Source organism: Pyramidobacter sp. C12-8 (genome assembly GCF_002007215.1).
GTDB lineage: Bacteria > Synergistota > Synergistia > Synergistales > Dethiosulfovibrionaceae > Pyramidobacter.
In genome coordinates this window covers 1-57,671 of the sequence record NZ_MUHX01000013.1, presented here as the reverse complement: position 1 = coordinate 57,671, position 57,671 = coordinate 1, and the positions used below count along the sequence as shown (strand labels likewise).

Annotated in this window: 43 protein-coding genes and 1 pseudogene (1 of these 44 running past the window's edge); 19 read left to right on the top strand and 25 right to left on the bottom strand. The window is 61.6% G+C overall.

Going from position 1 to position 57,671, the window contains the following annotated elements; translation table 11 throughout:
- Nucleotides 1–612, bottom strand: the start of a protein-coding gene (locus B0D78_RS06670; RefSeq protein ID WP_078016204.1) for a PD-(D/E)XK nuclease family protein. It extends 2,226 nt beyond the left edge of the window; only the first 612 of its 2,838 coding nucleotides appear in the window; the start codon lies at nucleotides 610–612; its stop codon lies off the left edge, out of view.
- Nucleotides 613–654: 42 nt separating this feature from the next.
- Nucleotides 655–1,647 carry a [citrate (pro-3S)-lyase] ligase gene (gene citC / locus B0D78_RS06665; RefSeq protein WP_078016203.1) on the bottom strand — a complete coding sequence of 331 codons (993 nt, stop codon included), beginning with the start codon at nucleotides 1,645–1,647 and terminating at the stop codon, nucleotides 655–657.
- Nucleotides 1,648–1,810: 163 nt separating this feature from the next.
- Between citC and B0D78_RS06660 the strand changes: the two genes are divergently transcribed.
- A complete protein-coding gene (locus B0D78_RS06660; protein ID WP_078016202.1) occupies nucleotides 1,811–3,328 on the top strand; it encodes an ankyrin repeat domain-containing protein in 1,518 nt (505 codons plus the stop codon).
- 82 nt (nucleotides 3,329–3,410) lie between these two features.
- On the opposite strand, the gene B0D78_RS06655 is transcribed toward B0D78_RS06660, so the two are convergent.
- On the bottom strand, nucleotides 3,411–4,214 hold the full coding sequence (locus tag B0D78_RS06655; RefSeq protein WP_078016201.1) for a Cof-type HAD-IIB family hydrolase: 804 nt from the start codon (nucleotides 4,212–4,214) through the stop codon (nucleotides 3,411–3,413).
- Nucleotides 4,215–4,410: 196 nt separating this feature from the next.
- Here B0D78_RS06655 and B0D78_RS06650 point away from each other — a divergent pair, with 196 nt between their 5' ends.
- Nucleotides 4,411–4,788, top strand: a complete 378-nt coding sequence (locus B0D78_RS06650) for a DUF1622 domain-containing protein (RefSeq protein WP_078016200.1) — start codon at nucleotides 4,411–4,413, stop codon at nucleotides 4,786–4,788.
- A 241-nt stretch (nucleotides 4,789–5,029) separates the two neighbouring features.
- On the opposite strand, the gene B0D78_RS06645 is transcribed toward B0D78_RS06650, so the two are convergent.
- Nucleotides 5,030–6,559, bottom strand: a complete 1,530-nt coding sequence (locus B0D78_RS06645; RefSeq protein WP_078016199.1) for a hypothetical protein — start codon at nucleotides 6,557–6,559, stop codon at nucleotides 5,030–5,032.
- Between the two features lie 247 nt (nucleotides 6,560–6,806).
- On the opposite strand from B0D78_RS06645, the gene B0D78_RS06640 reads away from it, so the two are divergent.
- The 4 genes from B0D78_RS06640 to B0D78_RS06630 all read left to right on the top strand — a co-directional run bounded on the left by B0D78_RS06640 (nucleotide 6,807) and on the right by B0D78_RS06630 (nucleotide 10,530).
- On the top strand, nucleotides 6,807–7,238 hold the full coding sequence (locus tag B0D78_RS06640; RefSeq protein ID WP_078016198.1) for a hypothetical protein: 432 nt from the start codon (nucleotides 6,807–6,809) through the stop codon (nucleotides 7,236–7,238).
- A 151-nt stretch (nucleotides 7,239–7,389) separates the two neighbouring features.
- Entirely contained in the window at nucleotides 7,390–7,524 is a 135-nt protein-coding gene (locus B0D78_RS13485) for a hypothetical protein (RefSeq protein WP_256385761.1), read from the top strand.
- A 7-nt stretch (nucleotides 7,525–7,531) separates the two neighbouring features.
- On the top strand, nucleotides 7,532–9,112 hold the full coding sequence (locus tag B0D78_RS06635) for a hypothetical protein (RefSeq protein ID WP_078016197.1): 1,581 nt from the start codon (nucleotides 7,532–7,534) through the stop codon (nucleotides 9,110–9,112).
- Nucleotides 9,109–10,530, top strand: coding sequence for a sensor histidine kinase (locus B0D78_RS06630; protein WP_078016196.1), 1,422 nt, complete (start codon nucleotides 9,109–9,111; stop codon nucleotides 10,528–10,530). The genes B0D78_RS06635 and B0D78_RS06630 overlap by 4 nt, the downstream gene beginning before the upstream one ends.
- 34 nt (nucleotides 10,531–10,564) lie before the next feature.
- On the opposite strand, the gene B0D78_RS06625 is transcribed toward B0D78_RS06630, so the two are convergent.
- The gene (locus B0D78_RS06625) at nucleotides 10,565–11,176 is read right to left on the bottom strand and encodes a response regulator transcription factor (RefSeq protein ID WP_168170036.1); all 612 of its coding nucleotides are present in this window, start codon (nucleotides 11,174–11,176) and stop codon (nucleotides 10,565–10,567) included.
- A 252-nt stretch (nucleotides 11,177–11,428) separates the two neighbouring features.
- Here B0D78_RS06625 and B0D78_RS06620 point away from each other — a divergent pair, with 252 nt between their 5' ends.
- The 7 genes from B0D78_RS06620 (at nucleotide 11,429) to pbpC (ending at nucleotide 26,147) form a co-directional block, all read left to right on the top strand.
- A complete protein-coding gene (locus B0D78_RS06620; protein WP_240496131.1) occupies nucleotides 11,429–12,754 on the top strand; it encodes a hypothetical protein in 1,326 nt (441 codons plus the stop codon).
- Nucleotides 12,755–12,777: 23 nt separating this feature from the next.
- Complete coding sequence (locus tag B0D78_RS06615; protein ID WP_078016193.1) at nucleotides 12,778–13,893, top strand: hypothetical protein; 1,116 nt, start codon at nucleotides 12,778–12,780, stop codon at nucleotides 13,891–13,893.
- A gap of 16 nt (nucleotides 13,894–13,909) precedes the next feature.
- Entirely contained in the window at nucleotides 13,910–15,583 is a 1,674-nt protein-coding gene (locus B0D78_RS06610) for a hypothetical protein (protein ID WP_078016192.1), read from the top strand.
- A gap of 345 nt (nucleotides 15,584–15,928) precedes the next feature.
- Entirely contained in the window at nucleotides 15,929–17,284 is a 1,356-nt protein-coding gene (locus B0D78_RS06600; RefSeq protein WP_078016190.1) for an SPFH domain-containing protein, read from the top strand.
- 51 nt (nucleotides 17,285–17,335) lie between these two features.
- On the top strand, nucleotides 17,336–18,565 hold the full coding sequence (locus B0D78_RS06595) for a hypothetical protein (protein ID WP_078016189.1): 1,230 nt from the start codon (nucleotides 17,336–17,338) through the stop codon (nucleotides 18,563–18,565).
- A 60-nt stretch (nucleotides 18,566–18,625) separates the two neighbouring features.
- A complete protein-coding gene (locus tag B0D78_RS06590; RefSeq protein ID WP_078016188.1) occupies nucleotides 18,626–23,896 on the top strand; it encodes an Ig-like domain-containing alpha-2-macroglobulin family protein in 5,271 nt (1,756 codons plus the stop codon).
- A gap of 13 nt (nucleotides 23,897–23,909) precedes the next feature.
- Nucleotides 23,910–26,147, top strand: coding sequence for a penicillin-binding protein 1C (gene pbpC, locus B0D78_RS06585; protein ID WP_078016187.1), 2,238 nt, complete (start codon nucleotides 23,910–23,912; stop codon nucleotides 26,145–26,147).
- A 204-nt stretch (nucleotides 26,148–26,351) separates the two neighbouring features.
- Here the strand turns inward: pbpC and B0D78_RS06580 are convergent, their stop codons facing one another.
- The 4 genes from B0D78_RS06580 to B0D78_RS06565 form a co-directional block, all read right to left on the bottom strand.
- Nucleotides 26,352–27,539, bottom strand: coding sequence for a quaternary amine ABC transporter ATP-binding protein (locus tag B0D78_RS06580; RefSeq protein ID WP_078016186.1), 1,188 nt, complete (start codon nucleotides 27,537–27,539; stop codon nucleotides 26,352–26,354).
- Nucleotides 27,520–28,422 (bottom strand): ABC transporter permease, encoded by a 903-nt coding sequence (locus tag B0D78_RS06575; RefSeq protein ID WP_078016185.1) that lies wholly within the window; start codon nucleotides 28,420–28,422, stop codon nucleotides 27,520–27,522. Before B0D78_RS06575 ends, B0D78_RS06580 begins: the two co-directional genes overlap by 20 nt.
- A gap of 36 nt (nucleotides 28,423–28,458) precedes the next feature.
- Nucleotides 28,459–29,436: an ABC transporter substrate-binding protein gene (locus tag B0D78_RS06570; protein WP_078016184.1), complete on the bottom strand. Its 978-nt coding sequence runs from the start codon at nucleotides 29,434–29,436 to the stop codon at nucleotides 28,459–28,461.
- A gap of 149 nt (nucleotides 29,437–29,585) precedes the next feature.
- Nucleotides 29,586–30,233 carry a TrkA C-terminal domain-containing protein gene (locus B0D78_RS06565; RefSeq protein ID WP_168170035.1) on the bottom strand — a complete coding sequence of 216 codons (648 nt, stop codon included), beginning with the start codon at nucleotides 30,231–30,233 and terminating at the stop codon, nucleotides 29,586–29,588.
- An 822-nt stretch (nucleotides 30,234–31,055) separates the two neighbouring features.
- Here B0D78_RS06565 and B0D78_RS06560 point away from each other — a divergent pair.
- The 6 genes from B0D78_RS06560 (at nucleotide 31,056) to pepT (ending at nucleotide 37,947) form a co-directional block, all read left to right on the top strand.
- On the top strand, nucleotides 31,056–32,576 hold the full coding sequence (locus tag B0D78_RS06560; RefSeq protein WP_158606202.1) for an ABC transporter substrate-binding protein: 1,521 nt from the start codon (nucleotides 31,056–31,058) through the stop codon (nucleotides 32,574–32,576).
- A 183-nt stretch (nucleotides 32,577–32,759) separates the two neighbouring features.
- The gene (locus B0D78_RS06555) at nucleotides 32,760–33,692 is read left to right on the top strand and encodes an ABC transporter permease (protein WP_078016181.1); all 933 of its coding nucleotides are present in this window, start codon (nucleotides 32,760–32,762) and stop codon (nucleotides 33,690–33,692) included.
- 13 nt (nucleotides 33,693–33,705) lie between these two features.
- Nucleotides 33,706–34,584, top strand: a complete 879-nt coding sequence (locus tag B0D78_RS06550) for an ABC transporter permease (protein ID WP_078016180.1) — start codon at nucleotides 33,706–33,708, stop codon at nucleotides 34,582–34,584.
- A 13-nt stretch (nucleotides 34,585–34,597) separates the two neighbouring features.
- A complete protein-coding gene (locus tag B0D78_RS06545) occupies nucleotides 34,598–35,587 on the top strand; it encodes an ABC transporter ATP-binding protein (protein WP_078016179.1) in 990 nt (329 codons plus the stop codon).
- Nucleotides 35,588–35,602: 15 nt separating this feature from the next.
- Nucleotides 35,603–36,586 (top strand): ABC transporter ATP-binding protein, encoded by a 984-nt coding sequence (locus tag B0D78_RS06540; RefSeq protein WP_078016178.1) that lies wholly within the window; start codon nucleotides 35,603–35,605, stop codon nucleotides 36,584–36,586.
- 125 nt (nucleotides 36,587–36,711) lie between these two features.
- Nucleotides 36,712–37,947, top strand: coding sequence for a peptidase T (pepT, locus tag B0D78_RS06535; protein ID WP_078016177.1), 1,236 nt, complete (start codon nucleotides 36,712–36,714; stop codon nucleotides 37,945–37,947).
- Between the two features lie 92 nt (nucleotides 37,948–38,039).
- Here pepT and B0D78_RS06530 read toward each other — a convergent pair whose 3' ends face one another.
- From B0D78_RS06530 to tnpA, 16 genes and pseudogenes are all read right to left on the bottom strand, one after another.
- Nucleotides 38,040–39,575 carry a hypothetical protein gene (locus B0D78_RS06530; protein WP_078016176.1) on the bottom strand — a complete coding sequence of 512 codons (1,536 nt, stop codon included), beginning with the start codon at nucleotides 39,573–39,575 and terminating at the stop codon, nucleotides 38,040–38,042.
- 360 nt (nucleotides 39,576–39,935) lie between these two features.
- Nucleotides 39,936–41,924 carry a TRAP transporter permease gene (locus B0D78_RS06525; RefSeq protein ID WP_078016175.1) on the bottom strand — a complete coding sequence of 663 codons (1,989 nt, stop codon included), beginning with the start codon at nucleotides 41,922–41,924 and terminating at the stop codon, nucleotides 39,936–39,938.
- Between the two features lie 21 nt (nucleotides 41,925–41,945).
- On the bottom strand, nucleotides 41,946–42,464 hold the full coding sequence (locus B0D78_RS06520) for a DUF1850 domain-containing protein (RefSeq protein ID WP_168170034.1): 519 nt from the start codon (nucleotides 42,462–42,464) through the stop codon (nucleotides 41,946–41,948).
- A gap of 120 nt (nucleotides 42,465–42,584) precedes the next feature.
- Nucleotides 42,585–43,544, bottom strand: coding sequence for a TAXI family TRAP transporter solute-binding subunit (locus tag B0D78_RS06515; RefSeq protein ID WP_078016173.1), 960 nt, complete (start codon nucleotides 43,542–43,544; stop codon nucleotides 42,585–42,587).
- 492 nt (nucleotides 43,545–44,036) lie between these two features.
- Entirely contained in the window at nucleotides 44,037–45,758 is a 1,722-nt protein-coding gene (ggt, locus tag B0D78_RS06510) for a gamma-glutamyltransferase (protein ID WP_078016172.1), read from the bottom strand.
- Nucleotides 45,759–45,828: 70 nt separating this feature from the next.
- Entirely contained in the window at nucleotides 45,829–46,974 is a 1,146-nt protein-coding gene (locus tag B0D78_RS06505; protein WP_078016171.1) for a succinylglutamate desuccinylase/aspartoacylase family protein, read from the bottom strand.
- Between the two features lie 13 nt (nucleotides 46,975–46,987).
- The gene (locus B0D78_RS12815; RefSeq protein ID WP_168170033.1) at nucleotides 46,988–47,131 is read right to left on the bottom strand and encodes a hypothetical protein; all 144 of its coding nucleotides are present in this window, start codon (nucleotides 47,129–47,131) and stop codon (nucleotides 46,988–46,990) included.
- A 14-nt stretch (nucleotides 47,132–47,145) separates the two neighbouring features.
- Nucleotides 47,146–48,432: a TRAP transporter large permease subunit gene (locus tag B0D78_RS06500; RefSeq protein WP_078016170.1), complete on the bottom strand. Its 1,287-nt coding sequence runs from the start codon at nucleotides 48,430–48,432 to the stop codon at nucleotides 47,146–47,148.
- A gap of 9 nt (nucleotides 48,433–48,441) precedes the next feature.
- Nucleotides 48,442–48,984: a DUF6305 family protein gene (locus tag B0D78_RS06495; protein ID WP_168170037.1), complete on the bottom strand. Its 543-nt coding sequence runs from the start codon at nucleotides 48,982–48,984 to the stop codon at nucleotides 48,442–48,444.
- 136 nt (nucleotides 48,985–49,120) lie between these two features.
- Complete coding sequence (gene murI / locus B0D78_RS06490) at nucleotides 49,121–49,924, bottom strand: glutamate racemase (protein ID WP_168170032.1); 804 nt, start codon at nucleotides 49,922–49,924, stop codon at nucleotides 49,121–49,123.
- A 157-nt stretch (nucleotides 49,925–50,081) separates the two neighbouring features.
- Complete coding sequence (gene pepF / locus B0D78_RS06485; RefSeq protein ID WP_078016168.1) at nucleotides 50,082–51,932, bottom strand: oligoendopeptidase F; 1,851 nt, start codon at nucleotides 51,930–51,932, stop codon at nucleotides 50,082–50,084.
- Between the two features lie 32 nt (nucleotides 51,933–51,964).
- The gene (locus B0D78_RS06480) at nucleotides 51,965–52,648 is read right to left on the bottom strand and encodes a hypothetical protein (protein WP_078016167.1); all 684 of its coding nucleotides are present in this window, start codon (nucleotides 52,646–52,648) and stop codon (nucleotides 51,965–51,967) included.
- 198 nt (nucleotides 52,649–52,846) lie between these two features.
- Nucleotides 52,847–55,399 (bottom strand): S8 family peptidase, encoded by a 2,553-nt coding sequence (locus B0D78_RS06475; RefSeq protein ID WP_078016166.1) that lies wholly within the window; start codon nucleotides 55,397–55,399, stop codon nucleotides 52,847–52,849.
- 19 nt (nucleotides 55,400–55,418) lie between these two features.
- Nucleotides 55,419–56,402, bottom strand: a complete 984-nt coding sequence (locus B0D78_RS06470; RefSeq protein ID WP_168170031.1) for an AAA family ATPase — start codon at nucleotides 56,400–56,402, stop codon at nucleotides 55,419–55,421.
- A gap of 52 nt (nucleotides 56,403–56,454) precedes the next feature.
- Complete coding sequence (locus B0D78_RS06465) at nucleotides 56,455–56,694, bottom strand: single-stranded DNA-binding protein (RefSeq protein WP_078016165.1); 240 nt, start codon at nucleotides 56,692–56,694, stop codon at nucleotides 56,455–56,457.
- A gap of 254 nt (nucleotides 56,695–56,948) precedes the next feature.
- Nucleotides 56,949–57,281, bottom strand: a pseudogene (gene tnpA / locus B0D78_RS06460) (IS200/IS605 family transposase); the annotation flags it as partial.
- Nucleotides 57,282–57,671 lie beyond the last annotated feature (390 nt).

Sequence of the window (57,671 nt, the reverse complement as noted above, 5' to 3'; positions counted from 1 at the left end):
GAGCGCCAGCTGCGAATGGGTCAGGCTGGAAAATCCGACGAGCACAAGATCGAGAGAACGGCACACGTCCGCCGCGCCGGGCAGGTCGAGGAGTTTGCGCGTTTCCGTGGTGACGCCGGCACTGTCCGAAAGCCCCTGCCGGTCGAGCGCTCCGAGATACGCGCGGTACAGGCTGACGAAGGCCCGGCCGAGCTGGTCGCCTTCTTCGCAGACGGCCGCGAGGCTTTCCGGCGGCACCTCTTCGCTGATCAGCTCGCGGATCTGCGAGCCCAGCAGCGTCAGAAAGCCGCGGCGCTGCGCCCCCGCCGGCAGGACGCCGCCGGATTCACGGTAACGCCTGACGATGCTCCAGAGCAGCAGCCAGTGGTCGGGCGGGTCGATCTGTACGCGCGGCTTTTCGACGCTCAGTTCTTCCGCAAAGAAGCGGTAGATCTCGTCCCAGCGGCGGATCCGATACTCCGGCGACGTCTCCGTTCCCGACAGCGTTTCGGCCAGCAGTTCGCGGTCGCCCGAACCGGCCACGAGGAACGTGCGGCCCCGCGCCGGCGGCAGGGCGCGCAGCAGCCGTTCCAGATCGCCGATACGCCGGTAAGCGTACAGTTCAAAGGGCATGGCGCTTCTCCTTTCGTTCCTCGTCCCATGCGGCCGCGGCCGCTATCGGCGGTACTCGCGCAGCAGCGCCAGCGTCGTTTCCGGCAGCAGCGCCGCCAACTCCGGCTCGTCCGGGCCGCCGCGTTCCAGCAGCGCGCGCACGCGCGTGGCGCTGATCGGCGCGCCGCCGGCCTCGCAGCGGGGGATTTCCGTCACTTCGACGCCCAATGGCGGCAAAAACGCCTTCATGGCTTCGTTGTAACGCTCCGTCACGGGACTGAGCGGCTCCGTGCCGACGAAGCGCCGCGTGATGTTCATCGGTTCGGCGAAACAGCGCGCGAAGATGGTCAGGTCGAGTTCGCACTTGACGTCGCCGGCGCGCGCCTTGTCCTTGAGGAAATAATCGGGGAACGTCGCCGCCGAGATCAGATAATCTCCGGTCGGATGCACGGCGACGTTTTTCAGGTGCGCGGTGCCGCGGCGCACCATCTCCAGCCGCAGCGCCGCGGGGAAAAGGCTCTTTTCCGCCGAAAGCACGAAGACGTGCAGAAAATCGCACTGCGACGCCGCCGTCTCCATCAGGTAGCGATGCCCTTTCGTGAACGGATTGCAGTTCACCACCACGGCGCCGATCACGCCGTCCCGGACGGAACGTTCCAGCGAAGCGACGAAGCGCTTCACGCCGTCGCGGCGGTTTTCCATCAGCAGCACGTCGGCGGTCTCCGCCATCGGGAAAAATCCCAGATCGTCGAAGATCTGCCGGTTCGACGGCTTCGTGAACACGAACAGATGAGTCAGCCCCGCCTGGATCGCGTCGGTCACGACCTCGCTCACGACCGACGCCGCCAGCCCCTCGCCCTGACGCGCCGCGCTGACGCCGACGCACTTGATCACCGCGCCCTGGCGCGACGCCGTGGCGACCACCTCGCCCTCCTCGTCGCAGGCGCAGGCCGTCATCTCCACGCCGTCGTCGTAGTCCAGCCCCAGCGACGCCAGAAATTTTTCGATCCGCTCCAGCGTTCTGCCCTTGAACGGACGCCCTTGCATCATATCCATCGGCTCAGTCCTCCCTTCGCAAGTTCGAATCGTCTCATTGATTCTACACTACCCCGCGGCGAAACAAAAGATTGCCGCGCTCATTCGGGCTTCGGTTGTGATATGATGAACTGCGAAAATTCGCTCTTTTCCCCCAACAAAGAATTTCACCGGAGGTTCTGCCATGAATCTGAAAAAACTGCTGATCGTGGTCTGGATGACGGCCTGCGGCGCCGCCGAGGCCGCCGCGCCGACGGCGGATGCGCTGGACGCCGCCGAGTCGTCGTCCGTCGGCGGCGCCGATGTCAACGTCGCCGGCACGAACCGCTGGACGCCATTGACGCTCGCGCTCTGCGCCGGCGGGGACACTGCCGCCGCCGAAGCGCTTCTGGCCGCCGGGGCCGACGTCAACGCCCGCAGCAAAGAGCGCTGGACGCCGCTGATGTTCGCGCTGCGCTTCGACAAACCCGCCGCGTTCGTCGCCAGGCTGCTCACGCAATACCATGCGCTGGCGTCGGCCGAGAGCGAAGACGGCACGACGGCGATGATGATCGCCTGTCAGTACGCAAGCGATCCCGCCGTCGTCGAAGCGCTTTACGCCGCCGACGCCGACGCCGTGCAGCCGCGCCGCGGCGGAGACTGCCCGATCCATTTCGCCGCCCGCAACGCCACGGACGGCGCGCCCGGCATCATCGCGTTCCTGCTCAACAGCCGCGCGGACGCGAACCAGGCGAACGACGCCGGCTGGACGCCGCTGATGACGGCCGCCCGCTTCAGCACGAGGACCGACGTCATCGACGCGCTGGTGGCCGCTGGGGCCGACGTCAACGCCCACAATCGCGACGGCCTGACCGCGCTGATGCTCGCCGCCGCCAACGAAGCGCCCGCGGCCGTGGCGATCGCAAAAAAACTCCTGGACGCCGGCGCCGATCCGGAAACGGCCGACCGTTCCGGCCGCACCGCCGCGCTGGTGGCCGTGCGCAGCGGCCATTCCGCAGCGATGGTCCGCTTTCTCGACCGTGAACTGACGCCCCGCAGCGTCGCCCGGCAGACAGCGCTCCTTGCGGTCCTGCCCGTCTGCCGCACGGTGAAAGAATGCGCCCGGCTCGTGAGCGTCCGCGGCGAACGCGCGCCGCTTTCCCCCTCCCGGCCGACGCGCCGCGCCGCTTCCCCCGCTCTCGTCAACAAGGCGTCCGGCCGTTCGCCGCAGCCGGCCGCCGGACAGAGATCACGCTTTATAGAAGCTCCGGCGCTGGCCGCCGTGTCGCGGAACACGCGCCTGCTCTCGCGCCCGGCGCTGCGCGCCGCGCGCATCCGCGCTTCGGCGGCGCTGTCCGCGTCCGCCAAACGCCGCCGTCTCAAAAAGCTGAACGCCGCGCTGAAGCGCGACCCGGCCCGCGTCACGCCGCTGATGCTCGCCGCCACCAATCCCAACGCCGCCGCGCCGGAGATCATCGCCTATCTGCTCGAAAAAGGCGAAGCGCTCGAAGCCAGGGACGGCGAAGGACGCACGGCGCTGATCTGCGCCGTGCGCTACAACCCCAGCCCGCTGGCGGCGGAAGCCCTGCTGAACGCCGGCGCCGACCCGCGCGCCACGATCAACGGCAACGGCCTGCGCCGCCTGCTCCGCTTCAACGAGCGCATGAGCCCCCAAGACAAAAAGCGTCTGCTGCGCCTGCTCCGCGAAAAGCTGGCCCGCTGACGCCGCGCCGTATAAAAAAGCTCGAAGCGGCAGGGCCGCTTCGAGCTTTTTTTGTTTACGCGCCTCTTTTCCTGTCCCCGCCTCACCGCCGCTGCGCCAGCAGGCGCTCGACGATCTGCCCGACGCCGCCCTCGCCGTTCGGCGGGGCGATAATATCGGCCTGTTCTTTCAGCTCTTTTGCGCCGTTTTCCATCGCTACGCGGATGCCGGCGGCCCGGAACAGCTCGAGGTCGTTGTAGTTGTCGCCGAACGCGGCGATCTCCTCGCGGGCGACGCCGAAGCGCCGCGCCACCATCGCCAGCGCCAGTCCCTTGTTCGCCTGCGGCGCCAGCGCTTCGATCTGGCGCTCGCTGGAGCGCGTCACGTAGAGCCGGGGACCGAAGCGCGCCGTCAGATCGCCGTGCAGCGCCTCGACCTGCTGCGGCGTCAGAAGCGCGAGAAGTTTTTCCGGCCGTTCGCCGTATTTCGCCGCCAGGTCGGGGACGAGCTCCACCGACGCGCCCGTGCGCCGTTTCAGGGCGTCGAGCGCGTCGGAGCTTTCTTCGGCGAAGCAGACGTCGCCGACGTAAAACCACGGCTTCGCCCCCGCCGCGCGAAAACGGTCCAGCGCCTCGCGCGCCAGTCCCGGTTCGAGACCGACGCGGCGCAGGTATGTCTCCGACCGGCTCATGCGCACGACCGCGCCGTTGACGCAGATCACCGGCTGGTCGCCCGGCGCCGTCAAAGCGTACCTGCGCCCGCCCGCGAACAGCCGCCCCGTGCAGATCACCACGCGCACGCCCAGGGACGCCGCTTTTTCCAGCGCCGCGCGGTTGCGCTCCGGCATGGACAGGCCGCCGGGGGCCAGCAGCGTGCCGTCGAGATCGGTCGCGATCATCCTGATCATCGTTTTTCCTCCGCTCCGTTCTTTTCGCCAAAAAGGCGCCGTTTCTCCCGTCCATTATAGATGAAAGAAGCGCCGCCGCCCAGACTTCAGATTTTTCCGGACGGGAAATTGCTTCTTTTCAACAGCGCCCAAATCGGTTATTATACCAACGAATCGTTAAATATGAATTTGCTGTTTCCCGTAAGGAGGAACTATTGTGAGCGTAGAAATCGCCCGCTGGGTCGCGTCCGCGATCGAACTGATCAGTATCTTCATCATCGCCTGGGGCGTGCTGCTGGCCCTGTACCGCATCGTGGCGCTGGCGCTGGAAAACTACCGCGTCGACGTCGACATGCGCGGCGGCTGGCTGCGGCTGCGCCGCACTTTCGGCGAGATCATGCTGCTCGGGCTGCAGTTTCTCGTCGCCGCCGACATCATCCTGACGATCTGCAACCCCGATCTGCAGACGGTCAGCGTCCTCGCCGCCATCGTCATCATCCGCGTCGTGCTCAGCGTCTCGCTGGGCAAGGAGATCCACGGCCTGGAAGAGCGCGACGCCGACGCCAAGCGTCACGCGCCGCCGCGCTACGAATAATACTATTTCTCAATTAAAAGGCCGAACATAAGGGCGCTGCGGGGGAGATTCACAAAGCGAGCTGCGCAGACTGCGCAGCGGTCGAGAGAGTTCTGAGCGACTGAACTCCCTCGCAGCGCCCTGCAAACTATGTTAACGCTTTTTATCAAGAAATAGTATAAGCCCGTCCCCGCGTAAAAAAAATTCCGCCGCGCTTCCAGCTGCCTCGAAGCGCGGCGGAATTTTTACCGTCCGGCAAGTCTTAGCCGGCGGCGGGCATCCGCCCCTTCAGGCGCGTGCGCCGTTCCCTGCCCGGGTCTTTCCAGTCCGCCAGATCGGGAACGGAGATCTGCTCCATCTCGATGTCCCCGTCTTCGCTCAGCCCCACGGCCTGATAGCTGTCGAGCGTCGAACTCTCCGTGATCCGATAATCCTCGCCCACGGCGCTGTCGTACACGCGCACGTCCAGCGCGTAGCCCGGCTCGCGCCCGCTCTGCAGGTCGGCCTCGAGGTTCAGCGCCGAATAGACCGCGCGCCAGGGATCGAACCAGTAAAACGCCCCGTAGGCAGGGCGCAGCGTCGCCAGGTGGCAAAACGCCTCGTGCTCGTAATAGCTCAGTCGGTACAGTTCGAGGTCGCGGACCTGCGACCCTTCTTCGCCGACGGCCACGATCAGGCGCTCGCCCTTGGGCGAGATGCCGACGTCGCGGATCCTCTCCGGCTCGCCCACGAAAAAAGCCGCCGTCAGCGCCGGATCGTCGGCCTCGGCGTTGTCCTGCGAGAGCGTGAAGACGTAGAGCACGGGGATCTCGCCGGCCGGATCCCCTTCGCCGCCGGCGACGAACCAGTAATAGTCCACCCTCACCGCTTCGTCGTCGAACGGCGAGAAAGCGTCCGGGAACTGTCCCTGGCGAAGCTCGACGGCGTATTCCCTGCGCTCGCGCCCCTCGCCGGCAAACACGCGGCCGTTTTCGGCATCGACGCTGAACACCGCTTTCGGCGTCCGCCACCACTCGCCGGGCTTCCAGCCCGGCAGCCAGCAATAGGTGCGCTCCGAGCGCAGCGCCCCGTTTTCCTCGGGGCCGCCGGCCGCCCACTGCGACGCGTCGTCCACGTAATAATGCGCCATGGTGACGAAGCCGTCGCAATAACCCATCATCGCGTACTCGTCCGTCGGCGTGGCCGCTTTGAGCGTCTGCGAACGGCGGCTGTCCGCGTCGAAAAGGCGCACGGAGAGATAACCGGCTTCCGCGCCTTCAAGGCCGGGCTTCTTCATCTTCGCGTCGTCGAACGACGTGTAGACGAAGCGGCGTTCGTCCACCCAGACGGGGCCGCCCCAGTCGACGATGGAACCGCGCACCGAGGTCAGCGGCTTCATCTGCGCAAAATCGTAGACGCGGTTGACGCGCCCGGCCTCGCCGTCGGGCACCGAAAGCACGAATCTGGCCGCGTCGGGCGAAGCGGCCACGCAGGCGCCGTCGAATCCGCCCTGCAAGGGCAGCAGCGCGCTCTGGCGCCCGTCCGGCGCAAAAAACGCCACGCCGGACTCGAGAAGCGCCTCGTCCGTCGCGTTCGGATCGAGCGCCGCCCAGTAATACCGCGTTTCGCCGCCCGATTTGACCTCGTGAAGTTCGAAGCCGAGTTCGGTCTTCCGCCCCGGTTCCAGCTTGTACACCCTGCCTTCGCCGGGATCCGCCGCGTAGAGTTCCCGCGTTTTCGCCAGCGCGGCGAAAGCCGGCGAAACGGATACCAGCGCCGCGAGAACTCCCACGATCAGTTTCCTTGCCTTCATCGATCTCACGCCTTTCTCGATTCCGCCCGGCGTTTTTCGACGGCCGGACGCTGACGAAAAGATTGTTTTCCGTTCCCTTATCTTATCAGAAAAAAGGTCCGCGGCCTCACCTGAAAAGGCGATTTTTTCGCCTCCTGCGTCTTTTCGCGAAACGCGCCGGCGTGATATGATTACAGCCGTAGATCGGGAATCCGAAAACTCCGGCCGCGCGGCCGGAGCGTCGTGACTTTTTGAGGAGGAATCTTCCATGAAAAAAATTCTCGCGCTCGCGGCGACGCTGGCGATGGTCGCGACGGCGTCCGCCGCCCCAGTCGACGCCGGTTTTTTCACCGCCGAGACGCCGTCCGCAGGCTGGACGCTCCAGGCGGACGGCGAAAACTCCGCCGCGCTTGCGTCTCCCGACAAAGCGATCGTCTTCACGGTGACGAAAATGCCCGCGGCGGGCACGCCGTTGCATGACGCCGCATCCCGCATGGCCGAAGCGCACGGCTCTCAGGACCTCGTCAGGATGGAGGGCGAAGGCGAAGCCTGGGAATACACCGGCGCGGCCAACGGCCAGCCCCTGTACGCCCAAGTTTTCGACCTCGGCGGCGGCGCGTACGGCTGCATCACCATCGTCGGCGATCACGGGAGCGACGCGGCCACCGACGTGTTCAATTCGATCGAGTTCAAAAAATAAACAGCCGTCGCGCGCTTCTCTTCGCATATGCCAACGGCAACGAAAGCCGATAGCCAACCACCGGTCGGTTATCGGCTTTTTAACATGCAAATCCCCACAAGACGCCGCAAGGGCTCGCGAAAAACGTTCTACATGGAACATTTTATCCTGCATGATGATTGACCGTATTTATTTCGCGCCGCCTGCCTTTGAAAAAATTCAAAACTTCACCTCTTCGGGTGATGCTTTTCCGCCGCGTCATGATAGGATAAGCTCCAGAAAAAGAAATTTCGCCGCACGGAGGTGAGACGACCATGACGGCACTGGAAGGCGGCGTCGGGCAGGGGCTGGGGCATCTGCTTTTTCTCGCGGTCCTGTGCGGATGGAGCTGGTCGCTGCAGCGCCGCGTCGTTCATCCGGCGCTGCGCCGCGGCATGCAGGGAACGGCGCTGCTGCTGTTTTTCTGGATCGCGCTGCGGGCGCTGCAGTTTTTGGCGGCGTTCAATCTGCCCATGGCCCGCGACCGGTGGCAGGCATACCGCCTCATGCAGACGGCGGCGCTGCGCGGCATGGACGTTGTCAGCTGGCTGATCTTCGCGCTGCTGCCGTGGCTCGATCTGCTGATCCTGCGCGTTTCCTCGCAGCCGCTCGACGCGCCGCCGCTGGACCGGGCGCTGACGCTCCATCTGACGGTTTCGCTGGCGCTGTGGCTGGCGGCGGTCCTGCCGCTGGCCGCGGGGGCGAAAAAAATCCTCGTCGGCTGGATCGCGCTCTCGACGCTGTGCTTCGCCGCCGGGCTGATCAAAAACGCCGCCTCGCCGGCCCGCGCCCGCCGCGCCGCCGCGCCGATCGCGATCCTCGTCGCTTTCGCGCTCTACGTCTGGCTGTATTTCGTCAAACGGCCCGCCTGGCTGCCGGGCGGCGGCTTTATTTTCGCCACGGCCGTCGCGGTCTTCCTCTTCTGGGAAAGCTGCCTGTGCAGCGGCGCGCTTCCCTGCAACAGCCGCTACGAGGAACTGTTCGCACTCGCCCCGGCGCGGATGTGGATCGAGGACGAACGGGGAACGCCCGTCTACCGCACCCGCCTCGCCCCGCCCCGTCCGGGGGCGGACGCGCCGCCGGGGACGCAGCGCCGTTTGTGGCCGCTGCGCGGCGGCTCGGTCCTGTGGGAGGAGGACGTGAGCGAACTCCTGGCGCTTCAGGAAAAACTGCGCGAACTGACGCGCGAACGCGAACGCGGCAACCGCCTGCTGGCGCAGCGCAATCAGATCCGCGGCCGCCTGCTGGAACTGCGCTGGCAGAACCGCCTCTGCGCCGAAGTCGAACGACGCATGCAGGACAAGATCGAAGCGGCGCGCCGGCTTCTCGCGGCCATTCCCGAACGCCCCGCCGCGGGAGATCGCGAAACGGTCCGCCGCGCCCTCGCCCGTCTGGGCGTGCTGATCTGCGCCGTAAAGCGCAAGAGTCATCTGTTCCTGAAAAGCAAACAGTCGAACCGGCTGCCGCTGGCCGAGATCATGCAGGCCGCCATGGAATCGGCCCGCTGCGCCGCGCCGGCCGGCGTGGACTGCGCCCCGTTCTGCGCCGAAAGCGGCGCCGTGCCGGCGCGGACAGGCATGTTCGTCTACGATCTGTTCGAGGAAGCGCTGGAATGCTGCCTGACGGCCGCGCCCGCGTCGCTGCTGATGCGGCTGCGGCGCGCCGGCGACGAATTGGAACTGCGTCTCGTGATCGAAAGCGCGCAGCCGCCCGACGAAGCGGCGCTTTTACCGCCGCCGCTGCGGGAAACGCTGCGCCGTCTGGGCGGCGCGTATCGTCTCGAACGCGACGAGGGCAGCCTGTACGCGACCTGCCGCTTGCCGCTTCTCGCCGACGGAAAGGAGGCGCGCCCATGAACGAGCTGCTGGCGTTCGACGCCTTTTTCCGTATCGCCCTGATGGGGCTGACCGCTCTGGCGCTGCTGTTCGAAGTTTTTCTGTCGCTGGAGCTGGCCTTGCAGCGGAAACGCCCCGGCCTGCGCGCCGAGCGCTTCGGAGAATTCTTGACCGGTTTGTATTTGTTGGGCGCTTTTGCGCTGCTTCTCTCCGTCCACTGCCGCGGCTACGCGGGGACAGAGGCCGTTTTCCCGCTGACGCCGTGGCGGTGGCTGAGCGCCGTCCCGCTTGTCGTTTTCGGCGTCGTCTCGCGCCGGTCGATGTTTTTGCCGGGCGCGTTTTTCGCGTTCGCCGCGCTGCCCTGCTTCGACCGCGCGCGCTTTTTCGCGCCGCTGTTCGTCCTCGGGCTGCCGTTCTTCGCGCTGCGGGCCGCCTGGTGCGACGCCCGCGCGCGGCGCGAACGCCGCCGTTCCGTCGCGCGCCACTCCATCAAGGAAGCGCTCGACCGGCTGCCGGACGGCGTTCTGTTCAGCGATCCCACGGGCCGCCCCGTGCTCGCCAACCGGCAGATGCTGCTTCTGGCCGAAACGCTCACGGCCCGGCCGCTGCGCGACGGCGAGGCGTTCTGGCAGGCGCTGAACGGCGGCGCGCTCCGCGAGGGCGTCGAGCGGATCGCGCTCGCGGATGCGCTGCTGTTCCGCGCCGACGGCCAGTCGTGGGAATTTTCGCGCCGCCTGCTCGACGTGGAGGGACGCGCGTTCAGCGCGATCTTCGCCGCCTGCGTGACCGAGACCGACCGGCTCACGCGCGAGCTGCAAAAGCTTCACGAAGAACTGGCCGCGCGCGCCGAAGAGCTGCGCGAAGCCGGAGCAGCGCTTGCCGCCGTCAAACGCGAGCAGGAGCTGGCGCGTCTGCAGAGCCGCATCCACGACATGGCGGGACACCGCATCTACCTGATGCAGCAGTACCTGCAGCGCGGCGGCGAAAATTTCCACGACCTCGAGCGCTTCCTGCCGCTCCTCTCCGGCCTGATCGACGACCTGCGCGCCGACGTCACGGCGCCCGCCGCGCGGCTGCTGGCCGACCTGCAGCGGTCGTTCGGCTTCATCGGCGTCGAACTGAGCGTGGAAGGCCGGCTTCCCCGCGACGAGCGGCAGGCCGCGGTACTGATCAAGATCCTGCGCGAAGCGTCGACCAACGCTGTCAAACACGCGGGCGCGTCCCGCGTCGAGGCGCGGATCGAGCGCACCGGCGCGGGGCTGGCGATGCGCGTCGCCAACGACGGCGCGCCCTTTGACGGCGACCGGCCGCTCAAAGAAAACCAGGGGCTGGCCGGCATGCGCCGCCTCGCCGCCGAAGCGGGGGGCACGCTGGAGATCGCGACTTCGCCGCGCTTCACCGTGACCGTAAAACTGCCGCCGGAAGAGCGCGAGGCATAAAAAAAGAAGCTCCGGCCGTTCCGGAGCTTCCGTCCTATATTTTCGTGTTGATGAAACCGTTGGAGACGGCGAAGATCGCCAGCTTGGCGACGCTCTCGTAGCCCGTTTTCGAGAGGATGTTCGAAAAGTGCGTCTTCACCGAGTTGACCGTGATGTTCAGCCGCTCGGCGATCTCCCGGCGCGACAGCCCGTCGCAGATCAGCACCAGCACCTCGCGCTCGCGCCGCGTCAGTTCGCCGAAGTTGAGAACTTCCTCGCGTCGTCCCGGATAGACGCTTTTGCCCGCGCAGGTGTCGCGGATCACGCCGGCCAGGCCGTTCACGTCCAGATCCTTGTAGACGAAGCTGTCGGCCCCCGCCTCGCGGGCCCGTTCGACGAACGTCACCTCCGGCAGCCCCGTCATCATCACCACGCGCACCTGCGGGAAGCGTTTTTTGATCGCCGCCGCCGCGTCCAGCCCGCTGGAATCGTTCTCGGTGCACACGTCCATCAGCACCAGATCGGGAGACGTCCTCTCGCAGTACAGTTCCGCCAGCGCCGCGTCGGCGATGGCGGCGATGACGTTGAAATCCTCGACGCCGTCCAGGCTGTTTTTCAGCGCGTCGCGCACCATCGTCTGATCCTCGACGATCATGATTCGGACCATATCCTTCGCCTCCGCCCGGCGTTCGAGATTTTTTCCGCCGCGTTGCGCGCTTCGACGCTTTTTGCATTTCACGGCACAACGCGGACGAAAAATTTCGATTGCTTCCATCGGCGTTATTTTATCAGGATTCAAAAATTTATGCAGGGTGATTTTTCAATCCGTTCGTGCTAACATATTTTTTCGATAAGTTATGAAGATCGCAAACCGGCATCGTTCAATCCATTTATTCTATTTAAGGAGGCTTCACTGCGCATGAAAAGGAAATCGCTGCTGCTCTTCACCGCCGCCGTCTGCGCCGGAGCGCTGAACGCCGCGCCCGCAAGCGCGATCAGCAAGGAGCATCTGATCGGACACGCCGAATACTACGTGCGCGAGTTCGAGAAAGAGGTGGAACGCCAGCGCGGCGGCGAAAAGACGGTCTGGCGCGGCAAGCAGGACGCGCTCAGCCGCGTGCAGGCGCTCAAGCTCCAGTACCCCGACGATCCCAAGGTCGAAGAGCTGTTCCAGCGCACCAAGAGCGCGCTGATGAAGAGCAAGGGGGACTACATCCAGATCACCCCCGAGATGACCGCCTACCTACGCACGGAGGAGAATCTGCGCCGCGAGATCGCCGCGCTGGGCAAAAAGGCGTGGGACGAGAAGCTCGCCGAATATCGGGACACGCTGATCGACAAGCCTTTCCCCGCGCCCGACTCCAAACAGACCGCCGTCAGCGACCTGGAAGGCAAATACGTCGTGCTCGACGACGTGCAGTACCCGCAGCACCAGTTCTACGGCGCGACGGGCGAGTACGTTTTCGCCGGCAAGCCGTCCGCCGGCTATTACTTCGTCGACATCGGCAGCCGCGCCTGGCTTGGGCCTTACGAGGCCGCCAAACGCTTCCGCCGCCAGGTGGACACCGAACTCGAAGAGGCGAAGAGCTGGACCGTGCTCGGCAAGATCACCGACATCACCGCCGAGATCCCCGAAGCCGGCGAGAAAAAAGTCGGCGGCTTCCAGTACGGCTGGGTGGTCACGCCCGTGGCGCTGTACGTCCCGGGGCACGTCATGGCCTATCACACGCCGGACGGCGAGGCGGGCGGCGCGTTCGCCGGCGAAGACATCGTCGCGGAGAGGAAAAAGAGCTGGTACAGCGTCACGTCCGTTCCAGCGGACGTCTCGCCCGAACGGCTGATGGAGATCTACGTCGCCGCCATCAAGGAAAAGAACTACGACCTTTACCGCGAGTGCATCTACCCCGACTGCTACAAGGAAGACACCGGCAAGGGACTGCTTTCCTACCACTGGGACCTGCATCAGGGGCGTTTCCACGGCGAGTACGTGCACGTCACCTTCGGCCAGGCGAAGATCAGCGTGCTGAAAGGCTTCGACGACAAAAACGACCTGGAGAACTTCTTCCTCGACGCCGGTCAGAAAGAAACCCTGAACAAAGTCGGCGGCACGAAGATCGAAGAAGCCGTCGTCGAGACCCGCGCCTGGGACGCAAACGGCAAAGCCGTCGGTTCGCCGCATCCGCACCGCCTGCGCCGCGAAGGCGGCGGGCGCTGGTACGTTTACGACTACCAGCCGCGCTTTTAACCCCCGAGAGGAGCTGAAGAAAAATGTTTCCTTCCGCAAAAAGACTGACCGCCGTCCTGATCTTCTGCCTGAGCGCCGCGCTGCCCGCCGCCGCGCAGGAACCGTCCGAGGCGCAGAGGCCCAACGACCTTGCCTTCTGCAAAGGCTGTATCGCGCAGGAACTCAGCGCCCGCGCCGCGCTCGTCAAGGGCGACGCTTTTCGGGATCCCGACCGCGACGCCGATCTGAGACAGTACGTGAGCCTCATGTATTCGCCGACGACGCTCTCGATAGCGCTGAATTTCACCGGCACGCCGGCGGAGATCCAGCGCTGCCGGGAGATAGCTGCCGCTTTCCAGCGCTACAACGATACCTCCCTCTGCCGGACCACGTTAGGGCGCATGCTCAACATCCTCGCCGGCAACCGGGCCGTCATCCGCGCCAAGAAACTGAACACTTCCTTCCAATGGTTCGAAGAGATGGGGCCGGCTTACAGAAAGCTCATGAACGGCTACGACGCCGCCTACCGCAAGTTCGTCGAAGCCGCCCAAAAGCTGAAGAACAACGTCGATCTGAAGGGCGTGAAAGCGAGCGGCCCTTATCCCTGGAACGTCGATTTCGTCGACGTCTTCAACTACGCCGGCCTGAACGAATACGCGCTGAAAGTCCTGCGCGCCCAGCCCTACTTCGAGAACGAGATGCGCGTCCTCGACTCGCAGATCGTCGCCTGCAGCGACTCGAAACTGAACGAGCAGAAAAGCATGTTCGAAGCGCTCAAGAAAGAATGGGAGAAAGCCCACGCCTCGTTCAGCCAGGCGAAAGAAGCCGTGCTGAAACTGCCCGGTTACGCCGAGATCCAGCCCATCGTCGACGCCGACGAAAAGATCCTGCTCAACGCGTTCGATCTGCTCGACGGAGCGCTGACGACCATCGAATCCCTGAACGACGGCGACACCATCGGCGGCAGCCTGCGCGCGTGGAAGAACGTCGCCGCCACCGCCTTCGACACCGGCGATTCCATTTCCAGCGGCGGCGGTCCCGTCTACACGCGCCGCCTGCGCAAAAGCCTGACCGAGCTGCGCCGCATCTGGAACGACTCCGTCGTGCACCTCGATGTCGCCTACGGCGGCTCGCAAGGCTGGCACACGATGAAATATTAAAGGGGAGGCACAAAAAATGAAAATCCCGCGCGCCCTCGTTCTGGCGCTGCTCCTCGCCGCAGGTTCGGCCGCGGCGAGGAGCGCCGTCACCGTGGCCGAAGTGATCCAGTCGGGCGGCGAATATCGGGGCAAGATCGCCACGCTCCTGCTGCCGCAGGGCTGGAAGAAAGGCACGTTCGACACCGACCGCTGGCTCGACTTCAAGGCCCCGACCGGCAGGATCACCACCAAGACGCTGCGCTTCTCGCAGGAGATCCTCTACTCCCACTCGCCCGAAGAGTTTCAGCAGAAGGTCGCCGCCGCCGCCGCGGAAAAAGCGGGCGCGACGCTGCAGTCCGCGCTGATCGACGACATTCCCTTCACGTTCTACGTAACGCCGTCGAAATATCAGGACAAGCGCGTCCCCGGCACGCAGTACGACATGATCCTGTGGGCCGACTGGCCCCGCAGGGAAGAACCGGTCGGCAACGAATTCCGCGACGCCATGAACATTTCCATTCTGGAGCGCCCGCTGCTCGGCCCCGACGCGCAGACGGCGCTGAAGCCCGAACAAACCGGCGAACTGCTGCGCAAGGGCATCCTTCCCGACGTGGAGATCATGGCCATCCTGCACAGCATTGCCTTTGCCGACAGCCCCGCCAAACGATACCACGCGCGCTTCGCCGCCATCCGCCGCCAGGCGCAGGAGCAGAAAGACGCCGCCGCGGTGACGCGCCTGATCGCCGTCGGCAAACTGGCCGGCACATGGGTCCCCACCGAGCTGCGCGTGAACGGACGCACGCTGACCGGCGCCGAGATGGAAGAAGCCGCCGCCGGCCGCCTGCGCACCGTCACCTTCGGCACGGACGGCGCCTACCGATTCGAGCCGCGCGACGAGACGTGGAAGCCCGACGGCAAGGGCGACTACACGCTCGGCGACTTCAGCGGCCGCCTCTGGGTCGAGAACAACGGCCTCGTCAACTTCCGCGACGCCGACGGCTATCACTTCGTCTTCCGCAAGCTGCCCAGCGAGTTCCCCAGCGACCCCGAGCTGCTGGCCGCCGCCGTCGGAGAGTGGACGCCGGTGGAACTGATCGCCGGCGGCAAAGACGCCATGGGGGACGAACTCGAGCGCGCCGCCCGGCTGGCCCGCGCGCCGCTGCAGCCGCTTTCCGTGCGCACCGACGGCACGCTCTTCGACGGCAAGAAGTTCGGCTCGTGGAAGCTCGAAAACAACCGCTTCGTCATGACGTTCGAGAACTATCAGTTCGTCCTGCGCGGCGCGCACATCGAGAACCTCGCCGCCGACGGCGCGCGCGTGATCTACGCGCGCCAGGGCGAAGAGCGCCGCTTCAAGTCCGTTTTCATGAGCGAACTGCTGGCGGCCGAAGCGGCGGCGGCCGAGAGCGAACCGCTCATCGGCCGCTGGGAGCCCGCAGGCGTGACGAAAAACGGCGAAGAAATGCCCAAGAGCATCGCCAGCGACAACTACCGCGCCAACGCCCGTCCCATCTGGATCCGCTCCGACGGCACGGTCTTCGCGGACGGGCGCGACTGCGGCGCGTGGACAAACGAAAGCGGCGTTTACACGTTCAGTCTCAAGAGTTTGCTCGCCCAGGCCGAACTCAAGTTCGAAAACGGAAAGCTGACGCGCGGCTTTTCCGGCGGCGTCGTCGTGATCTACAAAAAACTGCCGTTCGCGCTCCAGTAAGGAATGTTCTTTCCGCCCCGCGAGGCCGAAACGTTTCGCGGGGCGTTTTTTTTCGTTCCGCGCGGGACGAAAAAATCTTTCCGCGCCGCCGCGGACGAACGCGGCGCGGTTTTCACCCCTTCGGGTGATGCCTTTTCGCGGCGGCGCGCTTATGATAGCGGCAAGAACGTCGATCAGGCTGCCTTTTTTCCGCGCGCGTTTTTCATTTTTCAAAAGCGGGAAAGCCTCGAAAACCGACAAAAACCCCGTGCATGAAACGGCTTTTTATGTTAATCTTACGATGATGTTAATAAAGAATAATTTCTCGGGGAAACTTGAGAAAGAAATCTGAGAGGGGTGCTGAAAATGGGACTTTTCAAAGCGATCGGCGGCGCCATGGGAGACGTGCTTTCCGACCAGTGGCGCGAGTACTTTTACTGCGACGCGATGGAACGCGACGTGCTCGTCGAACGCGGCTACAAACGCAAGGGCAAGCGCGGCAACAACAAAGGCGGCGACAACATCATCAGCAACGGCTCGATCATCTCCGTGGCCGACGGCCAGTGCATGATCGTCGTCGACCAGGGAAAAGTCGTCGAGCTCTGCGCCGAACCGGGCGAGTTCGTCTACGACACGTCCAGCGAGCCGAGCATCTTCTACGGCGGGCTCGGGCACGGCCTCAAGGAAAGCTTCAAGACCATCGGCAAGCGCATTTCCTTCGGCGGCGAAGCGCCCAAGGAGCAGCGCGTCTACTACTTCAACACCAAGGAGATCATGGGCAACCGCTACGGCACGGCCAACCCCGTTCCGTTCCGCGTCGTCGACAGCAACATCGGCCTCGACATCGACATCGCCATCCGCTGCAACGGCGAATATTCCTACCGCATCACCAACCCGATGCTGTTCTACACCAACGTCTGCGGCAACGTGAACGAGGTCTACACGCGCGACCAGATCGACAGCCAGCTCAAGACCGAGCTGCTGACGGCGCTGCAGCCCGCCTTCGCCCGCCTTTCCGAACAGGGCATCCGTTACAGCTCCCTGCCCGCCCATACCATGGAAATGGCCAAGGCGCTGAACGACATCCTTTCCGAACAGTGGGGCGCCCTGCGCGGCATCGAGATCGTGGCTTTCGGCGTGAACTCCGTCAAGGCGTCCGAAGAGGACGAGAAGATGATCAAGGAAATGCAGCGCAGCGCCGTGCTCCGCAATCCCAACATGATGGCCGCCCATCTCGGCCAGGCGCAGGCCGACGCCATGCGCGCCGCCGCCTCCAACACGGCGACGGGGCCGATGTTCGCCTTCGCGGGCATGAACATGGCCTCTCAGGCCGGCGGCATGAACGCAGCCAATCTGTTCGCTATGGGCGCGCAGCAGCAGCACGCCGCCTCCGCCCCGCAGGCCGCGAAGCCGGCGCCGGCTCCCGTTCTCGCCGGCTGGAAGTGCGGCGCGTGCGGACACGACGGCAATCGCGGCAAGTTCTGCTCGGAGTGCGGCGCCCCTCAGCCCGCGCCGGCTTCGGCCGAAGGCTGGACCTGCCCGACCTGCGGCCACGTCAACAAGGGTAAGTTCTGCCCCGAATGCGGCGCCAGAAAGCCCGCCGGCGAACCGCTCTACCGATGCGACAAGTGCGGCTGGGAGCCCAAGGATCCCCATCATCCGCCCAAGTTCTGCCCCGAGTGCGGCGATCCCTTCGACGAGAACGACAACATCAACAAATAAGGGATTTCCCATAGAGTTTCCGCATCGCGCTTGACGAAAGGAGAAAATTCCATGGAAGAAAAACCGGCCTTTCAGGATGAGCAGGAACCTGTACGGGTCCGAACCAAGGACGAGACCGACAAGAAATGCCCGCAGTGCGGCGGCGTCATGGAGTTCGACCCCGCCACGGGCGGCATGAAATGTCCCTACTGCGAATACGCCGAAGAGATCGCGGCCGGCGAGGCCGCCCGCGAGATCGACTTCGAAGACGCCGAAGACCGCGCCAGTCACGACTGGGGAGCCGCCAAGAAAAGGGTTCTCTGCGAGTCCTGCGGCGCGGAAACGATCTACGACGCGCTCGAAGTCGCCAACGAATGCCCTTACTGCGGTTCCAACCAGGTCATGGAAGTGCAGGACGACGACACCATGGCCCCCGGCGGCGTCTGCCCGTTCAAGATCGACAAGAAGACCGCCGGCGCGAACTTCAAGCGCTGGATCGCCGGCAAACTGTTCTGCCCGTCGCTGGCCAAGCAGAAGGCGCGTCCCGACGCCTTCCACGGCGTCTATCTGCCTTACTGGACCTTCGACACGCAGACCGAGTCCGAGTACGACGGGCGCTACGGCATCTACCGCACGGTCAGGGAGGCCGACGGCAAAACCCGCACGGTCACCGACTGGTACTACACTTCCGGCGATTACAGCGAATTCGTCAACGATCATCCCGTGCTCGCCACGGCGCGCCACGACGCCTCGATCCTGAACGAGATCCTGCCCTTCGACACCGAGGCCAACGTCGCTTATAACCCCCGATACCTGGCCGGCTACGCCGCCGAACGCTACTCCGTCGGCCTCAACGACGGCTGGGAACAGGGACGCGAAGAGATCCACGACCATCTCGAACGCCAGGTCAAGCAGAAGATCCGCTACGAATGCCGCGCCGACACGGTCGCCAACGTCAACGTACAGACCAGCTACGACGACCTCAAGTTCAAGTATCTGCTGCTGCCGGTGTGGCTGTCGTCGTTCCGCTACAACGGCAAGGTCTACAACTTCATGGTCAACGGCCAGACCGGACGGGTCGGCGGCAAGTCGCCGATCTCGGCGCTCCGCGTCACCATCGCCGTGCTCCTGGCGGCGGCGCTTATCGGCGGCGCCTGGTACTTCATCAACAAAAAGTCGGCGCCGGCCACGCCGCCGGCCGTGCGGTCGTCCTTCCGCGTCCCGGCGCGGTCAACCGCGAGCCTGCCGGCGGAATTCGCGCGCCGGCCGAAGCTGTTCCACGGGGAACGTTTCTGGTGTTAACGCGGCTTCCGTAAGCTCGTTTTCCGCATCATAAAATCTTTCTCGCAAGGAGGTCTTTCCATGCGCAAATTTTTCGGCGCCCTGCTGTGCGGCTTGATTCTCGCCGGCGCGGCATGGGCGGCCAACGATGTGACCGTCAAAAGCTTCTCCCCCGAGGGCGAAGTGACGGCCAACCGCCCGAAGTTCACCGTTACTTTCAGCGGCGACGTGGTGAAAAGCAACCAGCTGAACAAGCCCCTCACGGGCGGCGCGGTGCCGCTCAAATTCCGTCCGGCTCTGGCCGGTACGGCCAAGTGGGTGAAGACGAATCAGCTGGTCTTCACGCCGTCCGCCAATCTGCAGCCGGCCACGCGCTATGACGCCGATTTCGGCCCCGGCGGGCTCCGCACCGCCGGCGGATCGCTGGTCGCGGGACGTCAGAGCTTCACGTTCCACCGCCCGGCGCTCAGCTTCGACCGCGTGACCATCATCGGCACGTCGCCCAACCGCGAGCTGACGCTGCGCCTCGACTTCAGCGCCGAAGTCTCGCCCGTGCGCCTGCGCGGCTTCCTGAAGATCTTCAACGCCGCCGGCAACTCCGTGAGCTACAACATCCAGGGCGCGACGCCCGCCAAAGAGATCGTCGTCCGCACCAGCTCCGTCTACGGCAAGAGCGTCAAAGTCCTCGTCGAGGGCGGGCTGCTGCCCGACAAGGGCGACCTGCCGCAGGCAGGCGGGCTCGAAGCGACGCTGAACGTCTCCACCGAAACGCTGGTGACCGATTCCAACGCCTACATGAACGAATCCGGCCGCGGGCGTATCCGCGTCGGTCTGAACAACAGCGTCGATCTGGCCAAGGCCAAAGGATTCATCGAACTGTCTCCCGCCGTTCCCTTCACACTGACCGGCAGTTACGACGGCTTCAACATCGAGGGCGATTTCGCGCCCCGCAGCCGCGTCACACTGACGATCCGCAAGGGACTGACCGGGCAGGACGCCCAACCGATGAAAGAAGATTTCGTCAAAGCGTTCATCTTCCCCGACATGCCCTCTTTCGTGCGCTTCCCCGCCGCCGGAATGTTCCTCACGCCCGCGGAGGCCCCGTGCGTCGCCGTGGAGAGCGCCAACATCGAAACGCTCGAAGTTTCGGCGTGGCGGCTCTACAACAACAACGTGCCGATCGCCGCGCTCGATCTTGACGACGAGGGCAGCTTCATCAGCTGGGCAAAACCGCTCGGTTCCAAGAAATACGCCGTCGGCGGCATGGTCAACGAGACCGCGCGCCGCGCCCTCGATCTGGCCGGCCTCGGCTGCGAAGGCGAAGGCGTCTACCTGATCGAGGCCAAAAACGGAGATCCCTCCACGTGGGACAGCGCCAGAATGCTCCTCACCATCACCGACACGGCGCTGTCGGCGCGCATGTACAAGCGCGGCCTGCAGATCTGGGCCAATTCGATCTCGGACAGCAAGCCGCTGTCCGGAGCCGAAGTGAAAGTTTACTCCAGCAAAAATCAGCTGCTCCTGAACGGAACGACGGATGCCGACGGCCTGGTTTCCTTCGGCGTCGCCGAAGGTTGGCAGGAAGACCTTCAGCCTTCCGTGGCCACCGTTGAAAAGGAAGGACGTCTCTCCTTCGTCAAGCTCGGCGTCAATCAGCTTTCCGGCCGCGACGTCGACATCTCCGGCGCGCCGTGGAACGACGCCTACGACGGCATGTGGATCCTGCCGCGCGCGCTCTGGCAGCCGGGCGAAACGCTCGAAGCCAAGGCGATCGTGCGCAGCACCGTGCTCGAACTGCCCGGCGAATTCCCGCTGAATTGGGCGCTGACCGCCCGCGGCATCGACCTGGCTTCCGGCGTCATCAAGCTCGGCGCCGACGGCACGGGCGTCGTCTCCGTACCGATCCCCGCTACGGTCGACAGCGGTTCCTATTCGCTGCGGCTGACCGTTCCCGGCACGAAGACCGTCGTCGCCGAGCGCGCCGTGCAGATCGAGGAGTTCCGTCCGCCTCAGATCGAAACGAAGCTTCAGGCCCCCAAGGCGTTTTATCCCGGGCAGGAAGCCACGCTCGAACTCAGCGCCCGCTACCTCTTCGGCGGCAGCGGCGCCGGCCTGAACTGGGAACTCGATTACACCACCGTTCCCGAAGCCTACGTCTCCAAGGCGAATCCCAGCTACGTCTTCGGCTCCGAAATGGGCAAGGACGCCGGGCGCTCTTCCGGCCAGATCGCCAGCGGAGAGCTTGACGAGAACGGCGCCGCTCAGGCCGTCTGGACGCCCGAGGCCGATCTGAACGCTCCTTCGATCATCCGCGCCCATCTGCGTCTCAACGTCATGGAAGCCAACGGCCGCTGGACCGGCAGCACGGTTTCGGCGCCGATCTATCCCACCAAGGCGCTGATCGGCGTGATGGCCCCGAAGGCCGAAGTCCGTCCCAACAGCTCCGCCGAGATCGGCCTCGTCGCCGTCGATCCGGACGACAAGCCCGTAAACCTGGGCGAAGTGGCCGTCGAGATCAGCAAGGTCACCAGCCGCTACGTGATGGTCAGCGACGACAACGGCAGCCGCATGACCTGGCAGGAAGAGTTCTCCGAGCCCGTCACGGACAAGGTCACGCTGAACGGCAAGGGCAAATACGCCTTCACGCCCAAGGACGAGGGCGAATACCGCCTGACCTTCACTCACGCCGATGGACGCGCCTCGCTGCGCCTCTGGGTGTGGGAAAACTGGACCGGCTCCGCTTCCATGGGCGCCGTCATGCCCGACCGCGTCGAGCTGAAAGCCGACAAGGAAAGCTATCTGCCCGGCGCCACGGCGCGGATCACCGTCAAGTCGCCCTTCGCCGGACGCGCCATCCTCGCCCTCGGCAGCGACCGCCCCGTGATGGTCAAGTCCTTCGACATGGCCGACAAGGAAACGACCGTCGACGTGCCCGTCACCGAAGAACTGCTCCCCAACGGCTGGCTCACGATCCAGGTCGTCCGCCCCGAAAGCGCCGACACCAAGCCGCCGTATCGCGCGCTGGGCGCCCTGCCGCTGAAGCTCGACCTCAGCGACCGCCGTCTGAACGTCTCCGTCGAGGCGCCCGACAAGGCGGAGCCCGGCGTGTTCAGCGCCAAGATCCGCGTCGCCGACGCCAAGGGACAGCCCGCCAAGGGGACCGTGGCCGTCGCCCTCGTCGATCGCGGCATCCTGCTTTTGAGCGGCAGCGACAACGCCGATCCATGGAAGTACTTCACGCGCCGCCGCGGCATGGACGGCAAGATGTGCGACATTTACGACTCGCTGCTGCCCATCGAGGCCCGCGGCACGGCGCTGCTCCATCCCGCCGGCGGCGACGACGCCGAAATGAGCAGAGCCAAGCTGATGGCCAACGCCGACATGATGTCGCCGGTCCGCGCTTCCGATTACAAGCCGCTGTCGATCTGGCTGCCCGCCGTCGAGCTGAAGGACGGCACGGCGGAGATCACCACGCAGGTGCCCGAGTTCGCCGGCGCGCTTCGCGTCGAAGCGATCGCTGTCGACGGCGTGGCTCTGGGACGCGCCGAAAGCGAGTCGAAGATCGCCCGCCCCGTGGTCATCGACCTGACGCTGCCCCGCTTCACCGCGCCCGGCGACCAGCTCCAGGCGGCGCTGAACGTCACCGCCGAACAGGGCGGCAGCGCCTCCGCCGTCGTGACTCCCGCGGAAGGGCTCGACTTGAACTTCAACGGCCAAAGCGAGTGGAAGGATACGATCGCGCTGACGGCCAACAAGCGTCTCGAACTGACGTCGCTGATCCCCACGCTGACGGCTCGCAGCGCCAGCGAACACGGCGCCCTGAAAGCTTCCGTCTCGCTGGACGGCCGCGATTATGCGTCCGAAACCGGGCTTGCCATCCGTCCCGGCTGGCCGCTGACTTCCGTGGTCGGCGGCGGCAGCGCCGGCGAAGGTTCGACCGACATCGTCCTGCCCGACGACTGGTACCCCGGTACGGGCAGCCTGACGCTGACCATCTCCGGCGCGCCCGTGGTCGACGCGGTCTCGCTGCTCGAGACGGTCGATACGTGGGGCTTCGGCCTTGACCGTCTCGTCTCGCGCGGCTGGATCACGCTGAACATGCCCAGCCTGCTCAGCGACGAAGATCAGGATCTGGTCAACCCGATCGAGAACCGCATCGCCATGAACACCGTCCTCGCCGGTCTGGCGAGCTATCAGCTCTACGACGGCTCGTGGAGCGCCTGGCGCGGCGACGGTACCGACGCCTGGGGCTCGGTGGCCGCCCTGCACCTGCTGACGGCCGTCAAAGCCGCCGGCGTCATCGAACCTTCCGGCCTGAACGCCGGCGCTCAGTGGCTGCGCCGTTACATGGCCGAGCCGCTGCCGGAAAAGAACGTCCGCGAAGCCATGAACGCCCGCGCCTATGGCGCCTACGTGCTGGCGCTGGGCGGCGAAGCGCCGCTGGGCTGGATGAACTGGCTCGAAGAGCGCATCGGCGACCTGAGCGGCTCCGGCCGCGCGCTGCTGGCCGCCAGCTACGCCCTCGCCGGCGATCAGGAAAAAGCCCAGGCGCTGGCCGGTTCGGAATCCTCTTCGGCCGACGCCAAGCTGTCGCTGCCCGAAGCCGGATTCAGGATGCTGGCGCTTGACGCCATCGAACCCGGCGGAGCGCCCAGCCGCGATCTCGCGGCCCGCATCGCCGCGGAACTGGCCAAGGGCAGCGGACGCCGCAGCGCCCGCGACGCCGGCAGCATGATCATGGCGCTCGGCGTGTTCTCGACTCACGTCGTCCCCGGCCCCGTCACGGCCAAACTGTTCGACGCCGACGGCAACGAGGCGGCGGTCTTTGACGGCAAGCCCGCGATCTGGCGCGGCGGCAAGGGCGGGACCATGAAGCTCGAAGCCAGCGGCGCCGGTTCGATCTGGTACTCCTGGACCGCCAGCGGCGTGCCCGACAAGGAGCCGCGCAGCTACAGCCGCGGCCTGCGAGTGGAGCGCAGCTTCGTCGACGCCAAGACGGGCGAAAACCTCGATCTGTCCTCCATCGCTTTCGGCCAGGAAGCGGCCATGAAGATCAAGGTCACTTCCACCTCGCGTCCCGCGGCGCTGCGGCTGAGCGCGCTGCTGCCCGCCGGATTCGAAGCGGTCAGCGCCGGCGAAATGACCGCCGGCGAAGGCTACTCCGTCCGCTCCGACTTGCGCTTCGACCGTCTGCTGCTCCACATCGACGGGCAGGGCAAGAACTTCGAATGGAAACTGCCGCTCCGCGCCGTCTACCGCGGCACGTTCTCCGTACCGCCGATCTCCGTCGAGGCGCTGGGCAACAAGGGCATCGGTTACCTCGGCAAGGCCGGTACGGTGACGATCCAGTAACCGTTCATTACAGATGAAATTTCATAAGCTCACGCTTTGGATGGGAGGGGCGGCGCTTCTCTGCGCGTTTCTCGCCGCCGCAGCCAGTTGGCGTTATTGGAACCGGCTCGGCCGGCTCGAGCCGATCGAGGCGCGCCTCTCGTCCTGGCCCCGCTCCACGGTCGTCCGCGACCGCAAGGGGACGATGCTCAGCGTGACCATGTCGGAGGACGGGGAGTTTTGTCTCCCCGTCCTTCTTTCTGAGATGGGGCGCTGGATGCCGCTCGTCGCCGTGGAAGTGGAGGACCGTCGTTTCTGGTCGCACGGCGGCGTGGACTGGCGGGGAGTTTTGCGCGCCGCCAAAGACAATCTGCTGGCCGGGAAGGTGCGCTCCGGCGCCTCGACGATCACCAGCCAGGTGATCCGCCTCTGCTGGCCGGCCGAACGCAATCTGAAAACCAAGCTGCGCGAGTTCGCCCAGGCAACTCAACTGGAAAAGATCAAATCGAAAGACGAGATCCTCCAGATCTACCTGAACGTGGTCCCGCTGGGCAGCAATCTGCGCGGCGTCGAAGCCGCCTCGCTGGCCTGGTTCCGTCGCTCGGCCCGCGACCTGACCATCGCGCAGGCGTCGCTGCTGGCCGTCATGATCAAGGGACCGACCGCCTACCGTCCCGACCTGCATCCCCAAGCGGCGCGGCAGCGGCGCAACTGGGCCATTTCGCTGCTGCGCGAGCGCGGCAGGATCACCGACCGGCAGGCGCGCTCCGCCATGGCCGAACCGCTGCCGGAAACGATCTCGCCGCCGCCGGCCGACGAGTGGGTCTCCTGCCAGAAGGTCATCAGCCTGACGGAAGAAAAGGACATCACGTCCACGCTCGACCGCAACGCGCAGAAAGTCCTCCGCGCCGCGCTGCTCGACGCGCTGGCCTCGCAGGACGACGCCGTCACGGCGGCCGGCGTGCTGATCGAGAACGCCACCGGCGCCGTGCGCGCCTATGTGCCCAACGCCCGCTGGGGCATGAAGGGCGCTCCCGCCGGCTGGGTGGACTGCGCCTCGTCTTTGCGTTCGCCCGGCTCGGCGCTGAAACCGTTCGCCTACGCCATGGCCTTCGAGGACGGCGCGCTCACACCCGCCTCGCTGATGGCCGACACGCCGCTGACGCTTTCGGGACGCGCGCCGCGCAACTTCGACCGCATCTATCGCGGCCCCGTCAGCGCCGCCAACGCGCTGGTCGATTCGCTCAACGTCCCCGCCGTGCGCATCCTGCGCGCGGAAGGCGGCGAACGCCTGCTGCAGAAACTGCGCAATCTCGGCTTCGCGGCGCTGACGCAGAGCGCCGCGCACTACGGCGACTCGCTCGTGCTGGGCGGCTGCGAAGTGTCGCCGCTCCAGCTCGCCCGCGCCGTCACCGCGCTGGCGCGCCGCGGACGGCTGATCGAGAGCCGCTTCGTCGAAAAAGAGCCGCTTTCGGAACGCGACGTCTATTCCGCCGAAAGCGCCTGGATCACCACCAACGTCCTCGCCGATCCGGCGCGGATGCCGACGCTGCTGCGATCCGTCGATCCGTCGCGCGGGCAGATCGCCTTCAAGACCGGTACCTCCTACGGCCTGCGCGACGCCTGGACGGCCGGCTGGAACGACCGCTGGTCGCTGGTCGTGTGGCTGGGGGACCCGCGCGGCGAACCGCATCCCGAACTCGTCGGCCTCGGCGCGGCCGCGCCAGCCGTGCTGAAAGCGTTCCGCGCCCTGCCGCCGGGAGGATTCGGCGCGCCGCCGGCCGGCGTGGCGCAGCGCGAAGTCTGCTCGCTTTCGGGACTGCCGCCCACTGACCTTTGCCCGCGCACCGTTAGGGAATATTTCATTCCCGGCGTCTCGCCGTCCGGAGTCTGCCCCATGCACCAGCTCGAACAGGGCAAAGTGGTGGTCGTCTGGCCGCAGGAGCTGTCCGTCTACATGGAAAGCGCGCGCGAAAAGCGGACCGAGCTGACGGTCGCCTCGCCGCTGGCCGACGCCGCTTACCTGATGCACGAGGAAGACGCCAAACTGGTCTTCCGCGCCGAAGGCACCGGCGAGTTCTTCTGGTTCGTCGACGGCAAATACGCCGGCCGCGGCACGGCGGACCGGCCCTGCCTGTGGCCGATGACGCCGGGGCGTCACCGCCTTTCCGTGACCGACTCGCTGGGACGGCAGAAAGCGATCTCCTTCTCCGTTTACACGCTGGACGACAATCCCGGCCGACAGCTCCCCGATCTGCTCCCGCTCGATTGACCGCCGCACTCCCGCGGCCTCTGCCAACGCCGCTTTGAACAAAAAAGGCTGCTTCTCTCCGCGCAAAAGCATGGAGGGAAGCAGCCTTTTCTCGTTCAACGGACTCGCGAATACCGAAAGACCGCAGCGCGCCCGTTCTCCGCAGAGCGACTCCGCAGGGCTCCGTCCGCAGCCCGCGCCTCCGGGTTTTCGCCGGAAAGCGGCTCACATCAGAGAGGAAAGGATGCTGGCCTTGGTGACGATGCCGAGCAAAACCCCCTCCTCGTCGACAACGGCGATGGGGAACGGCGCTTCCGCCGCGAGGGAGATGGCGTCTGCGATCAGCGTATCGGGCGTCGCGGTCTGCACGTTCCGGCAGAGCGCCTGAGCGATCGGCTGCCCCTGCCGGCGCGCCTCGATCGCCTCCCTGATCGAGAGGATCCCTGACAGGCGCAGATCATGGTCGATCACGAAAACGGAAGACAAACCGTTCATCCGCATCTCATGGATGGCGTAATCCACGCTGTTGTCCAGGCGGACGATGCTGGACGGCGTGATCATGATGTTGCGCACCGACACCACTTTCGTCTTGTCCGCGCTGTTGACGAAGTTCCGCACGTACTCGTCGGCAGGCTGCGTGCTCAGCTGTTCCGGCGTGCCGATCTGAACGACTTTCCCGTCCTTCATGATGCAGACCCTGTCCCCCATCTTGAAGGCTTCGTCGATGTCGTGCGTGATGAAGACGATCGTCTTTTTCAGTTTCCGCTGGATCTGCAGCAGTTCGAACTGCATGTCCCGGCGCACCAGAGGATCCAGCGCGGAAAACGGCTCGTCCATCAGCAGCACTTCGGGATCGCTGACCAGCGCCCGGGCGATGCCGACCCGCTGGCGCATCCCGCCGGAGAGCCGCTCGCACGGCTGATGTTCCCAGCCGTCGAGTCCCACCATGGAAATGCTCGCTTTGGCGAGGCGTTCACGGTCTTCGCGCCCGAGCCCTTTCACCTCCAGGCCGTAGGTGACGTTTCCCAGGACGTCTCTGTGGCTCATCAGCCCGAACGACTGAAAGACCATCGCTATCTTTTCGCGGCGCAGGTTCAGCAGCTCCCTGCGGCTCATCGACTGAATATCGCGCCCCTCGAAGAGGACCTTTCCGCTCGTCGGCGTCGTCAGTCTGTTGAAACAGCGTACCGCCGTCGATTTTCCCGATCCCGAAAGGCCGATGATCACGAAAATGCTTCCCCTGAAAACCTCCAGGCCGACATCCCACAAAGCGACGGTGCACCCCGTTTTTTTGTAAACCGTATCCTTGTCGGCCCCCGCCGACATCATCCTGGACGCTTCCGCGCAGTTCGGACCATAGAGCTTGGTCACGTGCTCCATCCTCAGGATCACGTCATTTCGAAGGGCTGTCATGAGCCTGTCCTCCGTCTCCATTGGGACTGTCCGCACCTTTTCCGGAGCTCATCCCCTGCGTCACCCGATCGAGCACGATCGCCAGGACGACGACGCAGCTTCCGGCCACGAGCCCGCGCCCGATCTCGATCCGGTTGACGGCGTTCAAGACTTCCATGCCGAGCCCGCGCACGCCGATCATCGAAGTCGTGACCACCATGGCCATGGCCATCATCAGAGTCTGGTTGACGCCCGCCATGATCGTCGGTTTGGCCTGGGGGATCTGCACCTTGAACAGCGTTTGCCACCGTGTGGAGCCGAAGGCCCTGGCGGCTTCCACCACCTCTTTGTCCACCTGGCGGATCCCCAGACTGGTGAGGCGGATGACCGGGACGACGGCGTAAATGACCGTGGCGATCACGCCCGAGGCGTTGCCCGTCCCGAACAGCAGCAGCGCGGGGATCAGATAGACGAACACCGGCATCGTCTGCATGGTGTCCAAAACGGGGCGGAGCATTTTATTCGCCAGATCGGAACCGGAGATCAGGATCCCGATCGGAATGCCGATCACAAGGGCGATCATCACGCTGGCCAGCACGACGGACAGCGTCACCAGCATCATCTGCCACAGTCCGGCGAAGCCGATGGCGGCGACCAGCGCGGCGTACAGGACGCCGCTGCGGAGACTCCGGCGGGCGCGCCAGACCAGGAGCGCGACCAGCAGCAGGAAGAGCGGCCACGGCACGTGCCTCAGGCACAGCAGGACGAGGCTCACGAAGCTGTTGAGGCCGCCTTTGATCAGGTCAAGAAAGGTTTCGGCGTTCACGGCGAAAGAACGCACCGTCGTGTCGATCGCCGTCGTGTTCAGTTTGAAGAATTCCGGGAATGTGAACAGCCAATCCATGCTCTACCCCCTTTCGGAACGCACAAAGCGGCGCTGTCACAGAGCCGCCCTCACCTTTGCCGCCTGTTCGGGCGAGAGCCATCGATCCAGCAGTTCGGGATGCGACTTCGTCAACAGCCACTCCGCGGCCTCTTCGTAGCCGGCATTGGTGGTGTTCATATAGGCTAAAGCTTCGCTGATCATCGCGGAACTCATCTTGAATTTGGCAAGAAACGCGCAGAATTCCGGATTCGACGCGGCAAAGTCATTGCTCACCGCCACCGTCACCGTGACCGAAGGGCAGGCGCTGTATCCCTCGTGATAGCGTTCGGCGTCGTACGGCTCGTCTTCGAGAAGGACGAAATCGTATTTTCCCAGCAGCCACGTGGGTTCCCAGTAATAGGCCACGATCGGTGCCTTCTTGTCCCAGGCGGAGACCATCGCCGCGCTGAGCACCGCGTCGCTGCCGCTGGCGAAATAGTTGTAACTCTTGTCCAGCCCGTAGGCCGCTATTTTTTTGTTCATGATCTCCGTGATCTCCCAGCCGACGATGCCGCCGTAAATGATGCCCTTCGAGGCATCCTCCGGGTCGGGGAACAGTTCGGCATAACGGGCCAGATCTTTTACGCTCTTCAGATCGGGACAGCGGTCGGCCACGTACCTGGGAATGTAAAAGCCCTGGCGGTTATCGTCGAAGTTCACGCCCAGTTCGGTGAAACGGCCGGCCTGCAGGTCCGGAGCGTAAGACCGAATGTTGCTGGTCCATTCCTCCATGTGAATGTCGATTTCTCCCTTCAGCAGGGCCTCATGGGAGATCGGCGTGGAACCCGGCGTTTCCTGCCACGTGTACCCGAAAACTTTTTCCGCGATCAATCCGGCCAGCGCGTTGTTCAGTTTGATGGAATCCCAGCCCACGTCGGCGAATGTGAGAGCGGTTTTCTCTTTCCCCGTCGCAGTGCCGCCGGCGGCGCACCCCGCCGACACACACGGCAGGAGCATTGCCAAGAGCAGCAGCGATCTTGTCGTCTTTTTCATGATGTCCTCCTTTTCATGGGTTTCGGATCCCCCGGAGCGCCGATGGCGGCGGGAGACAGACCGCCCCGAAAGCGGCCCCTCCCCAGCGCCCCAGGAGTTCGCGAAGAAGCGCGTCACTCTCCGAAAAAATGGCTTCGTCCCGTCGCCCTTCAACTTTTGCAGCGGGCCTTGGGAACGCCGTCCTCCATGAGTTCGCGGACTTTATCGATATGCTGCACCCCGCACGCGACGATCAGCACGTCGTTGACCTTGAATTCCGTCGACGGCTCCGGCGACAGTATGGTTTCATCATCCCGCCTGATCGCCACGATCGTGGCGCCGGTTTTTTGCCGGAACTGAAAATCGCGGATGCTGACCCCCAGAGCGGGGAAAGTTCCGCCGATCTTGAACGTGAACATGTGCAGTCGGTCGCTGTCCCGAAAGCGCTGATTCAATTCAAGGATCTGCCCGAGGGTGGCGTCGATGTCTCGATTAAGCTCGTCCCGCGCCGCGATCATGGCGTCAAGCCGCGCTCTGAGAGCGAGCAGATCGTTGTCGAGCTGGCGATGCTCGACATATTCCACGGCATGGCTTCGGGATACAATCGTCGAACCGACGTTGTCCTGCGTCGAAATGGCCCCCACGTCGTTCAGATGCCAGAGCGCGCGCCGGATCGTTTCCGGAGACGCCTTGTACTGCGTCCCCATCAACGAGCGTCCGGTGATCTTCGTCCCTTCCCTGAGCTCGCCGCTGGCAATTTTGACGGCGAGATCAAAGGCGATTTTGGAATAGACGGACTGCCCCTGCCCCTTCCTCATGGAAATCCCCTCTTCTGACGAGTTCTGTTCGACCATACGTTCGAGAAAAATTTTCAGAGATTGTGACAACTCATTTTAATTTATAAGTTGGCAGACTGTCAAATCCCCTTGGAGAACGCGCCGTCCCTGGCTCTCGACGGCTTCACCGTTTCATACTATTTCTTAATTAAAAAGCCGGACGCAAGGGCGCTGCGGGGGAGTCCTGTCGCACAGGACTCCCCCGCAGCGCCCAGAAAACCATGTTACAAGAATTAGGATCAGCTCCGATCCGCGGAGACGGCCTTTAAAAACGGGAGATTGCTTTTCCGACTGACGATCGGTCATTGCCCGGCATGATTTCGAAGCGGACTCTTGACAAAGTTATTGAACAATCCATTGATTAGTTAAGACAAACAGATACATTCCCGTAAATATGGACGGCCGACGCCTCAGAAGCGGGAAAGAGTTCATCGAAGAAGCAGGTTCAAAGCGTCGGAAGTCTCTTTGAAAACATTCGCGCAATTTTGACTTCTTGTCTTTGACAAGTTAAAAATTATATCTTCTTGACGACGAGCCCCGAATAAGGCATAATTATTCACATGAAAACTTTCTGTCTTTCGCCGTGCTTTCCTAACAATAAATAACATTCGGAAGAGCACCGTCGGCGATCGTTTCTTTGGACACGAACAAGACGGAAAGCGGATCGAGAAACAAAGCGGTCTGCGGGACAGACCGCGCGGCGGCGACGCGATGTCGCCATCCCGTCCCCGGCGGGCGCTGGCGGGAGACGGGACGGCAGTTTGGCTTTCAGTGCTCTTATCCTATCGAAGGAGATGGCATTACATGAAGAAAAGCACCATTCTGGCTCTCGCGGCCCTCGTTCTCGGTGTGGCGGCCAGCACCGCTTTCGCGGCCAAGGATCGTCTGATCGTCGCCGATCAGTACGACGTCACCAGCATGGATCCTATCGGCCACAACGACGTTCCCAGTTCGCGCTGCTGCTTCGAGCTGTACGACACGCTGATTTTCCGCGACAATCAGAACGTTGTCACGCCCGGTCTCGCCGAGAGCTGGGAGTTCGTCTCGCCCACCGAGATCAAGTTCGTGCTCCGCAAGGGCGTCAAGTTCCACAACGGCGAAGAGCTGAAGGCAGAGGACGTCGCTTTCACGCTGATGCGCGCCACCACCGACAAAGGCGCCAAGATCCGCAGCTATTCCCAGGACGTCAAGGATGTCAAGGTCCTCGACGACTACTCCTTCGTCATCGAACTGAAAGCCCCCAACTCCTCGTTCTTCAATTCCCTGACCCACAGCTGGGCCTCGATCCTCAACAAGAAGGCCGTCGAAGCCGCTGGCGACAACTATGGCACCTTGGCCGCGCCGCCCGTCGGCACCGGCCCCTTCAAATTCCTGAGCTGGCAGAAGAACGACAAGTATGAGCTTGAGCGCTTCGACGGTTTCTGGGGCGAAGCTCCCAAGTACCAGTATCTCGAAGTCCGTTCCATCCCCGAAGCCAACAACCGCACCATCGAGCTCGAGACCAAGGGCGTCGATATCGCCTTCCCCATCGCCGTCAACGACCTGAACCGCGTCAAGGATAACCCCGAACTGGTTCTGCAGCAGGTTCCCGCCGTCAACGTCACTTACCTTGGTTTCGACACCGTCAAGGCTCCCTTCGATAACGTAGTCGTCCGCCGCGCCGTCAACGCCGCCATCGACAGCATCGGCATGCACAAGGTCGTCTATGAGAAGCTCGGCAAGAACGGCTCCGTGCCCCGCGCCATTGTGCCCGCGGCTCTGCCTTACAGCATCGCCAACGATCAGCCCGAGCACGTGCAGGATCAGGAGCTTGCCAAGAAGCTGCTCGCCGAATCGGGCATCGATCTGAACAAGACCTACCAGATCTGGACGAACGAGCGCAAAGAACGTCAGGACATGGCCCAGATCATTCAGGGCATGCTGGCCGAAGTCGGCATGAAGACCGAGATCAAGGTCCTCGAGTGGGGCGCGTATCTCAACGGCCTGCAGGAAAAGAACCATGACATGTTCATCCTCGGCTGGTCCACCAGCGTTCCCGATCCCAACTTCGCCATGAGCGGTCTGCTTGAGACGAACGCCGGCTCCAACTATACCTTCTTCAGCAACGCCGCTTTCGACGCCGCCATGGACAAGGGACGCAAGACCCTCGACGGTCCCGAGCGCGCCGCCGTTTACAAGGAAGCTCAGGAAATCCTCCTTGATCAGTGCCCCCAGGTTTATCTTCACAGCGACGACAACTGCGTCGGCACTCAGAAGTATGTCAAGGGCTTTGAAGTCGGCGCGAACGACACCTACAACTTCCGCACCGTCTACTTCGAGGACTAATCCGCAGCGCCTGCCGGCTTGAGGAAAAAACTCAGGCACGCGCGCAAGCAGGGGAATTTCCTGTTCCCCTGCTTTTTTCTTTGGCGTTCTGTATCGGTTTGAGAGTCCAATTCATAGCTAATCTGTCTTTATTCTCACACCGTGAACCCAACGGTCAAAATTCGACGAAAAGAAGGTAAAACCATGCTTCGATACATTCTCCGCCGGATTATCCTGCTCATTCCCGTACTGGTCGGCGTGGCGTTCTGCGTCTTCCTGCTGCTCTATCTGACGCCGGGGGACCCGGCCAAGATGGTGCTCGGCGACCAGGCCACGGAGACTGCCATTCAAGAGTTCCGCGAACGGGAAGGCCTGAACGATCCCTTCTGGATCCGCTTCGGCACATATTTATACAAGATCGTCGTCAAGGGAGATCTCGGACGCTCCTACGCTTCCAGAACGCCCGTCATGAAGGAGCTGCTGGCGGCGTTTCCGGCTACGTTGAAGCTGGCCGGCTTCGCCATATTCATAGCGGTCCTCATCGGCATCCCATGCGGCATCGTTTCCGCCATCAAGCAATACTCGCTTTTCGATACCGTCACCATGATCTTCGCCATGATCGGTTTGTCCATGCCCGTGTTCTGGCTGGGGCTGCTGCTGATCCTGTTCTTCTCGGTGCGTCTGCGCTGGCTGCCGTCGTCGGGTTTTTCCACGTTCAAGGCGATGATCCTGCCTTCGGTCGCGCTGTCCGCTCAGTCCATCTCAATGATCACGCGCATGACCCGTTCCTCCATGCTCGAGGTCATCCGCGCCGACTACATCCGCACGGTGCGCGCCAAAGGGCAGACCGAACGCGTCGTCATCTGGGGGCACGCGCTGCATAACGCGCTGATCCCCGTGGTCACGCTCTGCGGGCTCCAGTTCGGACACTTGCTGTCGGGCGCTCTGCTGACGGAATCGATTTTCGCCATCCCCGGCGTCGGGCGCGTCATGCTCACGTCCATCATGGCCCGCGATTATCCCATGGTGCAGGGAGCCGTGTTGTGCGTCTCGGCGGCGTTCAGCGTCGTCAACCTGCTGGTTGACATTCTGTACGCCTTCATCGATCCGCGCATCAAGGCGCAGTACAAACGATAGAGGAGGTCATCTCATGACTGAAAAAGTTATCGACGCTCCCGTCAAAAAACAGCGCCGCGGCATCGCCGAAGTCTTGCATCGCCTGAGCAAAAGTCCTCTGGCCATGTTCGGGCTGGGTTTTATCATTCTGCTGGTCATCTGCGCCATTTTCGCAAATCAGCTGGCGCCGTTCTCCTTCTCCAAGCAGGACCTGATGCACACGTTCGACCTGCCGTCGGCCAAGCATCTGCTCGGCACCGACGAGTTTGGGCGCGACATTCTCAGCCGCCTGATTTTCGGCGCGCGCGTGTCGCTGCAGGTCGGTTTCATCGCCGTCGGCATTTCGCTGGTCGTCGGCGGCCTGCTCGGCGCGTTCGCCGGCTTTTACGGCGGCACGCTCGACAACGTGATCATGCGCGTCATGGACGTGCTGCTGGCCGTTCCGCAGACGCTGCTGGCCATCGCCATCGCCGCGGCGCTCGGGCCGGGTTTGTTCAACATGATGATCGCCGTCGGCATTTCCGCCGTTCCCAACTACGCGCGCATCGTGCGCGGCTCGGTGCTCTCGATCCGCGGCATGGAGTACGTCGAAGCGGCCCGCGCCGTCGGCTCTTCCGATCTGCGCATCATTCTGCGCCACATCATTCCCAACAGCATGGCCCCGATCATCGTCCAGTCCACGCTGGGCGTCGCCTCGGCGATCCTCAACGCGGCCGGGCTGTCGTTCATCGGGCTGGGCATCCAGCCGCCCAATCCCGAATGGGGCGCCATGCTCTCCGGCGGGCGTCAGTACATCCGCGACTTCCCGCATCTGACGCTCTATCCCGGCCTGGCCATCATGCTCACGATTCTGGCCCTGAACTTCCTCGGCGACGGTCTTCGCGACGCCCTGGATCCCAAGCTGAAGCGCTAAGGAGGAGCCTGCCATGTCCGAAAACAAAGATTTGCTCCTCGAGATCAAGGATCTGACCATCCACTACGTCACCGAGAGCGGCCGCGTCCACGCCGTCGAAGGGCTGAACCTCGAACTGGCGCCCGGCGAGACGCTGGGCTTCGTCGGCGAAACGGGCGCCGGCAAGACGACCACCGCGCTGGGCATCATGCGCCTGCTGCCCATGCCGCCCGCCAAGATCGTTTCCGGCGACATCCTCTTCGAAGGCGAGAGCCTGCTGAGCAAGCCCGAAAGCCAGATGCGCGCCATCCGCGGCGGCAAGATCGCGATGATCTTCCAGGATCCCATGACCTCGCTGGATCCCGTCGTTCCCGTCGTCGAACAGATCGCCGAGATGGTGGAGCTGCACCAGAAGGGCACCAAGGCCGACGCGCTCAAACGCGCCGGCGACATGCTCGAACTGGTCGGCATCCCCCGCGAGCGCGGCGTCGCCTTCCCGCACCAGTTTTCGGGCGGCATGAAGCAGCGCGTCGTCATCGCCATCGCGCTGGCCTGCGACCCGACGCTGCTGATCGCCGACGAGCCGACCACGGCTCTGGACGTGACGATCCAGGCTCAGGTGCTCGAGCTGATGCACGAGCTCAAGGAAAAGTTCAAGACCGCCATGATCATGATCACCCACGACCTGGGCATCGTCGCCGAGATGTGCGATAAGGTGGCCATCATGTACGCCGGTCGCGTCGTCGAGTACGGCACGACCGAGATGATCTACAACCACCGCCTGCATCCCTACACGGAAGGGCTGTTCAACTCGCTGCCCGACCTCGAGTCGGAGCAGGAAGAGTTGAAGGTCATCCACGGCCTGATGCCCGATCCCACCAACCTGCCTTCGGGCTGCTGCTTCCATCCCCGCTGCCCCTACGCGACGGAAAACTGCTCCAAGAGCGCGCCGGAAATGGCCGAAGTGGCGCCCGGACATTTCGTCGCCTGCCCCGTGCGCACGGCGGCGCTGAAGAACGACTAAAGGAGGCCGATGACTATGACTGAACAGCTGAACAACCAGCCCATGGTAGTTGTCAACCACCTGAAGAAGTACTTCAACACGCCGCGCGGTCTGCTCCATGCGGTCGACGACGTTTCTTTCTTCGTCAACCGCGGCGAGACGCTGGGATTGGTCGGCGAATCCGGCTGCGGCAAGTCCACGCTCGGCCGCGCCATGATCCGCCTGCTGGAACCGACTTCCGGCGAAGTGAAGTTCTGGGGACGCGACATCGTCGGCCTGAGCAAGGGCGAAATGAAAGAAATGCGCAAAAAGGTCCAGATCGTTTTCCAGGATCCCTACTCCTGCCTGAACCCCCGCCTTTCCGTTTCCGAACTGATCGCCGAACCGCTGATCGTCAACAAGATCTGCTCCAGCCGCAAAGAAATGAACGACCGCATCACCAAGCTGATGGACACGGTCGGCCTGGCCCGCCGCCTGATCGGCGCCTACCCTCACGAACTGGACGGCGGCCGCCGCCAGCGCATCGGCATCGCCCGCTCGCTGGCGCTCGATCCCGAGTTCATCGTCCTCGACGAACCCGTTTCCGCCCTCGACGTGTGCATCCAGGCTCAGGTGCTCAATCTTCTCAACCAGCTGCAGAAGGAGAACAACTACACCTACGTGTTCATCTCCCACAATCTCAGCGTCGTCAAGCACCTCTCCGACCGCATCGCCGTCATGTATCTGGGCAAGATCGTGGAGCTGACGGACTACAAGACCACCTTCAAGAATCCCCTGCATCCCTACACGCAGGCGCTGCTGTCGGCCATTCCCATCCCCAAGGTGGGACAGAAACGCAACCGCATCATCCTCGAAGGCGACGTGCCCAGCCCCGTCAACCCGCCCCAGGGCTGCCGCTTCGCCGGCCGCTGCCGTTTCGCCCAGGACGTCTGCCGCCAGCAGTCACCCGAGCTGAACGAGTACGAGCCGAACCATTTCGTGGCCTGCCATTTCACCGGCAAGCTCCAGTACGCCCGTTAATATCGCTCCCCCAAAGGGTCTGTGTGCGCCACAGGCCCTTTTTTGATGACGCCGTTTTTATTTTTTTGCGGTAGAATAGTTTCGCGCCAACAATTTCCCATTGCTTTTTCGAAGGAGGATCTTTCATGTCTTCACTGGTTGATCGCTTTATCCGCTACGTCAAAATCGACACGCAGTCGGCCGAAGGGCAGAATTGCGTGCCCAGCACGCCCTGCCAGCACGATCTCGCCAAAGTCCTCGGCGAAGAGCTGCGCAGCCTCGGCCTCAGCGACGTGACGGTCACCGAGAACGCTTACGTTTGCGCCACTCTGCCCGCCAACTGCGAGGGCGCGCCCGCCATCGGCTTTTGCGCCCACATCGACACGGCCCTCGAAGTGACCGGCAAAAACGTCAAACCCCGCCTCGTCGAGAACTACGACGGCGGCGACGTCGTGCTGAACGCCGCCGAGAACGTGGTGCTGTCGCCGAAAGTTTTTCCCGAGCTGAACGACCACAAGGGCGAGACGCTGATCGTCACCGACGGCACCACGCTGCTCGGCGCCGACGACAAGGCCGGCGTCGCCGAGATCATGACCGCCGTCGAGCACATGGTGCGGCATCCCGAATTCAAACACGGCAAAATCGTGGTCTGTTTCTGCCCCGACGAGGAGATCGGCCACGGCGCCAAGTTCTGGGATCTGGAAAAATACGGCGCCGACTTCGCCTACACCGTCGACGGCGGCGGCACGGGGACCTTCTCTTACGAGACGTTCAACGCCGCCCAGGCGCACGTGAAGATCAAGGGTGTCGCCGTCCATCCCGGCACCGCCAAGAACAAGATGATCAACGCCGCCATGGTGGCCATGGAGTTCGCTGCCTCGCTGCCGCCCGCCGAGACGCCGCCCCACACGGAGCTGTACGAGGGGTACTACCACATGACCGGGATCGCAGGCGGCGTGGAAGAGGCGGAGATGACCTACATCATCCGCGACCACGACACCGCCAAGTTCGAGGCGCGCAAAGAACATTTCCAGCTGCTCGTGCGCCAGCTCAACGAACGCTGGGGCCGCGAACTGGCCGAGCTGGAAATGCACGACCAGTATTACAACATGGCCGTGCCGCTGCAGAAGCGCATGGACATCGTCAACACCGCGCTGAAAGCCTACGAGATGGCCGGCGTCACGCCGAAGATCATCGCCGCTCGCGGCGGCACCGACGGCTCGCAGCTCTCCTTCCGCGGCCTGCTCACGCCCAATCTCTTCATCGGCGGCTACAACTGCCACGGCAAGTACGAATACGCCGTGGTCGGCGCCATGGAAAAATGCGTCAAGGTCATCCTCAACATCGTCCAGCTGTACGCCGAAGGCAAACAGGTCAAATAAACGGCGCGCCCAACAAACGAACCGCCCCGCTGAAATTTCAGCGGGGCGGTTCGTTTGTTTTTCGTTTCTTGAAACGTGCGGAAAGAACGTTTTTACTGCGCCGCGGGCAGGATCGCGCCCACCATTTCGGCGTTGGGCGTCACTTCGAGCACGAGCGTGTCGGCGTCGGCGTTGACCAGGTTGACCGCGTCGATCATGCCCATGTTGTCCAGTACCATGGAGACGATGCCCTTCGCGTCGTCGCCGCCCAGCGCCGGCATGACGCTGTCGCCGAAGTCGGCGAACAGCTTCTTCAGCACGGGCTGCAGGACTTTGACGTCAAAGCCGAGCGCCACGTTGCGGGGTTCGAGCGCCGCCGCAAGGCCGGAAGCCGCTTCGGCGGCCTGACCGAATTGATCGGCGTTCATGCCGGCGATCAGCAGGCCCTTCTCGCCGCCGGCGACGAGGACCGAGACGGGCGCGGCGAACGCGAAGCCCTTCCAGCCGTCCGCGTCGTAGGCGGCCGGTTCGCCGGCCACCATCTTGCCCTGCTCGGCGAGCATGTTGGCAAGCGCGGCCGCCTTGGCGGCGTCGATGTCGGAAACGTGCAGGTACAGGCCGGGGATTTCGCCCACCATGGGAGCGGCCAGCTTGCCGGCCACGCCGAGCGTGACGTTGCCGCGCAGGATCTTGACGACGTCCGCCCACTCAAGGCCAACGGCGCCAATGGCTCCATTGATTTCTGACTCGGCTTCCTTGAGCATGTCCGCGTCGGCGATCAGGTCGGCGAGCTTGAAGTTCTCCGGCAGGAAGGAAGCGGACAGGTTCACGAGAGCGGCCAGCGGCGAAGAGCCGTAGACGAACGGGGCCTTGGCCGCGGCGCCGCCGTTGAGCACGGCGCGCAGATCTTTGCCGATCAGGGCGCCGATCTCGTCCACAAGGTTGCTCCACAGCATCGCCTTCACGGACGTCGCCGTGTCGTCAAGCCCCAGTTCGAGGCTGAGCGGCTGCGGCAGCGGCGCGTCCATCTTGGCCAGCGTCTCCGCCGAGATCTGCATCTGCGCCCAAACGTTGGCGGGCGTGCGGGCCGTCACCACGGCGCTGTTCTCGGGAGCGCCGGCCATCACGGCCAGGTTGGCGGGATCGCCGCTCGCGCCGATCAGGTACTTGGCGCCGTCGCGCTCCAGCGTCGCCAAATAAATCAGGCCGATGGAGCCGTCCTCGGAGTCAACCGTGCCCAGCGGCGTGACGGTCGTGCCTTCGGGAGCGGTCACCGTGAACTCGGGGGCCTTGAAATTGCCGGCGGCCGCAAAATCCTCGGCGGTCAGGGGCGCTTTCATCTCCATCGCCAGAGCCAGCTTGTCGACCTCGTCGAGGCTCGACTTCAGAGCGATGCGCACGTCGAAGCTGCCGGCCTTGTCGGCGTAGTTCTTCACCTGCTCGGCGGGCAGCATTTTCATGGCGCGCATCAGCAGAGAATCCGCCGGTTTGTTCAGCAGCGCCTGCGCGTCGCGCAGTCCGAACGCGGCCCAGTCGCCGCCGCCAACCAGACCGGTCGTCAGATCGCCCGGTCGGGGAGCAGCGAACGCGGAAGACACCAGGAGCGCCAACGCCGCCGAAGCGGCCAGAACGGAACGGAATTTCTTCATAAGACATTCCACCTTTCAAATATTCGTCTTGCCCTGCGGCAAGAACCACATCAGCCCCTCTTACGAAAGGCGTACTACCGGTTTGAATCTTATCATTCCGAAACTCTTTCCTCAATGCATAATATTAAATAAAATACTATCTAAAGCGGGATATTCTTCGTGCCTTTCCCTTCGCACGGCCCCCGGCGTGCCATCCGCGCGCCGCTCATCGGCCGGCGGCCTTCACGGAACGCCGCATCCATCCGTATCCTACCATGGAACGAGACGCTCGCATCACCCGATAGGATGAAATTTCTGCGTCGCCCCCGACAGAAAATCCGGACCGGCTGCCCAGCAGCCGGTCCGGATTGGGCGCAAGCGTCACGCCCTGTTTTTCAGCGTCATCTTTTGAAGCAGATACATCGCCACGCCGACGCCGGCGCCGATCACGTCGGTCATCCAGCCAGGCTGGATCAGCAGCAGCGAAGCGGCGAAGATCACGGCGCGCTCGAACAGGTTCAGATTGCGCAGCCAGTAGCCCGCCGCCGCGAAGGACAGCAGCACGGTGCCGAGGATCGCCGTCACGACCGGCACGGTCGTGTTGGCGACGGAGGCGTTGATCATCAGCAGTTCGGGGCTGTAAACGAAGAAATAGGGAATCAAAAATCCGGCCACGGCCAGACGCAGGGCGGTAAAACCGGTGCGCATCGGGTTGGCTCCGGCGATGCCGGCGCCGGCGTAGGCCGCCAGCGCGACCGGCGGCGTCAGGTCGGCGATGATGCCGTAGTAGAAGATGAACATATGCGCCGCCAGCACGGGCACGCCGAACTTCTGAATGGCGGGCGCGGCCATCGAAGCCAGCACGATGTACTTGGCGGTCGTGGGCAGCCCCATGCCGAGCAAGATCGACGTGATCATGGTCAGCACCAGCGTGAAGAACAAATGCCCGCCCGCCAGCGAAACAATGCCGTTGGCAAGCTTCAGGCCGATGCCGGTCAGCGTCACGGAGCCGATCACGAGGCCGGCGCAGGCGCAGGCCGCGGCGACGCCGAGAGCGCTGCGGGCGCCTTCGTCGAAAGCGGCGATGATGTCGCTCAGCTTCATGCGCGTGTTCTTGCGGCACATGGCCACGGCCACCGTCCAGAGGATGCTGTAGAACGCGGCCTTCAGCGGCGTATAGCCTTTGATCAGCATGTAAACGATGACGAACAGCGGGATGAGCAGGTGCCCGCCGGCCAGGAAGATCTTCTTCGTGTTGGGCAGCTGCTCTTTGGGCAGCCCCCGCAGGCCGAGGCGCTTGGCTTCCATGTGGATCATGATGAACACGGCCATGTAATAGAGCAGGGCGGGAAGCACGGCGGCAATGGCGATCGTGATGTAGGGCACGCCGATGAAGTCGGACATGATAAAAGCCGCCGCCCCCATGATCGGGGGCATCAGCTGGCCGCCCGTGGACGACGCCGCTTCGACGGCGCCGGCAAAGTGCGGCAGGTAACCGATGCTCTTCATCAGCGGGATCGTGAACGTTCCCGTCGTCACCGTGTTGGCCACGGAACTGCCGGAAATGGTGCCGAAGAACGCCGACGAGATGACGGCCACTTTGGCCGGGCCGCCGGCCTGATGCCCGGCCGCGGCAAGGGCCAGATCGATGAAGAACTTGCCCAGCCCGGTCTTGTTCAGGAAAGCGCCAAACAGGATGAACATGAAGACGAAGGTCGAAGAAACGCCGACGGGCGAGCCAAGAATCCCTTCAGTGGTCAGGTACATGTGGTTGACGATGCGCGTCCAGCTGAAACCGCGGTGAGCGAGGAAGCCGGGCATGATCTTGCCGAAATGGGCGTAGAGCACGAAGACCAGGGCGACAAGCACGATCGGCAGCCCGACGATGCGGCGCGCCGCTTCGAACGTGAACAGGATCGCCAGAGCGCCGAAGATCAGGTCGAACGTCGTGGGCAGCCCGCCGCGGTACAGGATCGCCTCGTAATTGACGACAAGGTAGATCATCGTCGAACCGGCAAGAACGGCCAGCACCACGTCGAGCCAATGCATCGTCTTTCTGGAGAACGACGCGAACGAAGGATACAGCAGGAAAATCAGCACGAACGTGAAGAACACGTGCAGAGGACGCTGAATCTGCGCCGGCAGCACGCCGAAACCGGCCGTATAGAACTGGAACAGAGAAAAAACGATGCAGATGAGCTTGATCGCCTTGCCCCAGAAACCATCCGGGCGACGGTACCGCGATTCCGTATCGTACTTTTCGAGATTCTCCTGGACTGCGCTCTGGTCGCCGGCCACCGTGTCGGCATTCAGCTGCTTTTTCTCTTGCGGCAGCTCTGTCGCGCCTGACTCTTTCTTCATTTCATCCATATTCCCATACCCCCTTATACTCTACAACATGCTCCGACATTTAAACTTCAGCAGTTCGCACAGATTCCCTTCGTGGACCGTGAACGTCAGCGGCTTCCCCGGGGCGAACACCCACTGCTTCAGCCTGAATTCATCCTTCCCGACACACAGCGTGTGATCCGCCACGACCTTGCTGATGCGGTAGGTCACCGCGGGGAGCCTCAGATGAAAACCCCTGATGTGGTATGCGCCGTCCTCCACCGTGAACGTCTGGCCGTCCAGAGGCTCCGTCGGCAGCCCCGCGCCCATCATGTCATAAACCGTTTCGCGCAGGATGGAACAGCCCGGGGCGATCTCGTAGATCTCGTCCACCGGGCGCCGTGCCACCGAATGGATAAAACGCACCGTGTAGCGCTCTCCCAGTTTTACCGGACGCAGATAGACCACCGTCCCCCGTTCATCCGTCACGGTCAGATACTGCTGCCGCACACCATACAGGATCCCCGCGGCAGCCATAAGCAGAAAGACGAAAAGAGACGCACGCCCCCGGGATTTTTTCATGTTCACGTCCTCTCCGCCGCACATCGCCGGCAGAATGAAAAGTCACGCTTTTTCCTGAAAAAACGGAAGGAGCCTCGCGACTCCTTCCGTTTGAGAAAGCTCCAAACTTCCGAGCCCCGCTTACTTGACCAGGCCGACTTCCTTGTAGTACTTCAGAGCGCCGGGGTGAATGTCAAGCGTCATGCCGTCAAGAGCGTGCTCAAGCGTCAGATTCTTGCCCTTGGCGTGCGCGTTGCCAAGCGCCTCGAGATTCTCGAAGATCGCCTTGGTGACGGCGTAGGCTTCGTCTTCCGACATGTCGCGGCGGGCCACAAGGCACGCCTGCACGGCGATAGTCTCGACATCGTGATCAAGCCCGCTGTACGTCCCCTTCTCGATCAGCGCGGGGGCGAAGAACGGATATTTGGCAATGATGTCGTCGCGAAGCTTGTCCTTGATCTCGAGGAAACGCAGAGGCTGCGTCGTGACGATCTCCTGAATGCCCGAGTTGGGAGCGCCGGTCGTGAAGGTGAAACCGTCGATCAGGCGATCCTTGAAGTGCGACGTGGCCTCGGCGTAGGACAGGAAGTGAGGCGTAAACCCTACGTAATTGGCGCCGTCAAACAGGCCGATCTCGCCGAAAATCTGGCGGGCGTTCGCTTCGTTGCCGGAGCCGGGCGCGCCGACGGAAATATTCTTGCCCTTGAAGTCCTCCAGCGACTTGATGGCGCTGTCGGCGTTGACGGCAACCTGAATGTGCTCGGGATAAATGCGGCAGATGCCGGTCACGTTCGCCAGCGGCGCCTTGAAGAACATCACGCCGCGCTTGGCGTAATCGGCAGTATCGTTCTGCACCAGAGCCAGGTCGATGTCGCCGGCGTTGAGCAGATTCAGATTCTCGACGGAAGCCCCCGTCGCCTGGGCTACGCAGGCAACCTTGCCGCCGGAATGGTCGGTGATGATCTGGGAGATGGCGCCGCCCAGAGGATAATAGGTCCCCGACGTGCCGCCCGTGCCCATGATGAACTGGCTGGCCGCAAAAGCCGTCGAAGCGGCAAAAAGCCCCGCGAGCGCAACTGCCAAAACTCTTGATTTCTTCATCCGTATCCCCTCCACAGAATAAGATATGAATCTTCAGAGAAATGAATCTTCCCCTTGGCATTATTATACATTTTTAACCCGGCTTTGAGAAGTCCCCGAACCAAAGTATACAATAGCAAACGTCCCTTGTATGAGAGACATTTCAAGCGGCGTTATGCGATTTCCTGTCGTGTTATTCCTCCCCGACGGCGCGTCGAGTTCCACATTTTACAGAACATTCCCCACGAGAATGTCAGCCTCTATAAAATCACGCGGTATTATATGCGTCGCGGCGTCTCCGCCACGACTCGCGAAACCGACGCCCGGAATATTCCCGGCGCGACGATGAAAGGACCTCGCCCGGACCGCCTCGCCCCATTGCTGCAAACCCTTTCGGCAGCAAAAAATCATGCTCCCCGGAAGACCCCGGCGCCGCCGCACACGCCAAAGCGCGGAGAACCGTCGGTTCTCCGCGCTTTGGCCATCGGTCAATATTCGGATCGTTTTTCCCCGCTAGAAGCCGACGGCCGCTCCCAAACGACGGCTGTCGGCGCCGCCGTTGAGGAACTTGTCGGTGCCCTTGGCGTTCCAGTTGAACATGATGCCCTGGGCGCCGCCGGTGTACAGCGGTTCCTGCAGCGAGATCTTGTAGCCCATCAGTTCGAGCGTGTCAAGAAGCGCTTTGTCGTAGCGATCGTTTTCGGTTCTCATTTCGTTGCCGCTCTGATTGTGGAAGCGCGCCGCCTCGATCGCCTCGTCCATCGTCATACCGTGATCGACGGCGTTCATGATGCACTGAGCTACGGCGGTGATGATGCGGGTCGCTCCGGGCGAACCGATGCTCATGAAAGGACGCCCTTCGGGATCGAGCACGATCGTGGGGCTCATGCAGGACAGAGGGCGCTTGCCGGGTTCGGGGGCGTTGACGCTTTCCGGATTGGAAGCGAAGTCGTCCATCTCGTCGTTGATCAGGAAACCGTACTCGGGCACGAACACCGAAGACCCCATGAAGAAATTGATCGTGTTGGTCGAAGTGACGACGTTGCCGAACTGATCGGCCACGGAGAAGCTGGAAGTCGAGAAACGCTCGTCTCCCATGCCGCCGAGGAAAGAAGTCTTCTCCGCCGTGTCGTACTTCCAGGGATCGCCCGCTTCCGGCTTGTCGACGATCGCGTCGGTGATCCTGCCGGCCTCCTCCTTGGCGTATTCCTTGGACTGCAGCCCCGCCAGCGGGACTTTGGCGTAAGCCGTGTCGGCCATGTACTTGCTGCGGTCGGCGAACATCATCTTCGTCGCCTCGCCGAAGACATGAACCTTCTTCGCGGACTTGAATCCCAGGTTCTTGACGTCGTAGTTTTCCATGATGTTGAGCAGCTGGACCACATGCGTGCCGCCGGACGACGCGGGAGGCACGGAATAAATCCGGTAGCCCCGATAGGTGCCGACGACGGGCTTGCGAACGTACATCTGATAACTGGCAAGATCCTCCATGGTCATCTTGCCGCCGCTACGCTCCACGGCCCTGCAAATGGCCTCGCCGATCTCGCCCTTGTAGAACACGTCGATCCCCTTCTCGGCGATCAGGCGGAACGTTTTGGCCAGCGCCGGCTGTTTCAGAAGCGTGCCGCCCTCGATGGGCAGTCCGACCTCGTCGAAGAAAGGCAGCGTGCCGGGTTCGTTGAACTGGTTCAGCGTCTCGAAATGGTCCTGAATGAATCCCTTCTGGGCCGGGTCGGTGACGAAACCTTCCTCGGCCAGACGGATGGCGGGTTCGGCAACCTGGGCAAAGGTCATGGTGCCGTAGTTCTCGAGCGCGTAGGTCATGCCCTTCAGCCAGCCGGGCACGCCGACGGACTTGCCGCCGTAGGCCGACCACTTTTCCTTCTTGGCCTGCTCGGACGCGAACATATCCTTGGTGGCCGAAGCGGGAGCCTGCTCGCGGTAATCGAGGCAGATCACGTCTTTCGTCTTTTCCGAATAGAAGGTCATAAATCCGCCGCCGCCGATACCGGAAGCGTTGAATTCCACGACGTTCAGCGCCAGAGCCGTGGCGACCGCCGCGTCGATAGCATTGCCGCCCTTCTGCAGGATCTCGACGCCGGCTTTGGCCGCCAGTTCGTGCGCCGCAGCCACCATGCCATGCTCGGCATAAACATCCTTAACCTCCGCGGCGCCGGCCCCGCATGCAGCAGCGGCGACCAGAGCCAATGCCAACGTTGCGCCCAACTTCTTCATACCATTCCCTCCTTTGTATTTTGAGGCTGCAAAGCGCTCCGCAGCCTTGAAACCCAACTCCATAAAACAACTACCTCGCCGGAGCCAGCCAGGCGCCGAGCCCTTTTTCGTTGATCTCTTCATACGAAGGGATGCCCTCCACGACGATTTCCTTGCCGGGACGCACGTCGCCAAGCAGTTCGATGTACTTGCTCATGGCCGCGACGTGGCGAGCCGTCCTCAATTCAAGCGGCTGCCGATCCTCGTAGGGGATGAACAGCACGCCGAGCTTGGCGGCTTTCATGTAGGCCTTGTCGTGCCCCGAGAGCACCAGCGCCTCATCGGTGTGGCCGCGCAGACGCCCCTGCGCCGGATTGCCGGCTTCCATCAGGATCGGGATCACATTCGGGCAGTGATCTCCCCACTCGCGGTGGCTCAAACCGCGGAAGTTCACCGGCGAAGGTTCGAGCCGCATGGGAATGCCCATCATCTCGAGTTCCATCGTGACCATCGCGGCCAGCTCCATGGAATGTTCATGGGCGACCGTCGCATTGATGACGGGGTATTCCGGCGAAGCTTCATGAAGGTCGAACGCCAGATCGACGTTTTCCTTGTTCAGCAGTTCGACGATGGCGAGGCCGACCAGCTGCGTCAGGCCGTCGTTCCTCGTGCCGGGATAGGAGCGGTTCAGATTGCTGCGCGAGCCGCCATCGAGTTTCTGACCGGAAGGATAGTGGATATATACATCGGGCTCCGGCCACTGGTCGATTGGATTGGTGGCGCGCGAACCGTACTTGAACACCCGCGCCTTTCCTCCTTCCTGAGGAATGTGGAAGCGCTGGGGGGCCGCGTCTTGAGGCGAGTTGTGAGTGAACGCCGACATATTGGCGCAGGGCAGCACGATCAGACGCCCCTTCTTCACCTGCGCGCGCTCAAGGTACATGACGGCGCCCATATAGCCGGCAGGCTCGTTAGGATGCGTGCCGCCCATGACGAAGACCGTGCCGCCCTCCTCGGCCCCCTTCTGAATGTAAACGGGGGTGTCGCCGTGAGTCCCCTTCAAGGCGGGTTCCCATTCGGACAGCGCATGCCGCTCGAAGCCCGGCGCCGGATACAAGACATCCGGCTTCCACATGGACATGAACGACTGCGCCGTCAGCCAGCAGATCAGTCCGACCAGAGCGCACAGCACGACAGCCGTGAGAGGACTGCCTTTGACCTTATAGCTCTCTTCCATCGCGCCGGCCTCCTTACTTGATCATGAGCAGACGGAGGACCAGCGGTATAAGCACCATCGCGCCGGTGACCTGCTTCCAGAACGAGCGCTCTTTGAACATGCAGCGCAGCACGAAGAGCAGCACGAAGAGCACGATCCCTCGGTAGATTAGCGTCATCAGGCTCTCCCTCCCTACTTGAGCAAAGCAGCGATATCGTTGCTGTAGACGATGATCAGAATGCCCCAGACGTCGAGGATAAAGCTCGGCCAGAGACACTTTTTGAGGATCTTGAAATAGTTCTCCTCCTCGACCACCTGCGCGGCGAAAATACCGGCCAGCGCCGTCGGCGGCATCAGATCGCCCAGCGCAGCCACAAGGCTGAGCGCCGCCGCGACGACGACCGAATCCTTGCTGAGCATGGCCAGCAGGCAGGGAACGCCGAGCACCGAAGAGGAACCGAAGGACGAGACCGCTCCGAACAGCGGGATGATCAGCGCGATGCCGAGATAGAGCGTCCAGCTCGGCAGGCTCAGCGTCGAGACGACAATAAAGCCTTGCACGCCGATCAGCGTCATGATCTGGATGAACATGCCCACGCCCATGAGGATGCCGAGCACGGGCAGACAGTCGTTGACCGCCTCGGTAACCGTGTCGACGAAGTTCCATTTCACTCCCGCGAAGAATCCCGCCGCCGCGGAAACGAGGAAGATCAGCGGCATGCCAAGCCCCGGCCAGACGGAAGCCAGCGCCTGCTCGACGACAAACAGCGCAGCCAGCACGATCACGGGCAGAGCGAGGCGGAAACCGAGCTTCTCGCGTTCCATCGTTTTCAGGTGCTCTTCAAGGGCCTGCGTGTCTTCGCCTTTACGGATCGCGGGATAGATCATCGTCAGCGCGTAGACGACCGCCAGCGGCATCGTGCAGACCAGCAGCGGCAGCGCGAACCCCACGTAAGGGATATCGACGCCGGCGCAAATGATCATCGCGGGGATACTGATCGGCGGCGCGATCATGCCCAGCAGGGCAGCCATGGAAATGATCGCGCCCGTCTTGACCTTGTCGACTCCCAGCGCCCTCAGCACCGGCGCGACCAGCGCTCCCGTGGTCAGCACGGAAGCCGTGGAAGATCCGGTGATCATGCCGGGCACCATGACGATCAGCATCAGGCCGATGCTGAGCAGCGCCGGGAAACGGCGGAACCTGCGAATCAGCCATGCCGACAGCGCGTCAAGCAGGCCGATCCTGAGGATGACCTTCATGAAGATCATGGCCGTGGCGATCACAAGGATCGTGTTCAGATAGCCGAACTGGCCTTCCACAAAATGACGGAGCGGGAACCCCTCGCCGCCAACCAGCGCGCCCACGATCGCGGCCAGGGCCATGGCCACGGCGATAGGCAGCTTCCAGCGGAAAGCGCCAAAAGCAAAAACTGCGATCATGAGGAAGGTATAAAAACCTTCCGGCCAGAACCACTCCATGGGCGCGCCTTACCGGCCCGCGTTCCAGTCGGCGAGGATCTTCCCCAGCGGCTCCTTTGTTCCCTTCACGTTGGGAGCGGTCTGGATGACGATCTTCCTTTCGTCGGCGTACTTGTCGAACACCCCGTCGGAGTTGCCGCCGTCGACGACGATCATGCCGTCGGCGTAAGGAGCCGCCGCGTTGATGAACAGGTCGGACAGAGTGCCGCGGCGTCCCTCGCCGCCCACGTGCATGATCAGGACCTTCACGCCCTTCTTTGCGGCCGCGTCCAGCAGGGCCTTCGCACGCGCCACTTCTTCTTCCTTGTCGATGCCCGCCGCGCCAAGCCCCTTGGAACTGCCGCCGACGACGGCGACCAGTACCTTTTGGTTCTGCAGCGCTTCGGGCCTCATCAGCGCATCATAATCGGGAACCACCTTCAGGGCGCGCATAACCACTTTCACCATCATCGCATCGGGTCCCTGGCCGATCGAGGTCAGGGCCACGTCGGCGGCGCAAGCGGCCGTCGCCAGGGTAAACACGGCGATCATCGCGGAAACAACTCTTCTCATCTTCACAAAAACCAGCCTCCTCTGATTTGGCCGTCGGGAACGGCGGCGCTCGACAATCGTTGCGGCGGCGCGTTTGGGCGCCGCCAGGAATGCCCCCTGCGCCGTCGAGAGCGCGGAGGGCATTTTTGCCCTCTGTCTAAAGCGGCTGAGCGGCCGCGACGGTGTTGATCGCGCGCGGCTCCTTCAGGCCGAAGCGCCGCGCCGCTTCGGCGTACTGTGCCGCGTCTCCGGACGTGTTCAGCTCCAGGCTGCCGGAGCCGGCGTCGTTGAGCAGCCCCTGCGATTCGAGAAAACGCTTCACCGCCAGCGCCTGCTCATGAGCGGGGTCAATCAGCGTCAGCTGCGGATAAAGACGGTTCAGATACCCGGAAACCAGCGGATAGTGAGTGCAGCCCAGGATCAGGTGCCGGATCGGCGCTTGGGTCAACAGCGGTTCCACCGCCGCGCGCAGCTCGGGATCGATCGATTCGGGACGAAGGTCGCCGCCGTCGATCAGGCGCGCCAGATTGGGACAGCCTTGAGCGTAGACCTTCATCTCCGGCCGGACGGCGTTGATGAGGCGATGGTACGCCCCCGACCGCGCCGTGAAGACGGTCCCGATCACGCCGACGCAATCGGCGTCCAGCGTCGCCACGGAAGCGGCGCCCGCTTCGATGACGCTGAAAATCTTGAACGGATAATCGTCGCGGTACCGGTCGATCAGCGAAGAAATCGTGTTGCAGGCCACGGCCGCCGCCTTGACGCCGCGCCGCTCCAAAAACGCGAGGATCTGGCGCGTCAGATGCAGGATCTCCTCGCCCGATCTGTTGCCGTAAGGCATGTTGGCGCTGTCGCCGTAATAGAGCACATCTTCTCCCGGCAGGACTTTTTGTATTTCCTTGACGACGGAAAAGCCTCCCACTCCGGAATCGAAAACGCCCACGGGACTCAGCTTATCCATAGGACTCCCCTCTTTATCTGAATTTTGGACCTTGCCTGACAGTATTCTAGCACAAAAAAACGGCCGGACATGCGCGTCCGGCCGAACGTTTTTCGTTAAATGCATTGCAATGGATCCCCGCCGTTAAAATCCCGGCGCCCGGCCGCTGCAAGCCGTTTTACCGCAGCAGTCCCCTCAGCTCGGCCGTTTTGCGCCCGAACACGGCCAGCGCCCGCTCCACCGGCTCGGACGTGCTCATATCGATGCCGGCGTCGCGCAGCAGGCTGATCGGGTCTTTCGAGCAGCCGCCCCGCAGCAGGTTCAGATAGGCGTCGCGCTCGGCGCGCCCGCCGGCGAGGATGCGGTCGACCAGCGCCAGCGCCGCCGCAAGGCTGGTGGCGTACTGATAAACGTAAAAGGCGTTGTAAAAGTGCGGGATGCGCGACCACTCCGCGGCCAGGTCGGGATTGGCGCCGACTTCTTCGCCGTAGTAGCGCGTGTACAGCTCGCTCCACATACGGTTCAGCAGCTCCGGCGTCAGGGGCTCGCCCTTTTCGGCCAGAGCATGCGCGTCGCGTTCGAACTCGGCGAACAGCGTCTGGCGGTAGATGGTCAGGCGGATCAGCTCGAGCTGCTGGCTCAGCAGAAAGATTTTCTCGTCGCGGTCGTCCGTGTTCCCCAGCAGATGCTCCGCCAGCAGCGTCTCGTTGACCGTGCTGGCGACCTCGGCGACGAACAGCGTGTAGCCGGCGTAGACCTGCGGCTGGGCGGCGTTGGACATCCACGTGTGGATGGAGTGCCCGCCCTCGTGGGCCAGCGTCGAGACGTCGCTGAACGTGCCGCCGTAGTTGAGCAGCATGTAGGGATGCACGCCCCAGCAGCCCCACGAATAGGCGCCGCTGCGCTTGCCGCGGTTCTCGTACACGTCGATCCAGCGCTCGCTAAAAGCGCGCCGCATGGCCCGCGCGTACTCCTCGCCAAGAGGCGCGACGGCTTCGAGCACCAGCTTCTGCGCCGTCTCGTAGCTGAACGTCCGTTTGAGTTCCTTCGTGAAAGGAGCGTACAAATCCCACGGCTCCATGCGTTCCACGCCGAGGGCTTTTTTCTTCAGCGCCACGTATTCGTGCAGCGCCGGCAGTTTTCCGTTCACCGCCGCGACCAGGCCGTCGTAGACGGACACGGGGATCTCGTTGCCGTACAGCGACGCTTCCAGCGCCGAACCGTAGCGGCGCAGGCGCGCGAAGGTGACGTCTTTCCTGACGCTGGCCGCATAGGCCGCGCCCAGCGTGTTGCGGAACTTCGCAAACGTCCGGTGGATGCCCTCGAACGCTTCGCGGCGCACGCGGCGTTCCGGCGAGGAGATGTAGCGGCCGTAGCTTTCCTGCGTCAGCGGCCGCTTTTCGCCCTTTTCGTCGGCGATCTCGCCGAACTGCATGTCCGCGTCGGCGAGCATCGAAAAGATCTCGTCGGGGGCCCCGGCCAGCTCGCCCATCGCCGCCATGACGGCTTCCTGCTCGGCGGAAAGGACGTGCTTCTTCTCGCGCAGGATGCGCCGCAGCATCAGGCGGTACAGTTCCAGCTTCGGCTCCCGCGCCAGAAAGGCGCCGATCTTCGCCTCGTCGGCGCTGAGGATCTCCGGAGACAGGAACGCCGACGCCTCCGCCGCCCGAACGCTCAGCTGCGTGGCGCGCGCCGCCAGCGCCTTCGGCCCTTCCGCCGCCGTGTCCTCGTGGCTGCGCATCACCGCGTAGCTGTACAGCCGCCCCAGCAGGTAATCCAGCCGCTCGTCCAGCGTGATCGCCTTCAGCAGCGACGCGGCCGAGTCCATCACGCGCCCCCGGCAGGCCGCCAGTTCCGCCGCCGTCGCTTCCGTTTCCTTCGCCTCCGCTTCCCACTGCGCCGGCGCGGCGTAAATGTCTTCCAGCTTCCAGCGCGCCGCCTCGGGCACCTCCGCGCGCGTTTCGTACAGCGGCGCCGCGTAGCCCGCGTCGCCGGCGACGCCCGATGCCTTCGTTTCGTTCTCCGTCATTTCGCAACTCCCTTTCTCATCTTCTCCGACGCTCAAAAACCGGGAATGAAAAACAGCTTACGATCGTGCAGGCTGATGCGGTAGATCCGCCCCGAGGGACGGTCCCAGGCGTAAAATCCGTTGCCCGCCGGGATGCCCGCGCCGTCGAGGAACTGCATGTCCCCGCCGCGCGCGGTGGAATCGGTGACCGTGCCGCGCACCGGGCGGGCGATCGGCAGACGCCCCACCACCCGGCGCGGCCGCCAGTTCCCGCTCAGCCCCGTGCGCGCCACGATATCCGCCACAGCCTCGGCCACCGGCGCCGGACAGACGCCGAGAAAGTCGTAACGCCCGTGCGGCGAGCGCGCGAAATCGCGCAGCAGCCCGGCCGCCAGCCATTCGCCGCCTTCACGGCGCGGCAGTTCAATCAGCGCCGCATAGAGCGCGTCGATCACCATGAACGCCCGCGGCGTTTCCGACGGCAGCTCGAAAGAGCCGACCTCGTCCCAGCGGCTCGGATCGCCGCCCGGCACGTGGGCGCGCAGGACGCTCCACGCCGCCTGCAGCCGCTGCGGCCCCTCGCCCCGGACGCAGCGCCGCCACAGCGAGTACAAAGAGCCCTCGAGAATCTGACCGTCGAGCGTCCGGCGCAGCTCCGCCGCTTTCGCCTCGCCCGCCGCGCGGGCCTCCTGCGCCGCGGCAGCCAAAAACGCGCTCCAGTATCTTAAACGCATCATTCAGCTTCATCTCCCCGAAAAAATTTTCCGCCCGCCCCGGGCCGGAACATCTCGTCGCACGCTCCGCCACGATTATATAGCCTACGGCAGGAGGGGCCACAATGTTGTCGGCGGTTAGTAAATCTTGTCCCGGCACCTCGGGCCAAGTTGGCCCGAAAAATGGAGGAGAGTCGATTGACTCTCCTCCAAATAAAGATATTACTGTTTGTTCTCTGGCATTTCAACCTCGATTTCTCCGTTTTCAACAGCCAATTCAATTTCAGTCCGTATCGGTCCATAGACCGATATATCCTGATTGATAGCTTCAAAACTGACAGCTAACGAATATTTTGCTTTAAATAAGCCTCCCCAACCTTTGTGACCGCGAACCGCAATGCAAAAAGCATCACTCAATTGATTGGATTTGATTATACACCAATCCTTTTGAAGAGTACCATTTTTTCGAGAATATCCTTCCGCTGCACCCCGATTGGTTGCCTCTCCAAGTACCCAGCTAAAATCGCCATCATCGTCAATGATAGCGCCCGTTTCAAAGATACGGCGAGCAAATGTCTCCGCATTCTCTCCAATCCGGCTACAGCACCAGTCTAGCCATGTTGATAAATACCCTTTTACGTAACGCCGAGTCCGGCGAGGATTCGCTACGTAAGACAGGGTAACTTCGACCAAAATGTCATAATCTTCACCAACATTAGATAATTCTTCCGGAATAGGAACTTGAAAAATATGAGCTTCATCGTCTCCAAGTTCCATAAGGGACGGTGTTACCAAAGTTATTCGATACTCGTCATTGTGAGTAGCACGTTCGACATCTGGAACACCATATCCTATATGGCGCAATGTAGAAACACATTCTTCTTTACTAACTTCATTGATACTCTTGGGCCACCGGGCAGATTGGGCTATTAACGCTCTATACAACAACGCAGGAGACTCTGGCAAAGCCTTTTCAACCTGTGATGCAATATAGGTGACTTTTGGCGCTGAAAAAGACGTGCCAACATCATCACGTGCAAAAGCTGGACCTTCTGGAGATTTACGAATTAGTTCCGGACATACTTCCGGAGGCGTTGTAAGTTGAGGTGGGACACTCCCTTTATTATACATGTGCGTCCCTCCATATTCGACAACTTCTGGCTTTAAGACATCCCAAATACCTGGTCCTGAGCGTGAGAATGAAGAGGCCTCCATATGCTTTCCCAATGCGATAAAGTCATCAGTTTCTAACTCATCCGCCGACACGGATCCTACGGTAATTGCTTGTAGGCTCTGCGCCGGATTTGAAATTCTACATAACTCTCTGTCAAGATATTCAGGATATGGATACCCCGCCTGCCAATAGGCCGATATGACATCTGTGGAAATATTCCCCGCCGCCTGTATAAACAAGACATCATGATTGTAAGACTGACTATCAATTTCAGCCGCCCATGGCGTCATGTGTTTCATTTCACAAGATCGACGGCTACCAATGGAGTGATTAAATATTTTAGTTGGGATTGGGTTCTCAACATTATATTTCTGCACAGCAATAGCAATTGCCTTTGGCGGATACACATTTTCTGGCAGGCAATTGTTTTCATCAAGAATTCGCATGTTACGAATCCAGCAAGGAAGTTGATAAACTCCATCTGAAGGAACTGTCTTTGGGTACAAGATTGCACCAGTCACTCGTGTTCCATGTCCCCCTCCGGCAACTTCGTCACTTATGCCTGTATTATTTGGGAGCAAACTGATAGATTCACCACTAATAATTGCTGATGCTAAATACTTATGTTCCTCTTGAACTCCACTGTCCATTACACACACAATGGGAGCAGATTGGATAGGAGCCTCAATTTGTACGTTTTCGGTAAGACTATCGCTATTTTCGGGGGCCTCTCCCATAACTATTGTTTCAGCTTCGGATACTTCAAATATATATGCAAAATTCAACACTAAGTCAAGCAAACATTTACCAGATATTTTTAAACGTGCCGAGAAACTATCAGGCAAATCAGTCATTTCCGATATACCATCGGCGAGTTGCATAATTTCACCATCATAATCAGAAACAAAATTTTCTATTATTCCCTCTCGTTTCATCTTGATTTCGTCCCAAGTCATATAGGCGGCACTAAACTTTTCTATCCACCGTTGCTCACGAACAGAATAGTGTTCATCAGTTTCATCATCTTCTCGCTTGGGTCGTTTTGGCAACTCGATGTTTCCACAGCAGCTTACACCAATATCGATTATATATACTTCATCTGGTGAAATAGTTGTCCATTTTTCGTAGAGTTCTTTCGACAAAACCCGTTTAAGCCTATCGCCATCTTCGCAGAGCGCATAGACTTTTGCTGGCGAATTGCACCTTGCGGTTACATTTGCAATAAAAGCATCTGCTTTCTCATTTAAAACCGAAAGGTCAACATCTTCTGTAGCAACTATAATAAATCCTTCCTCAATTTCACAGACGATTTCAAATCCTAGTCCACGCAGGAAATCAATATCAGCAAAAGGATCTATTTCTAGCAGTATGGGAATGCCAGTTTCTATTTCAGGTAAGGCGTTTTCTGAGCGTTCTGCACGACGCTCTTTCCAAAAACGGGACAATTCAGCAGAGCGACGTTTCACATAGCCACCATGAGCAATTCGATTAGCAGTATTCCTATTTGTCTGAGCAGATACTGAGCCGCCACCACGCAATTTTGGTTTCCCTTGAAATAATAGTGGGAGGGGCAAATGCGTAAAGTCATTATTCTCTGCCATTGTCGTACCTCCTTACAGATTAAAATTTAGAGCTTTCTTCCAATGCTTTTATAAAGTGTTCGTTACACACTTTTTTGCACCCTGCAAGAACACCAATCTTTGCAGCCCGTTGCGCAATCAAAACAATATTAGCGGCAGAGTATCCATCCAATTGATTTGATATTTCATCCATATCAACATCCGGAGAAACTGGTATTGCAGATAAAGTCATCTCCAATAAGCGTTTACGTTCTGATTTCCCCGGCATCGGCATTTCAATAACATCATCGAATCTTCGGAAAAGAGCCTCATCAAGAGACACTTTCAAATTTGTAGTGGCTAAAACCAATCCCGGAGCATCATATTCGTCTAACAAAGTGAGTAGCATATTGACGATTCTAGGAACTTCGCCAACATCCTGTGTTGTAATGCGAGATTTAGCGATAAAATCACACTCGTCAAGAAGTAAAACAACAGGTTCGCTTTTGCAATAATCAAATACCATTCTAAGATTTGATGCTGACTCTCCAAAGTAAGAAGAAAGTAAAGAATCGAATCGAACTTTCAATAGTGGTAACCCGAGATTCCATGCAATTCGTTCGGCGCTTAAAGTTTTACCACACCCCGGAGGGCCATAGAGAAGTATTTTCCTTTTAGGTACGAGGTTGAATTTTTTTAACCTTTCGCGCGCTACATATTCCTGCTCAATCGAAAGAAGGCGTTCTTCAACTTCGTTCGGTAAAATCATATGATGTTTTAATTGTTCTCTCGGAATATACGATACCAATTGTGAATTTGTACGCTTGCTCTTTGGCAAAGTAGATAATCCACTTTCGCTTTTTTTGCTCTCAAACAGAGTGTATTTTGGCTTTTCGGTAATTGAAATTTTTTCTAAAGAGTCTGCAAGAATGTTATGACCGAGTTTGCGTTCCTCTTGAATGATCGTAATGGATATTTTCTTTAATGATGATACATCTTCGGAAAAAATGGCTCGAAATAGTCTCTTATATAATTCCGCTTTCATATAGTAAATCCTCCCTCTCGAATAGCTGTCATTCTGATAGCGTATAAAACCATCAATTGCCGCTGACTTTATACTTTTGCTGTCCAGAGGAAGTTTTTTCGATTGGTTCCAAACGGGTTCCAGAGATGTGAACATAGTTTAAGAACAAAGTCCCCAATAACAATCTGTCACTTCTTGATATTCGGTTCCATTCATAGCCTTTAAATAAATCTCGTACAAGAAAAACTTCATTAGTATGCAGATGCTTTGTTTCCTCTATAGCCCGAGCTAAAAGATCGTTTGCAGTTGCCATTTCATGTCCTCCTCGTTGTAAACAATATGATGAACAATGTTGTTTATATCATAGCATGCGGACATACAAAAAGCAATAGCTTATATGCGTAACCTTCGAGATAAAATAATCATGACCACCCGTCAAACGGGTGGTTTGCTCGCCCCTATAAGGGGGCAGTTACCGGCCAGCGCCTAAGACGCTGGCTTTCACTCTGTTCAAGCCACTATGCCCTTGACTCGTCGCCGCCCTTTAAAGGGCATTTGTAATACCAACTACCCCTTAAAGGGGTCCTCATATTCCTTTACACTCAGTTTATCCATTGCTATATCATACTTCTCCTGTTCCTGAATGTACTTCCTAACTGTTGCCTCATTTAGACCTACTGTACTGACATAATAACCTTCTGCCTAGAAGTGACGATTTCCGTATTTATACTTTAGATTTGCGTGCTTATCAAATATCATCAGCGCACTTTTTCCCTTTAAGTATCCCATAAAGCTGGATATATTGTATTTCGGTGGAATACTTACCAGCATATGAATATGATCTGGCATTAAGTGCCCCTCCAGTATTTCCACTCCCTTATATCCGCATAACGTTTTTAAGGTAAATTTTCAGAGTAAATGCAACCTCGTCAAAGTAAATGCGACGGGGTTGCATTTACTTTGACAGGACAAAAGCAGCAAGCAGTCATTACGAACACATAATAACGATCAAGATTGCGCTAACGGAACAAATTCAAGGGGATGAAAAGCTGTTACGAGGAAATTGTCCGAAAAAAGTGCATACAAAAGTGATCCTCAACTGAAAGCAAAATTTTCAGTTCAGAGTTAATGCAATCAAGAAATTAAAAAGGAGCCGTTATTTACCGGCGAGAAGAGTCCGCTTTAAACAGATATCCTGTGGCGGAATAAGTTCGAGTCCGAGTAAATGCAATACATCCTCGCCATACAGGTTGATAAAGATCTCTGCAGGAGATTTTCCGTTAAATTTTT

Excerpts from the sequence above, each read along its gene's own strand:
- B0D78_RS06640 (WP_078016198.1), top strand. The coding sequence starts at position 6,807 with ATGAAAAAAATTCTCGCGCTCGCGGCGACGCTGGCGATGGTCGCGACG.
- B0D78_RS06660 (WP_078016202.1), top strand. The coding sequence starts at position 1,811 with ATGAATCTGAAAAAACTGCTGATCGTGGTCTGGATGACGGCCTGCGGC.
- B0D78_RS06630 (WP_078016196.1), top strand. The coding sequence starts at position 9,109 with ATGAACGAGCTGCTGGCGTTCGACGCCTTTTTCCGTATCGCCCTGATG.
- B0D78_RS06540 (WP_078016178.1), top strand. The coding sequence starts at position 35,603 with ATGACTGAACAGCTGAACAACCAGCCCATGGTAGTTGTCAACCACCTG.
- B0D78_RS06580 (WP_078016186.1), bottom strand. The coding sequence starts at position 27,539 with ATGACAGCCCTTCGAAATGACGTGATCCTGAGGATGGAGCACGTGACC.
- B0D78_RS06515 (WP_078016173.1), bottom strand. The coding sequence starts at position 43,544 with ATGAAGAAATCAAGAGTTTTGGCAGTTGCGCTCGCGGGGCTTTTTGCC.
- pepT (WP_078016177.1), top strand. The coding sequence starts at position 36,712 with ATGTCTTCACTGGTTGATCGCTTTATCCGCTACGTCAAAATCGACACG.
- murI (WP_168170032.1), bottom strand. The coding sequence starts at position 49,924 with ATGGATAAGCTGAGTCCCGTGGGCGTTTTCGATTCCGGAGTGGGAGGC.
- B0D78_RS06495 (WP_168170037.1), bottom strand. The coding sequence starts at position 48,984 with ATGAGAAGAGTTGTTTCCGCGATGATCGCCGTGTTTACCCTGGCGACG.
- B0D78_RS06555 (WP_078016181.1), top strand. The coding sequence starts at position 32,760 with ATGCTTCGATACATTCTCCGCCGGATTATCCTGCTCATTCCCGTACTG.
- pepF (WP_078016168.1), bottom strand. The coding sequence starts at position 51,932 with ATGACGGAGAACGAAACGAAGGCATCGGGCGTCGCCGGCGACGCGGGC.
- B0D78_RS06595 (WP_078016189.1), top strand. The coding sequence starts at position 17,336 with ATGGAAGAAAAACCGGCCTTTCAGGATGAGCAGGAACCTGTACGGGTC.
- B0D78_RS06470 (WP_168170031.1), bottom strand. The coding sequence starts at position 56,402 with ATGAAAGCGGAATTATATAAGAGACTATTTCGAGCCATTTTTTCCGAA.
- B0D78_RS06505 (WP_078016171.1), bottom strand. The coding sequence starts at position 46,974 with ATGGAAGAGAGCTATAAGGTCAAAGGCAGTCCTCTCACGGCTGTCGTG.
- B0D78_RS06465 (WP_078016165.1), bottom strand. The coding sequence starts at position 56,694 with ATGGCAACTGCAAACGATCTTTTAGCTCGGGCTATAGAGGAAACAAAG.
- B0D78_RS06620 (WP_240496131.1), top strand. The coding sequence starts at position 11,429 with ATGAAAAGGAAATCGCTGCTGCTCTTCACCGCCGCCGTCTGCGCCGGA.
- B0D78_RS13485 (WP_256385761.1), top strand. The coding sequence starts at position 7,390 with ATGATGATTGACCGTATTTATTTCGCGCCGCCTGCCTTTGAAAAAATT.
- B0D78_RS06525 (WP_078016175.1), bottom strand. The coding sequence starts at position 41,924 with ATGGATGAAATGAAGAAAGAGTCAGGCGCGACAGAGCTGCCGCAAGAG.
- B0D78_RS06480 (WP_078016167.1), bottom strand. The coding sequence starts at position 52,648 with ATGATGCGTTTAAGATACTGGAGCGCGTTTTTGGCTGCCGCGGCGCAG.
- pbpC (WP_078016187.1), top strand. The coding sequence starts at position 23,910 with ATGAAATTTCATAAGCTCACGCTTTGGATGGGAGGGGCGGCGCTTCTC.
- B0D78_RS12815 (WP_168170033.1), bottom strand. The coding sequence starts at position 47,131 with ATGACGCTAATCTACCGAGGGATCGTGCTCTTCGTGCTGCTCTTCGTG.
- B0D78_RS06530 (WP_078016176.1), bottom strand. The coding sequence starts at position 39,575 with ATGAAGAAATTCCGTTCCGTTCTGGCCGCTTCGGCGGCGTTGGCGCTC.
- B0D78_RS06635 (WP_078016197.1), top strand. The coding sequence starts at position 7,532 with ATGACGGCACTGGAAGGCGGCGTCGGGCAGGGGCTGGGGCATCTGCTT.
- ggt (WP_078016172.1), bottom strand. The coding sequence starts at position 45,758 with ATGAAGAAGTTGGGCGCAACGTTGGCATTGGCTCTGGTCGCCGCTGCT.
- B0D78_RS06560 (WP_158606202.1), top strand. The coding sequence starts at position 31,056 with ATGAAGAAAAGCACCATTCTGGCTCTCGCGGCCCTCGTTCTCGGTGTG.
- B0D78_RS06610 (WP_078016192.1), top strand. The coding sequence starts at position 13,910 with ATGAAAATCCCGCGCGCCCTCGTTCTGGCGCTGCTCCTCGCCGCAGGT.
- B0D78_RS06520 (WP_168170034.1), bottom strand. The coding sequence starts at position 42,464 with ATGAAAAAATCCCGGGGGCGTGCGTCTCTTTTCGTCTTTCTGCTTATG.
- B0D78_RS06625 (WP_168170036.1), bottom strand. The coding sequence starts at position 11,176 with ATGGTCCGAATCATGATCGTCGAGGATCAGACGATGGTGCGCGACGCG.
- B0D78_RS06615 (WP_078016193.1), top strand. The coding sequence starts at position 12,778 with ATGTTTCCTTCCGCAAAAAGACTGACCGCCGTCCTGATCTTCTGCCTG.
- B0D78_RS06545 (WP_078016179.1), top strand. The coding sequence starts at position 34,598 with ATGTCCGAAAACAAAGATTTGCTCCTCGAGATCAAGGATCTGACCATC.
- B0D78_RS06550 (WP_078016180.1), top strand. The coding sequence starts at position 33,706 with ATGACTGAAAAAGTTATCGACGCTCCCGTCAAAAAACAGCGCCGCGGC.
- B0D78_RS06600 (WP_078016190.1), top strand. The coding sequence starts at position 15,929 with ATGGGACTTTTCAAAGCGATCGGCGGCGCCATGGGAGACGTGCTTTCC.
- B0D78_RS06575 (WP_078016185.1), bottom strand. The coding sequence starts at position 28,422 with ATGGATTGGCTGTTCACATTCCCGGAATTCTTCAAACTGAACACGACG.
- B0D78_RS06565 (WP_168170035.1), bottom strand. The coding sequence starts at position 30,233 with ATGAGGAAGGGGCAGGGGCAGTCCGTCTATTCCAAAATCGCCTTTGAT.
- B0D78_RS06645 (WP_078016199.1), bottom strand. The coding sequence starts at position 6,559 with ATGAAGGCAAGGAAACTGATCGTGGGAGTTCTCGCGGCGCTGGTATCC.
- B0D78_RS06570 (WP_078016184.1), bottom strand. The coding sequence starts at position 29,436 with ATGAAAAAGACGACAAGATCGCTGCTGCTCTTGGCAATGCTCCTGCCG.
- B0D78_RS06475 (WP_078016166.1), bottom strand. The coding sequence starts at position 55,399 with ATGGCAGAGAATAATGACTTTACGCATTTGCCCCTCCCACTATTATTT.
- B0D78_RS06590 (WP_078016188.1), top strand. The coding sequence starts at position 18,626 with ATGCGCAAATTTTTCGGCGCCCTGCTGTGCGGCTTGATTCTCGCCGGC.
- citC (WP_078016203.1), bottom strand. The coding sequence starts at position 1,647 with ATGGATATGATGCAAGGGCGTCCGTTCAAGGGCAGAACGCTGGAGCGG.
- B0D78_RS06500 (WP_078016170.1), bottom strand. The coding sequence starts at position 48,432 with ATGGAGTGGTTCTGGCCGGAAGGTTTTTATACCTTCCTCATGATCGCA.
- B0D78_RS06655 (WP_078016201.1), bottom strand. The coding sequence starts at position 4,214 with ATGATCAGGATGATCGCGACCGATCTCGACGGCACGCTGCTGGCCCCC.